Annotated in this window: 57 protein-coding genes; 23 read left to right on the top strand and 34 right to left on the bottom strand. The window is 69.5% G+C overall.

Going from position 1 to position 55670, the window contains the following annotated elements; all coding sequences use genetic code 11:
• Nucleotides 1-31: 31 nt before the first annotated feature.
• The 4 genes from ACZYY4_RS02410 to eccCb all read right to left on the bottom strand — a co-directional run bounded on the left by ACZYY4_RS02410 (nt 32) and on the right by eccCb (nt 5498).
• Nucleotides 32-331: a WXG100 family type VII secretion target gene (locus ACZYY4_RS02410; RefSeq protein ID WP_463807813.1), complete on the bottom strand. Its 300-nt coding sequence runs from the start codon at nt 329-331 to the stop codon at nt 32-34.
• Between the two features lie 10 nt (nt 332-341).
• On the bottom strand, nt 342-677 hold the full coding sequence (locus ACZYY4_RS02405; protein ID WP_463807812.1) for a WXG100 family type VII secretion target: 336 nt from the start codon (nt 675-677) through the stop codon (nt 342-344).
• 73 nt (nt 678-750) lie between these two features.
• Nucleotides 751-1935, bottom strand: a complete 1185-nt coding sequence (locus ACZYY4_RS02400) for a type VII secretion-associated protein (RefSeq protein WP_463807811.1) — start codon at nt 1933-1935, stop codon at nt 751-753.
• Nucleotides 1932-5498, bottom strand: a complete 3567-nt coding sequence (gene eccCb, locus ACZYY4_RS02395) for a type VII secretion protein EccCb (RefSeq protein WP_463807810.1) — start codon at nt 5496-5498, stop codon at nt 1932-1934. The genes ACZYY4_RS02400 and eccCb overlap by 4 nt, the downstream gene beginning before the upstream one ends.
• A 114-nt stretch (nt 5499-5612) precedes the next feature.
• On the opposite strand from eccCb, the gene ACZYY4_RS02390 reads away from it, so the two are divergent.
• Both ACZYY4_RS02390 and mycP read left to right on the top strand, forming a co-directional pair.
• Nucleotides 5613-6776: an EsaB/YukD family protein gene (locus ACZYY4_RS02390; RefSeq protein WP_463807809.1), complete on the top strand. Its 1164-nt coding sequence runs from the start codon at nt 5613-5615 to the stop codon at nt 6774-6776.
• A gap of 3 nt (nt 6777-6779) precedes the next feature.
• On the top strand, nt 6780-8081 hold the full coding sequence (gene mycP / locus ACZYY4_RS02385; protein ID WP_463807808.1) for a type VII secretion-associated serine protease mycosin: 1302 nt from the start codon (nt 6780-6782) through the stop codon (nt 8079-8081).
• Here the strand turns inward: mycP and eccB are convergent.
• On the bottom strand, nt 8023-9123 hold the full coding sequence (gene eccB, locus ACZYY4_RS02380; protein ID WP_463807807.1) for a type VII secretion protein EccB: 1101 nt from the start codon (nt 9121-9123) through the stop codon (nt 8023-8025). The two genes, mycP and eccB, sit on opposite strands and share 59 nt — an antisense overlap.
• Before the next feature lie 107 nt (nt 9124-9230).
• Here eccB and ACZYY4_RS02375 point away from each other — a divergent pair, with 107 nt between their 5' ends.
• The 3 genes from ACZYY4_RS02375 to ACZYY4_RS02365 all read left to right on the top strand — a co-directional run bounded on the left by ACZYY4_RS02375 (nt 9231) and on the right by ACZYY4_RS02365 (nt 11349).
• Nucleotides 9231-9935 carry a cutinase family protein gene (locus ACZYY4_RS02375; protein ID WP_463807806.1) on the top strand — a complete coding sequence of 235 codons (705 nt, stop codon included), beginning with the start codon at nt 9231-9233 and terminating at the stop codon, nt 9933-9935.
• An 88-nt stretch (nt 9936-10023) separates the two neighbouring features.
• On the top strand, nt 10024-10653 hold the full coding sequence (locus ACZYY4_RS02370) for a cutinase family protein (protein ID WP_463807964.1): 630 nt from the start codon (nt 10024-10026) through the stop codon (nt 10651-10653).
• Nucleotides 10654-10719: 66 nt separating this feature from the next.
• Nucleotides 10720-11349 (top strand): cutinase family protein, encoded by a 630-nt coding sequence (locus ACZYY4_RS02365; protein WP_463807805.1) that lies wholly within the window; start codon nt 10720-10722, stop codon nt 11347-11349.
• 21 nt (nt 11350-11370) lie between these two features.
• On the opposite strand, the gene truA is transcribed toward ACZYY4_RS02365, so the two are convergent.
• The 8 genes from truA to infA form a co-directional block, all read right to left on the bottom strand.
• Complete coding sequence (gene truA, locus ACZYY4_RS02360; protein WP_463807963.1) at nt 11371-12240, bottom strand: tRNA pseudouridine(38-40) synthase TruA; 870 nt, start codon at nt 12238-12240, stop codon at nt 11371-11373.
• A complete protein-coding gene (rplQ, locus tag ACZYY4_RS02355) occupies nt 12218-12766 on the bottom strand; it encodes a 50S ribosomal protein L17 (RefSeq protein WP_463807804.1) in 549 nt (182 codons plus the stop codon). Before rplQ ends, truA begins: the two co-directional genes overlap by 23 nt.
• A gap of 60 nt (nt 12767-12826) precedes the next feature.
• A complete protein-coding gene (locus ACZYY4_RS02350; protein ID WP_463807803.1) occupies nt 12827-13870 on the bottom strand; it encodes a DNA-directed RNA polymerase subunit alpha in 1044 nt (347 codons plus the stop codon).
• A 72-nt stretch (nt 13871-13942) separates the two neighbouring features.
• Nucleotides 13943-14548, bottom strand: a complete 606-nt coding sequence (gene rpsD, locus ACZYY4_RS02345; RefSeq protein WP_463807802.1) for a 30S ribosomal protein S4 — start codon at nt 14546-14548, stop codon at nt 13943-13945.
• Between the two features lie 15 nt (nt 14549-14563).
• Nucleotides 14564-14974, bottom strand: a complete 411-nt coding sequence (gene rpsK / locus ACZYY4_RS02340; RefSeq protein WP_463807801.1) for a 30S ribosomal protein S11 — start codon at nt 14972-14974, stop codon at nt 14564-14566.
• A gap of 5 nt (nt 14975-14979) precedes the next feature.
• Nucleotides 14980-15354 carry a 30S ribosomal protein S13 gene (gene rpsM, locus ACZYY4_RS02335; protein ID WP_463807800.1) on the bottom strand — a complete coding sequence of 125 codons (375 nt, stop codon included), beginning with the start codon at nt 15352-15354 and terminating at the stop codon, nt 14980-14982.
• 176 nt (nt 15355-15530) lie between these two features.
• Nucleotides 15531-15644 (bottom strand): 50S ribosomal protein L36, encoded by a 114-nt coding sequence (gene rpmJ, locus ACZYY4_RS02330; protein WP_003919293.1) that lies wholly within the window; start codon nt 15642-15644, stop codon nt 15531-15533.
• Between the two features lie 54 nt (nt 15645-15698).
• Nucleotides 15699-15920 carry a translation initiation factor IF-1 gene (infA, locus tag ACZYY4_RS02325; RefSeq protein ID WP_003418601.1) on the bottom strand — a complete coding sequence of 74 codons (222 nt, stop codon included), beginning with the start codon at nt 15918-15920 and terminating at the stop codon, nt 15699-15701.
• A 291-nt stretch (nt 15921-16211) separates the two neighbouring features.
• Here infA and ACZYY4_RS02320 point away from each other — a divergent pair, with 291 nt between their 5' ends.
• From ACZYY4_RS02320 to mmsB, 6 genes are all read left to right on the top strand, one after another.
• Nucleotides 16212-17069: an LLM class F420-dependent oxidoreductase gene (locus ACZYY4_RS02320; RefSeq protein ID WP_463807799.1), complete on the top strand. Its 858-nt coding sequence runs from the start codon at nt 16212-16214 to the stop codon at nt 17067-17069.
• A 98-nt stretch (nt 17070-17167) separates the two neighbouring features.
• Nucleotides 17168-18184 carry a dTDP-glucose 4,6-dehydratase gene (gene rfbB, locus ACZYY4_RS02315; protein WP_463807798.1) on the top strand — a complete coding sequence of 339 codons (1017 nt, stop codon included), beginning with the start codon at nt 17168-17170 and terminating at the stop codon, nt 18182-18184.
• A 1-nt stretch (nt 18185) separates the two neighbouring features.
• Entirely contained in the window at nt 18186-18758 is a 573-nt protein-coding gene (gene rfbC / locus ACZYY4_RS02310; RefSeq protein ID WP_463807797.1) for a dTDP-4-dehydrorhamnose 3,5-epimerase, read from the top strand.
• A 108-nt stretch (nt 18759-18866) separates the two neighbouring features.
• Nucleotides 18867-20387, top strand: coding sequence for a CoA-acylating methylmalonate-semialdehyde dehydrogenase (locus ACZYY4_RS02305; RefSeq protein WP_463807796.1), 1521 nt, complete (start codon nt 18867-18869; stop codon nt 20385-20387).
• 23 nt (nt 20388-20410) lie between these two features.
• Nucleotides 20411-21562 carry an acyl-CoA dehydrogenase family protein gene (locus ACZYY4_RS02300; protein ID WP_463807962.1) on the top strand — a complete coding sequence of 384 codons (1152 nt, stop codon included), beginning with the start codon at nt 20411-20413 and terminating at the stop codon, nt 21560-21562.
• Between the two features lie 8 nt (nt 21563-21570).
• Nucleotides 21571-22446, top strand: a complete 876-nt coding sequence (gene mmsB / locus ACZYY4_RS02295) for a 3-hydroxyisobutyrate dehydrogenase (RefSeq protein ID WP_463807795.1) — start codon at nt 21571-21573, stop codon at nt 22444-22446.
• Nucleotides 22447-22450: 4 nt separating this feature from the next.
• On the opposite strand, the gene ACZYY4_RS02290 is transcribed toward mmsB, so the two are convergent.
• Together ACZYY4_RS02290 and ACZYY4_RS02285 are read right to left on the bottom strand one after the other, a co-directional pair.
• Nucleotides 22451-23107, bottom strand: a complete 657-nt coding sequence (locus ACZYY4_RS02290; RefSeq protein WP_463807794.1) for a L,D-transpeptidase family protein — start codon at nt 23105-23107, stop codon at nt 22451-22453.
• Nucleotides 23108-23159: 52 nt separating this feature from the next.
• Nucleotides 23160-23705 (bottom strand): HAD family hydrolase, encoded by a 546-nt coding sequence (locus ACZYY4_RS02285; RefSeq protein WP_463807792.1) that lies wholly within the window; start codon nt 23703-23705, stop codon nt 23160-23162.
• Between the two features lie 251 nt (nt 23706-23956).
• On the opposite strand from ACZYY4_RS02285, the gene ACZYY4_RS02280 reads away from it, so the two are divergent.
• Together ACZYY4_RS02280 and ACZYY4_RS02275 are read left to right on the top strand one after the other, a co-directional pair.
• Nucleotides 23957-24607, top strand: coding sequence for a response regulator (locus tag ACZYY4_RS02280; protein WP_463807791.1), 651 nt, complete (start codon nt 23957-23959; stop codon nt 24605-24607).
• Between the two features lie 44 nt (nt 24608-24651).
• On the top strand, nt 24652-25881 hold the full coding sequence (locus tag ACZYY4_RS02275) for a GAF domain-containing sensor histidine kinase (protein WP_463807961.1): 1230 nt from the start codon (nt 24652-24654) through the stop codon (nt 25879-25881).
• 69 nt (nt 25882-25950) lie between these two features.
• Here the strand turns inward: ACZYY4_RS02275 and ACZYY4_RS02270 are convergent, their stop codons facing one another.
• Nucleotides 25951-26460 carry a MarR family winged helix-turn-helix transcriptional regulator gene (locus ACZYY4_RS02270; RefSeq protein ID WP_463807790.1) on the bottom strand — a complete coding sequence of 170 codons (510 nt, stop codon included), beginning with the start codon at nt 26458-26460 and terminating at the stop codon, nt 25951-25953.
• Nucleotides 26461-26468: 8 nt separating this feature from the next.
• Nucleotides 26469-28769 carry an MMPL family transporter gene (locus ACZYY4_RS02265; protein WP_463807789.1) on the bottom strand — a complete coding sequence of 767 codons (2301 nt, stop codon included), beginning with the start codon at nt 28767-28769 and terminating at the stop codon, nt 26469-26471.
• A gap of 132 nt (nt 28770-28901) precedes the next feature.
• Here ACZYY4_RS02265 and ACZYY4_RS02260 point away from each other — a divergent pair, with 132 nt between their 5' ends.
• From ACZYY4_RS02260 to ACZYY4_RS02250, 3 genes are read left to right on the top strand one after another with little or no spacing between them, the layout of a single operon-like run.
• On the top strand, nt 28902-29960 hold the full coding sequence (locus ACZYY4_RS02260; protein ID WP_463807788.1) for a type III polyketide synthase: 1059 nt from the start codon (nt 28902-28904) through the stop codon (nt 29958-29960).
• 3 nt (nt 29961-29963) lie between these two features.
• On the top strand, nt 29964-30464 hold the full coding sequence (locus ACZYY4_RS02255) for an isoprenylcysteine carboxyl methyltransferase family protein (protein ID WP_463807787.1): 501 nt from the start codon (nt 29964-29966) through the stop codon (nt 30462-30464).
• Nucleotides 30461-31477, top strand: a complete 1017-nt coding sequence (locus ACZYY4_RS02250; protein WP_463807786.1) for an NAD(P)/FAD-dependent oxidoreductase — start codon at nt 30461-30463, stop codon at nt 31475-31477. The genes ACZYY4_RS02255 and ACZYY4_RS02250 overlap by 4 nt, the downstream gene beginning before the upstream one ends.
• 17 nt (nt 31478-31494) lie before the next feature.
• Here the strand turns inward: ACZYY4_RS02250 and ACZYY4_RS02245 are convergent, their stop codons facing one another.
• Nucleotides 31495-31755 (bottom strand): sigma factor-like helix-turn-helix DNA-binding protein, encoded by a 261-nt coding sequence (locus tag ACZYY4_RS02245; protein ID WP_463807785.1) that lies wholly within the window; start codon nt 31753-31755, stop codon nt 31495-31497.
• 90 nt (nt 31756-31845) lie between these two features.
• Between ACZYY4_RS02245 and ACZYY4_RS02240 the strand changes: the two genes are divergently transcribed.
• The gene (locus ACZYY4_RS02240) at nt 31846-32463 is read left to right on the top strand and encodes a TetR/AcrR family transcriptional regulator (RefSeq protein ID WP_463807784.1); all 618 of its coding nucleotides are present in this window, start codon (nt 31846-31848) and stop codon (nt 32461-32463) included.
• Nucleotides 32464-32479: 16 nt separating this feature from the next.
• Here ACZYY4_RS02240 and ACZYY4_RS02235 read toward each other — a convergent pair whose 3' ends face one another.
• Genes ACZYY4_RS02235 through ACZYY4_RS02225 form a run of 3 tightly spaced genes read right to left on the bottom strand, consistent with a single transcriptional unit; the run spans nt 32480 to nt 36227 of the window.
• A complete protein-coding gene (locus ACZYY4_RS02235) occupies nt 32480-33526 on the bottom strand; it encodes an aminotransferase class I/II-fold pyridoxal phosphate-dependent enzyme (protein WP_463807783.1) in 1047 nt (348 codons plus the stop codon).
• Entirely contained in the window at nt 33526-34545 is a 1020-nt protein-coding gene (locus ACZYY4_RS02230) for a 3-oxoacyl-ACP synthase III family protein (RefSeq protein WP_463807782.1), read from the bottom strand. The genes ACZYY4_RS02235 and ACZYY4_RS02230 overlap by 1 nt, the downstream gene beginning before the upstream one ends.
• On the bottom strand, nt 34542-36227 hold the full coding sequence (locus ACZYY4_RS02225; protein ID WP_463807781.1) for a thiamine pyrophosphate-binding protein: 1686 nt from the start codon (nt 36225-36227) through the stop codon (nt 34542-34544). The genes ACZYY4_RS02230 and ACZYY4_RS02225 overlap by 4 nt, the downstream gene beginning before the upstream one ends.
• A gap of 209 nt (nt 36228-36436) precedes the next feature.
• Here ACZYY4_RS02225 and ACZYY4_RS02220 point away from each other — a divergent pair, with 209 nt between their 5' ends.
• Both ACZYY4_RS02220 and ACZYY4_RS02215 read left to right on the top strand, forming a co-directional pair.
• Nucleotides 36437-37240 (top strand): ABC transporter ATP-binding protein, encoded by an 804-nt coding sequence (locus ACZYY4_RS02220; RefSeq protein WP_463807960.1) that lies wholly within the window; start codon nt 36437-36439, stop codon nt 37238-37240.
• On the top strand, nt 37237-39735 hold the full coding sequence (locus tag ACZYY4_RS02215; RefSeq protein ID WP_463807780.1) for an ABC transporter permease: 2499 nt from the start codon (nt 37237-37239) through the stop codon (nt 39733-39735). Before ACZYY4_RS02220 ends, ACZYY4_RS02215 begins: the two co-directional genes overlap by 4 nt.
• 33 nt (nt 39736-39768) lie before the next feature.
• Here the strand turns inward: ACZYY4_RS02215 and ACZYY4_RS02210 are convergent, their stop codons facing one another.
• The 10 genes from ACZYY4_RS02210 to secY all read right to left on the bottom strand — a co-directional run bounded on the left by ACZYY4_RS02210 (nt 39769) and on the right by secY (nt 47579).
• Nucleotides 39769-40281 (bottom strand): hypothetical protein, encoded by a 513-nt coding sequence (locus ACZYY4_RS02210; RefSeq protein ID WP_463807779.1) that lies wholly within the window; start codon nt 40279-40281, stop codon nt 39769-39771.
• Nucleotides 40278-40964: a class I SAM-dependent methyltransferase gene (locus ACZYY4_RS02205; protein ID WP_463807777.1), complete on the bottom strand. Its 687-nt coding sequence runs from the start codon at nt 40962-40964 to the stop codon at nt 40278-40280. The genes ACZYY4_RS02210 and ACZYY4_RS02205 overlap by 4 nt, the downstream gene beginning before the upstream one ends.
• Nucleotides 40951-41574 carry a DUF4389 domain-containing protein gene (locus ACZYY4_RS02200; RefSeq protein WP_463807776.1) on the bottom strand — a complete coding sequence of 208 codons (624 nt, stop codon included), beginning with the start codon at nt 41572-41574 and terminating at the stop codon, nt 40951-40953. Before ACZYY4_RS02200 ends, ACZYY4_RS02205 begins: the two co-directional genes overlap by 14 nt.
• Complete coding sequence (locus ACZYY4_RS02195) at nt 41571-42236, bottom strand: SRPBCC family protein (protein WP_463807775.1); 666 nt, start codon at nt 42234-42236, stop codon at nt 41571-41573. Before ACZYY4_RS02195 ends, ACZYY4_RS02200 begins: the two co-directional genes overlap by 4 nt.
• Before the next feature lie 13 nt (nt 42237-42249).
• Nucleotides 42250-43482: an FAD-dependent oxidoreductase gene (locus ACZYY4_RS02190; protein WP_463807773.1), complete on the bottom strand. Its 1233-nt coding sequence runs from the start codon at nt 43480-43482 to the stop codon at nt 42250-42252.
• 49 nt (nt 43483-43531) lie between these two features.
• On the bottom strand, nt 43532-44263 hold the full coding sequence (locus ACZYY4_RS02185) for an anti-sigma factor family protein (RefSeq protein WP_463807772.1): 732 nt from the start codon (nt 44261-44263) through the stop codon (nt 43532-43534).
• Nucleotides 44260-44751 (bottom strand): sigma-70 family RNA polymerase sigma factor, encoded by a 492-nt coding sequence (locus tag ACZYY4_RS02180; RefSeq protein ID WP_463807959.1) that lies wholly within the window; start codon nt 44749-44751, stop codon nt 44260-44262. The genes ACZYY4_RS02185 and ACZYY4_RS02180 overlap by 4 nt, the downstream gene beginning before the upstream one ends.
• Before the next feature lie 159 nt (nt 44752-44910).
• Complete coding sequence (gene map, locus ACZYY4_RS02175) at nt 44911-45699, bottom strand: type I methionyl aminopeptidase (RefSeq protein ID WP_463807771.1); 789 nt, start codon at nt 45697-45699, stop codon at nt 44911-44913.
• Complete coding sequence (locus ACZYY4_RS02170; RefSeq protein ID WP_463807770.1) at nt 45700-46251, bottom strand: adenylate kinase; 552 nt, start codon at nt 46249-46251, stop codon at nt 45700-45702.
• Complete coding sequence (gene secY / locus ACZYY4_RS02165) at nt 46248-47579, bottom strand: preprotein translocase subunit SecY (protein ID WP_463807769.1); 1332 nt, start codon at nt 47577-47579, stop codon at nt 46248-46250. Before secY ends, ACZYY4_RS02170 begins: the two co-directional genes overlap by 4 nt.
• Before the next feature lie 307 nt (nt 47580-47886).
• Here secY and ACZYY4_RS02160 point away from each other — a divergent pair, with 307 nt between their 5' ends.
• The 3 genes from ACZYY4_RS02160 to ACZYY4_RS02150 all read left to right on the top strand — a co-directional run bounded on the left by ACZYY4_RS02160 (nt 47887) and on the right by ACZYY4_RS02150 (nt 51061).
• Complete coding sequence (locus ACZYY4_RS02160; RefSeq protein ID WP_463807768.1) at nt 47887-48825, top strand: class I SAM-dependent methyltransferase; 939 nt, start codon at nt 47887-47889, stop codon at nt 48823-48825.
• A gap of 5 nt (nt 48826-48830) precedes the next feature.
• A complete protein-coding gene (locus ACZYY4_RS02155; protein ID WP_463807767.1) occupies nt 48831-49757 on the top strand; it encodes a class I SAM-dependent methyltransferase in 927 nt (308 codons plus the stop codon).
• 71 nt (nt 49758-49828) lie between these two features.
• Nucleotides 49829-51061 (top strand): serine hydrolase domain-containing protein, encoded by a 1233-nt coding sequence (locus ACZYY4_RS02150; RefSeq protein WP_463807766.1) that lies wholly within the window; start codon nt 49829-49831, stop codon nt 51059-51061.
• A 15-nt stretch (nt 51062-51076) separates the two neighbouring features.
• Here ACZYY4_RS02150 and ACZYY4_RS02145 read toward each other — a convergent pair whose 3' ends face one another.
• The 3 genes from ACZYY4_RS02145 to ACZYY4_RS02135 all read right to left on the bottom strand — a co-directional run bounded on the left by ACZYY4_RS02145 (nt 51077) and on the right by ACZYY4_RS02135 (nt 55435).
• The gene (locus tag ACZYY4_RS02145) at nt 51077-51382 is read right to left on the bottom strand and encodes a DUF732 domain-containing protein (protein WP_463807765.1); all 306 of its coding nucleotides are present in this window, start codon (nt 51380-51382) and stop codon (nt 51077-51079) included.
• Between the two features lie 87 nt (nt 51383-51469).
• Nucleotides 51470-53266, bottom strand: coding sequence for a signal peptide peptidase SppA (gene sppA / locus ACZYY4_RS02140; RefSeq protein ID WP_463807764.1), 1797 nt, complete (start codon nt 53264-53266; stop codon nt 51470-51472).
• 90 nt (nt 53267-53356) lie between these two features.
• Nucleotides 53357-55435 (bottom strand): PE family protein, encoded by a 2079-nt coding sequence (locus tag ACZYY4_RS02135; protein WP_463807763.1) that lies wholly within the window; start codon nt 55433-55435, stop codon nt 53357-53359.
• 54 nt (nt 55436-55489) lie between these two features.
• On the opposite strand from ACZYY4_RS02135, the gene ACZYY4_RS02130 reads away from it, so the two are divergent.
• On the top strand, nt 55490-55670 hold a 181-nt coding region (locus tag ACZYY4_RS02130; RefSeq protein WP_463807762.1), incomplete at its 3' end, for a hypothetical protein.

The following is a 55670-nucleotide window of genomic DNA, read 5'->3' as shown; positions in this document are numbered from 1 at the left end:
GGGCCACACCGTTGTCGGGGGTGGTCTCTCCTTACCTCCCCCAAGCCCCCGCAGCCCGGCGATCGGCGTCGGCGACATCTGCCGCGCCGTCGCGCACCGCGCTGCCCAGGTCGAACAGGATCTGGTTGAGCGCGTTGACGGCCTGCTGCCAGCGGAGTTGCTCGGCGTGGTAGGACCCGGCCGCCTCCCGGGTCCAGACCTGGTGCAACGGTGCGATCTGCGACCGCAGCTGTTCCAGCGCGCCGTTGAGCCGGCTGGCCGTGGAGTGGATCTCCTGGCGGACGGTGTACTCGATTTCCTCGAAGTTGTACGACAGTGCTGTGTCGGCCATGGCCGCCCCCTCAGATTCCGTCGCCGGCAGCGGCGATGTGGTGCGAGTGGGTTTCGGCCACCTCCCGCAATGCGCGCTCGTTGTGGCGAATGGTCTCGGCGATGCGCGCCAAAGCGTGGTGCAGGCTCAGCGATTCGGTGTTCCAGCGGTCCAGGACGTCCTGGAAGCGTCCGGCTGCCATGCCCGACCAAACCGACGCAGGCACGGCCCGCATCCGGGCGACGAAGGCCTGCAGCATCGTGCGGATCTCCTCGTTGCGGGCGTCGGTCGCCGCCGCGACGGCGAGCATGATGTCGAAGTCGGCACTGAGTGTGTTGGCCCCTGCGGGTCCTGCGGGTGTAGCCACATCTGTCCCTATCGTCTCGATCGTTGGCTGATATGTAGTTCGACTCCGAGCGGGTGATTTCGGTTCCCGTCTGTCAGCTCGCCGGAGATACGTCCAGCACGCGCGCCGAGCGCACCGCCTGCTCGCATACCGGGCGCAGTGCGTCGTCGCCGCCGGGTCCGCTCTGACACCCGATGCCGATTCGCACCGCGCGGTCGACCAGCACCGCCCAGTCGACGTGATGGCCCTCGCGCACCTCCCGATAGGTCACCGCGGGCCGTCCCGACCTGCTGCCGGCCGGATCGAAACCGACGAAAACCCCGGGCGTCTCGGCGTCGGCGAGTTGCAGGGCCCGCTGCAGGGGCTCGGCCACGGCGGCCACGGTTTCGCCGGCGGCAGGCGCCTGGGTGACGTGCAGTATCAACCGTGCGTCCGTCGGCGAGACCACCTCCACCCGTGCCGATCCCGGCCCGGCGGTGACCCGGCGCACCGGCCAGTCCGCCGGAACCTGCACCGTCACCCGGCCTTCCACCAGATACGTCGCAGAAGTCCCGGGGGCCGGCGGCGGATCGCGGTGTGCGAACAGCCCCAGCGCGACGACACCCAGCGCGGCAACCATGGCCGGCGGAAGCCGCCGCCGGCCGACGCGACGGGCCGGTCGCGAGGCTGGTTCCGAGGTGGCGGGGGGCTCAACGACCCGGATAGCCGGCAGCTCGTCGATCACCACCGTCTCGACCGCAGTGGGCAACCGCTTGGCGATCATGTTCGCCAACGCAGCGCCGCCGCCGACCGCTATCGGGGTGTCGATCACGACCACGGCGCCCTGATCCGGAAGGGCCGCCAGAACCCGGCCGGCCACGGCGGCGGCCACCTCGTCAGGCGGGCCGATGCGCGGCTCGGCGGTGATTGCGGCGCCGGTGACGGCGACCAGCCGCTCGGCGATCTCGACGACCACCTCGGCCTGAAAGGTGTCGACCAGCAGCCGTGAGCGTGGCCGGGTGACGACGTCCTCGACCAGGCCGCGTGCCGCGGCGATCACCAGTTCTACCCGCCGCGCCGACCACCACGACGGGTGGATGATCTCCATCGACTCGGCGGTCACCGGGCAGGCCAGCACACTGCGCAGCAGGTCCGGCACCGCGACCGGGCGCCCCTCGACCAGCGCTACCGGTTCGTCGATCCACTCCAGTACCGCAGCGGCCTCGGCTGATTCGGTTGCGCCGCAACACAGCCTGCGGATGGCGGCGGGGCCGGCCTCGATGACGGCGCGATGCTTCACGGCTCCCAGGCCACCTGGATCAGCCGCTCACCTCCGGCCCGGGTGACCAGGTTTGCGCGCCCGGGCGGCAGCGGTCCCGGCCGAGCCGAGCCCATCAGCGCGGCGTCGGCCGGGTCGCCGCTCATCACCAGCCCCATCGCCCCCAGGTCGTGCAGCGCGGCCAGCACCGGCTCGTACATCGACCGCGCCGCCCCGCCGCTGCGGCGAGCCACCACCAGGTGCAACCCGAGATCGCCGGCGTGGGGCAGGTATTCCAGCAGCGGTGTCAGCGGGTTGCCGGCGGCGGTGGCAACCAGGTCGTAGTCGTCGACCAGGACATACAGCTCAGGACCGGACCACCAGGATCTGTCGCGCAGTTGCTGCGCGGTGACGTCCGATCCGGGCATCCGCTGGGCCAAGCGGTCGATCAGGCTCGGCAGCAGGGCTGTCAGCGCAGCCGCGGACATCGCATATCCGTTCAGGTGATCGCGGTCGACGAGCCCGAGCAGGCTGCGCCGATAGTCCACCACCAGCAGCTGCGCCTGTTCGGGTGTGGTCGTCCGCACCAGCTCTCGGCACAATGTGCGCAGCGCAGTGGACTTGCCGCACTCGTTGTCGCCCAGGATCAGCAGGTGCGGCTGGCGATCGAAATCGACTGTGACAAGGCCGCGTTCGTCGACACCCAACACCAATCGGTCACCGGCTGCCGCAGCCAGTTCAGCCAGCTCGGCCACCGCCGGCAGCAGTGCGATCGCCGGCGCCGTGTAGTCGTTGTGCCGCAACGGCTCCCATCCTCGTGGAAGCGCTACCAGCATGTGCAGGCCCTCAGGTGTCAGGCCGCGCCCAGGCCGGTCGCGAGGAACCCGCTGCGCTTGGCGGCGGTCCAGCTCGGATTCGGCGGGATCGCCCAGTCGCAGCTCGATCCGGGTGCCGATCAGATCACGCAGTGCGGGCCGGATCTCGGCCCACCGCGACGCGGCCAGCACCACGTGCACACCAAAGGACAGGCCGCGCGCGGCCAAAGCGGCAATCCTTGCCTCGACATCGAATTCGCGGCACAGACCGGCCCACCCGTCGATCATCAGGAACACGTCGCCGGCCGGGTCGCCGTCTCCGGCACCGTCGGCCGCCTCCCGCCGAGCCTCCCGCCGCACCAAGATCGCCTCCATCTCGGCGACCGTGCGCCGCACCAGGTCGGGCTGCCCACGACCGGCCACCGAGCCCACCTGCGGCAGCCCACCCAGCGCGGAGAGGACTCCGCCACCGAAGTCCAAGCAGTAGAACGCCACCCGCGTCGCGTCGTGGGTGGCGCTCAGCGCGGCGATGAGCGTGCTCAGCGTCGTCGACTTACCGGACCGGGGCGCACCGACGACGGCGACGTGACCGGCACCCCCGTCGAGGACGACCGACAGCGGGGTGCGTCGTTGCTCGAAGGGCCGGTCGACGATCCCGATCGGCGCGCTCAGGTCGGGGTACTCGCCGTCGAGCAGCGAACCCAGCGCCGGCGAATCTCCCAGTGGAGGCAACCACACCTGCCGGGCTGCCCGGCCATGACCGGACAGCCGATCCAGCATCGCCTGCAGCACGGTGCGTCCGTCCGGCTCGGGCGCCGCGGCGGGCCCGCTCGGCGCGGCGGTGAACCGTTGGACGTCGCGGAATGCCGGCCGGGGATCCGGGCACGCGCCGGAGACGTAGGCGGCCTGGAATCGCATCACCTCGCCGTCGGCGGTGCGCAGGAAACCCGACCCGGGAACATTGGGCAACTCGTGGGCATCCGGGGTGCCCAGCACGAGCCGCGATTCGGCGGCCGACACCGTCTTGAGGCACACCCGGTAGGACAGGTGCGATTCCAGGCCGCGCAGCCTGCCCTCCTCGAGCCGCTGGCTGGCCAACAGCAGGTGAATCCCCAGTGAGCGCCCCAACCTGCCGATCCCGACGAAGGTGTCGATGAAATCCGGCTGCTGAGCGAGCAGTTCGGAGAATTCGTCGACGATGATGAACAGCACCGGCAGGGCTGGCAGCGCCGATTCGGCGGCCCGTCGCGCCTGCGCGTAGCCGCTGATGCCGGGCACCCCGGCGGCGCGCAGCAGTTCCTGTCGTCGGCGCATCTCACCGGTCAGCGCATCACGCATGCGTTCCACCAGCGGTGCCTCGTCGGCGAGGTTGGTGATCACCGCGGCGACGTGCCTGAGGTGCTCGAATCCGAGAAAGGTTGCCCCGCCCTTGAAGTCGACCAACACCAGATTCAGGTCCTCCGGGGAATGCCGGACCGCCATGCCGAGCACCAGGGTGCGCAGAAACTCCGATTTGCCCGAGCCGGTGGCGCCGATGCACAGCCCGTGCGGCCCACTCCCGCGCTCGGCGGCCTCTTTGATGTCCAGTTGCACGGGGTTCCCGTCCGGGTCGGTGCCGATCGGGACGCGCAGCCGCGGCGCCGACAGGTCTGCCCATGCGCCGGGCGGGTCGAATTCCTCGATGGCACCGATACCCAGCAGCTGCGCCCAACTCCGCGGGGCGCTCGACGTCATCTCCCGGTGGCAGGCCAGTCGCTGCGCGCACACCACCGCGTCGGCGGCGGTGAGGAAGTCCGGCCGGGCCCCATCGGGATCACTCAGTGTCGTCGCGGTCACCGTGAGAGGCCGGGCCACAGCCCGGGCGCCGGCCTGCAGAACCGACAGGCCCGCGACCGCGCTGTCGATCACCACCACCGCCCGCCGGCCGGCCAGCGCGGTTTCAGCGGCGGGCAGGCTGGGGTAGGTCAGCCGAAGCGGCCCGGCGGCGTCCACGGCCGACGGATGCTGGTGGTGCGGGAGCCATTTCAGCCAGTCCCAGTGGCCGGGCGAATCGGTGGCGACGGCTGCGATCAGCAGCGCATCGGGGCCGTGCAGCATCGCGAGCTGGCAGATCATCGCGCGGAGCAGGCCCCGCGCCCGCTCTCGTTCGCCGTCGAGGCGCAGCGGCGTCGACCCCAGCAGCGGCACCGTGATCGGCACCTCGGACACCGTCGCGTAGGTGTTCAGAAAACGTCTCAGCGCGGTGTTGGTGACGGGGTCGACGCGCCGGCCCGGCTCGTCCGGCGGTGACATCAGCCAGATCGTCGGCCGGGCGCTGCCGATCCCGACCCGGACCAGGCCGAAGTCGGCGTCGCCCGGCCGGCGCTCCCACATCCGGTTGCCACCGGCCAGTGTCCACAGCGCGTCGGGTTCCGGATGCGCCCACTCGAGATACGAACGTTGGGCCACGGCGGTTGCGGTGACGGAATCGCGCAGCGCGGCAAGATATTCCAGGTAGCCGTCCCGGTCATCGTCGAGGTCGCCGCGAGTTCGGCCGGCCACCGCGGCCGCCACCGCCGAGGCGAGCATCATCAGCGGCAGCAGCGCCAACCGGGGGCTGCGCGTCATCGGGGAGCCCGAGCGGTAGACCACCACGGTCATGGCGAGCATCCCGACCGCCATGGCGAGCGGCAGCAGCCGGGTCAGGACCACCGGAGAACCCGGGCGCGCCACCGGTGGCGGTGCGGCAACGGCGATTTCATCGGTTGGCGGTGCCGGTGGCGGGCTCGCTGTGGGTCCCAGCTCGGTCATCGGCCACACCGTAGACAGGCCGGAATCGCCCGGCAAGTCAGGTTGTGGACAGGCGAAAACACACCGTCCGCCGCCGCGGTACCGTCCGCGCAAGGCTAGAACGAGGAGGCGGATGTGGCTGTTCCGGGTTCGGGTCTGCGTCGGGTTGCAGTGCACGCCGACACCGTTCATGCCGATCTGGCGCTGCCGGCCGGCGTGCCGGTGGCTGCGCTGGTCGCGTCCATCGTCGATCTCCTGCCGCGCCGGAACGGCCCGTCAGGGCTGCACCCGTATCGCCTTGCTCAGCCGGGCCGGTCGCCACTGGACGGCTCGAAGACCCTGGCGCAACACGGGATCTGCGACGGTGCGGTGCTGGTGTTGACACGCGCGGACGACCGGGTGGCGGAACCACGTTTCGACGATCCCGCCGAGCAGGTAGCGGCTACCGTGCGGGTCACGGCACGCCCGTGGACCCGGGCTGCTCGGAGACTCACCGCCTCGCTCGCGGCGTCCGGCCTGGCCGGGGTCGCCGGTTTCGTGGCGGTCCCCGGTGGGCCGGGCGCCCCGAATGCACTGCTGGCCGTCGCGGCGACCGGGACGGTGGCGGTGTTGGCGGTGCCGTCGAGCGGCTGCAGTGGACCGGTGCGCACGGGGCTGTGTTGCCTGGCCGGGCTGGCGGTACTGGCCGCGGTAGCCGGAATGGCTTGTGCGGCAACCGGTGTTTCGCTGCAGGCCGTCGGTGCGGCGACGGTCGTCGGCGCGCTCGGTCTGGTCCGGATCGCGGGCCGGGTCGCGATCATGGTCGCCGGGCTGTCCCGCCGGTCCGCGGCGGTCCACACCGTTGCGGCCCTCGATCTGATGTCCGGGCTGATCCTCGGGTCGGCGGCGGCGGTGGCGCTGGGAACCGCCGGTGTCGCCATCGGGGAGCCGATGGCCGGTGTGCCCCGCCTTGTCGGCGTCGCGTTCGCGGGGGCGGCCGGTGCGGCCCTGTTGCTGCGGGCGCGCTCCCACACCGACGGTTCGCAGATCACGGCACTGGTGAGCGGCGGTGTCGCCGCGGTGGGGATCGCCGTCCTGTCCGCCACGGTCGATGCGGCACCGCACCTTTCGTGGCCGGCCGCGGTGGCCATGGCACTGTCCGGGGCCGCAGTCGGTTTCGGTTTCGCCGCGCCGATTCGGTCCCCGCTCGCCCGGCGCGGCGCCGAAGTGCTGGAGGGCCTGACGCTGGGCACGCTGGTGCCGCTGGCCTGCTGGCTCTGCGGGATCTATGGCGCCGCTCGTGGATTGGGCCTGGGCTGAGGCGTGCGCAGCACGAGGGTCGTCCGAATAGTCCTGGCAGCTGGGATCGCCGGGACCGGCCAGTGCGCACCGCCGGCGAACGCGGTCGCACCGCCCCCGATCGACCACTCTCTGCTGCCCGCAGCGGCGCCCGCCGCACCGACGCACCCGACCGTGCAACGTGAGGTGTGTGCGGTCCCGACGCTGGAACCGGCCATCACACCCACTCAGCTCGACGGTCTGGACCTGCCCGCGGTCTGGGCCCTCACCCGCGGGGCGGGCCAGCGGGTGGCGGTGATCGACACCGGGGTGGCGCCGCATCGGCGGTTGCCCGGCCTGGTGGGCGGCGGCGACTATGTGTTCACCGGCGACGGCGCCCAGGACTGCGACGGGCACGGCACGCTGGTCGCCGGAATCATCGCGGCCGCACCCGATCCCGCAGCAGACCGGTTCAGCGGCCTGGCGCCGCTGGCCACCGTGATCGGCATCCGTCAGTCCAGCACCAGATTCGGCACCCGCGGCGGCAACCCCGGTGTGGGCGACGTCGGCACCCTGGCGAGCGCGGTGCGCACCGCGGCCGACCTGGGGGCGTCGGTGATCAACATCTCGGCGGTGTCCTGCCGGCCCGCCGGCTCCGGACTCGACGATCGAGCCCTCGGCGCCGCACTGGCGTATGCGGTCGAGGTGCACAACGTCGTGGTGGTCGCCGCGGCGGGCAACACCGATGACGGGTGCGACGCCGGTGGGCCGATGATCGTGACCCCGGCCTGGTACGACGACTATGTGCTGACCGTCGGCTCGGTGGATGCCCACGGCGCGCCCTCCGCATTCACCCTGGCTGGTCCCTGGGTCGATGTGGCCGCGCCCGGCGAGGCAGTGCTGTCGCTGAGCACCGTCGGCGGCGCGATGGCCAACACCGTCGGCGGCTCGGCGATTCACGGCACCAGTTTCGCCGCACCGGTGGTCAGTGGTCTGGCGGCGCTGATCCGATCCCGCTACCCGCACTGGACGCCGCGGCAGGTGATGGAACGGATCAAGACCACCGCGCACCACCCGCCCGGCGGGCGCGACGACGCCGTCGGCGCCGGGCTGATCGATCCGCTGGCGGCGGTCAGCTCCGACGCCCCGCCGACCGACCGCCGAGTCCGCCAACCGGCCCACCCGGCACCGCCGTCACCGCCGACCGTCGAGCCCGTCGCGACGCCCGCCGGACTGCGCACCGCGATCACCGGCACCGGTGTCCTGCTGGCGCTGCTGCTGGCGGTGGTCACCGGCCGGGCGGCGACAGCACGACGTCGTGAGCCAGCAGCGCCTGCTCGCGACTGAGGCGCGGGCCGGCCGGCAACCCGGCCAGCATCGGCCACGGGACCCCGGTGGCCACCGGCGGCAGATCCAGGCTGCGCGCCGCGGCGTCGTCGTCGACGGTGAACCGCACTCCGGTCTCGGCGATCAGGTAGCCGGCACCGCCGGTGCGACCGGAGACACCGGCGGCCCGCACGTAGGCACTGCGGCCGGGCGGCAGATAAACCGCGTCCAAGGCGGGGCCCGGCCCGTCGGCCTGGGCCAGCACCGTCGCCGCCGCACCCGCGGGCAGCGGCAGGCCGACACCGGCCGACAGGGTGATGCCGACCGGATCGTCGGGGCGCCAATGGGCGCAGAGCGTCGCGGCGGCGGCGGGCAGCTCGGCGAGGGGGCCGGTGACATCCGATGGTGGGGCCTCGGGAATCGCGTTGAGCAACAGCCCCGAGACCCGCCGCGGCGCGGCAGGCTCCAGCGTCGGGTCGGCGGGGTTGACCGGGATCCGTCGTCCCCGCAGCAGCAGATACGTCGTCGCCGACTCCGAGGTGACAGCCACCACTTCGTCGGCGTCGATGCGCGCGGACTGTGGCGGGTCGACCCCGGCGACCAGCGTGGTGCCGGCCGGTCCGTCGCACATCGACCAGGTCTCCGTCGCCGCCAGTGCCGCCCCGAGCACCCCGGGGGCACCGGGGATTCCCAACGGCGGCCCACGACGGGCCCGGCCGATCTCGCTACCGGGCACCGGCCGCGGGTCGGCGGCGCCCGCGATCAGCCGGGCCGAGGCGAGATTGAACACCGGATGCACGGTGTCGCCGACGCGGACGTACAGCGCGCCCGATGCGCGGTCCAGCACGATCGGCGCATCACCGAGCCCCGGCTGCGGCCGCACGACGGCCAACACCGCCGCACCGGCCACCACGATCACGCTGAGCAGACAACCCAGGCCGAGCCCGGCTCGTCCCGGCGCGGGGCTGCCGACCGCCTGCCCGCACCGCAGCGCGCGCTCCAGCCGGCGAGCCAGGTATCGGTGCGCGCCGAGCTGCAGCTGTGTGGTGGATCGGCCCGCCATTGCTACCCCCTCGCGTGTCGCCGAGGCTAACCGCGACCCGGTCCGGCGGTGTCCGGTCATCCACAGGGCTGTCCATGCCGAGAACCGGCTTCGGTACCATTTCCGCTATGCGTTTTTCTCACTTGAACAGCATTTTTTCGACGACGTTGATGGCAGGCGCATTGCTGACGGTCCCGACTGTCATGCCGAGCACCCTTCCGGTGGCGGCCGCCTACGACTGCCCCGACGTGGAGGTCATCTTCGCCCGCGGCACCAGCGAACCGCGCGGCGTCGGCCGGGTGGGGCGGGCATTCATCGACTCGCTGCGCCAGCAGACCTCCAAGAAGGTCGACGAGTACGCGGTCAACTACCCCGCCGGCCGGCTGCAGCTGGGTGGCGGCGACGGTGCCAACGACGTGATCCGGCGCGTCAAGGACGCCGCCAACGTGTGCCCGGACACCGATCTGGTGCTGGGCGGATATTCGCAGGGCGCCTCGGTGATCGACATCGCCACCGGCACCCAGGTGGGCGGCATCAGCTGGGGCAGCCAGATACCGGCCGAGTTGGCCGACCAGGTGGTGGCGGTCGCGACGTTCGGCAACCCCGCCGACCGCACCGGCGGGCCGATCAGTGCGCAGAGCGCCCTGTTCGGCTCCAAGGCCATCGACCTGTGTAACCCGGGCGACCCGATCTGCCACGAGGGCCCCGGCAACGAGTGGACCGACCACACCGACGGTTACATCCCGGCACTGACCAGCCAGGCGGCCAACTTCGTCGCCGGTCGGCTGCGGGCTCCCGGGCCGGCTCCCGCACCCGAGCCGATGGTGCGCTGACCTGCGGCGACGCTCTTATTTAGTGCATCAAGTCTTTACGTCGCTACTATCAGTCGCTGTGAAGGCATACCGGCCCCTGACCGCGGTCGTGCTGCTCGCCGTCTCCTTGATCGCGCCCGCGCTGACGCCGACGGTCATTCCCTCGGCTGCGGCGGCCGGCTGCCCGCCGGTCGAGCTGGTGTTCGCCCGCGGCCGGCTCGAGTCTGCAGGCCCGGGCAAAATCGGCAACGCCTTGGTCAGCGCCTTACGCGCGAAGGCCGACCGCACCATCGGGCTGTACGCGGTCCGCTACGACGCCGACGCCGATGTGGATCGCGGCGCCAACGACATGAGCGGCCACATCCAGCACATGATGGAGACCTGCCCGGACACCCGATTGGTGGTCGGCGGCTACTCGCTGGGCGCGGCGGTCAGCGATATCGTGCTGGCAGTCCCGATGAGCGTATTCACGTTCAACAACCCGCTGCCACCTGGCGCCGACGAACACATCGCCGCGGTCGCGCTGTTCGGCAACGGCAGCGCCTGGGCCGGGCCGATCATCCGGTTCAGCCCGGTGTATGCCGACCGGACCATCGAGTTGTGCCACGGCGCCGACCCGATCTGCAATCCGGCCGACCCGAACACCTGGGAAGCGAACTGGCCACAGCACCTGGCCGATGCCTATATCCAAGCCGGCATGATCAACGAGGCAGCCGACTTCATCATGGGCAAGCTCTAACCCAGCTCGTCGCGGCCACGCAGACGGGATTAGTTAGATTACCTTTGCTTCGTTATTATTCTCGCTATGAAGGCATACCGCATCCTGGCGGCCGGCACCCTCGCCGCAGCACTGTTGATCAGCCCCGTCCCGTCATCGACGGCTTCGGCCGACGGGTGCCCGGACGCGGAGGTGGTGTTCGCCCGAGGCACCAACGAACCGCCGGGTCTGGGCCGGGTCGGCGACGGACTGGTCGGTGCCCTGCGGGCCCGGACATCCCGATCCATCGGCAGCTATGCGGTCAACTATCCGGCCAGCTACGACTTCGGCCGGGCCGCCGACGGCGCCAACGACGCCAGCGGCCACATCATGTGGATGGTGGAGAACTGCCCGGGTACCCGACTGGTCCTCGGGGGGTACTCGCAGGGTGCGGCGGTCATCGACGTGGTGGCCGCGGCGCCGGTGCCCGGCTTCGGGTTCAGCTCGCCGCTGCCGCCCGAAGCCGCCGACCATGTCGCGGCGATCGCGGTGTTCGGCAACCCCTCGAACAAGTTCGGGCAGCCGTTGACGAACAGTCCGGCGTACGGGTTCAAGACGATCGACCTGTGCACCGATGGCGACCCGGTCTGCTCCCCGGGGCGAAACTTCGCCGCGCACTCGACTTACACACCCGGTATGACGAATCAGGCCGCCTCGTTCGTCGCCGGCCTGCTGTAGCTCAGCGGCATCTCGCCAGGATCAGCGGGTACGGATGTCCCGGGTGATCACGGTCCGCGCCCCGAGTTCATCGTCCGGCGGGTAGTCGACCCCGACCAGCGTCAGTCCACGCGCCGGCGCGGCGGTGAAGTCACTGGATCGCCGCTCCGCGTTCAGCAGATCGGCGCACCATGCCGCATCGCGGCGATGCTCGCCGACGGCCAGCACCGCCCCGACCAGAGAACGCACCATCGACCAGCAGAACGCGTCGGCGCTGACGTGGACGGTAACCAGGTCACCGTCGCGCACCCAGTCCAGCCGTTGCAGATCGCGGATCGTGGTGGCGCCGTCGCGGTGACGGCAGAACGCCGCGAAATCGTTCAAACCCAACAGGTTTCGTGACGCGTCGGCCATCGCGTCGACATCCAGCGGGCGCGGCCAGGCGGTGATGTAGCGAGCCAGCTGAGGCGCCACCCCGTACGGCGCGGTCGAGAGCCGGTAGGCATAGTGCCGCCGCAGCGCCGAGAACCGGGCGTCAAAGTCCGGGGCGGCACGGCCGATCTGCAGCACCCGGACGTCGACCGGCAGGAATCGCGCCAATCGCCTTGTCAGCGCCAGGAATTCCGGCTCCCCGTCACGGCGGGTCCGCGAGTAGGCATGCCCCAACGCCGAAGCCGGAACGTCGACGTGGGCCACCTGCCCGGTGGCGTGCACTCCGGTATCGGTACGCCCCGCCGCGAACAGCCGCACCGGAGTACGGAATACCGTGGTCAGCGCGTCGTCGAGGACCCCGGCGACGGTGCGCTGGCCGGCCTGAGCCGCCCAGCCGGCGAATTCCGTGCCGTCGTAGGCGATGTCGAGCCGAAGCCGGACGGCTTCGGCGTTGCCGTCAGGACTCGTCGGTACCCTCAGCGGCCTCAGCGGTCTCGGCGGCTTCGGTCGCCTCGGTCTCCTCGGCGGCCGACTCCTCGACCTTCTCGGCCTCGGCCTCGGCCGGCTTCTCTGCGGCCTTCTCGGCCTTCTCGGCCTTCGCCGCCTTGGCCCCCGCACGGCGGGCGCGGTCGGCCTCGGAGGTCACCGTCTTCTCCCGGACCAGCTCGATCACGGCCATCGGGGCGTTGTCACCCTTACGCGCCTCGACCTTGATGATGCGGGTGTAGCCACCGTTGCGGTCCGCGAAGTGCGGCGCGATCTCGGCGAACAGCGAGTGCACCACGTCCTTGTCGCGGATCTTCTTCATCACCTCACGCCGGTTGTGCAGCGTGCCCTTCTTGGCGTGGGTGATCAGCTTCTCGGCGTACGGCCGCAATGCCCGCGCCTTGGGCTCGGTCGTCTTGATCCGGCCGTGGGTGAACAGCGACGTGGCCAGGTTGGCCAGCAGCGCCTTCTGGTGCGAGGACGACCCGCCGAGACGGGGACCCTTGGAGGGCTTGGGCATTGCGACTTCTCCTAAATGGGGCCGGCCCCCGTATCAGGTAGGGCCGGGACGGAATTCTCGTTACAGCTGTTCGGTTTCGGCGTAGTCCTGCTCGTCGTAGCCGGTGTCGGCCGACCAGGTGCCGGTGGCGACGTCGTAACCCGCCACCTGCGACGGGTCGAAGCTGGCCGGGCTGTCCTTGAGCGACAGACCGAGCTGGTGCAGCTTCACCTTGACCTCGTCGATGGACTTCTGCCCGAAGTTGCGGATGTCGAGCAGGTCGGACTCGGTGCGGGCGACCAGCTCCCCGACCGTGTGCACGCCCTCGCGCTTGAGGCAGTTGTAGGACCGCACCGTCAGGTCGAGGTCGTCGATCGGCAGCGCGAACGACGCGATGTGGTCCGCTTCGGCCGGCGACGGCCCGATCTCGATGCCCTCGGCCTCGACGTTGAGTTCCCGTGCCAGACCGAACAATTCGACCAGGGTCTTTCCGGCCGAGGCCAGCGCGTCACGCGGGCTGATGGAGTTCTTGGTCTCCACGTCCAGCACCAGCTTGTCGAAGTCGGTGCGCTGCTCGACACGGGTGGCCTCGACCTTGTAGGTCACCTTGAGCACCGGCGAGTAGATCGAGTCGACCGGGATGCGGCCGATCTCGGCGCCGGAGACCTTGTTCTGCACGGCCGGGACGTACCCGCGGCCGCGCTCCACGATCAGCTCGACCTCGAGCTTGCCCTTGTCGTTCAGGGTGGCGATGTGCATGTCGGGGTTGTGCACCGTCACGCCCGCCGGCGGCACGATGTCACCAGCGGTGACCGCACCGGGGCCCTGCTTGCGCAGGTACATGGTGACCGGCTCGTCCTCCTCGGACGAGACCACCAGGCCCTTGAGGTTCAAGATGATGTCGGTGACATCCTCCTTGACGCCCGGGACCGTTGTGAACTCGTGCAGCACACCGTCGATACGGATGCTGGTGACCGCCGCGCCGGGGATCGACGACAGCAGGGTGCGACGAAGCGAGTTGCCCAGGGTGTAACCGAAACCCGGCTCCAGCGGTTCGATGACGAACTGGGACCGGTCGTCGGCCACGACCTCTTCGGACAGGGTGGGACGCTGCGAGATCAGCATGGTGTTGTTTCTCCTTCTGGCACCCGCTATTTGATGCCGTTTGGGGGTACTCGGGGACGGGCCCCGAGCGGGTTACTTCGAGTAGAACTCGACGATCAACTGCTCGGCGAGCGGTACGACGATCTGGGCGCGCTCGGGCAACTGGTGGATCAGGATGCGCTGCCGCTCCCCCACCACCTGCAGCCAGCCCGGGACCGGCCGGTCCGTCTGGGTCTCGCGGGCGATCTGGAACGGCACCGTGTTGATCGACTTGTCCTTGACGTCGATGATGTCGTACTGCGATACCTGGTAGCTGGGCACATCGACCTTCACACCGTTGACGGTGAAGTGGCCGTGGCTGACCAGCTGGCGGGCCATCCGGCGGGTCCGGGCCATCCCGGCGCGGTAGACCACGTTGTCCAGCCGGCTCTCCAGGATGCGCAGCAGTTCCTCGCCGGTCTTGCCGCCGCGGCGTACCGCTTCCTCGTAGTAGCGGCGGAATTGCTTCTCCATCACGCCGTAGGTGAAGCGAGCCTTCTGCTTCTCCTGCAGCTGCAGCCGGTATTCGCTCTCCTTGATCCGCGCGCGGCCGTGCTGGCCGGGCGGGTAGGGGCGCTTCTCGAATGCCTGGTCGCCGCCGATGAGGTCGACGCCCAGCCGACGGGACTTGCGAGTCGCGGGTCCGGTGTAACGAGCCATCTTTTCCTATACCTCCTAGACCCGGCGCCGCTTGGGCGGACGGCAACCGTTGTGCGGCTGCGGGGTGACGTCAGAAATCGCGCCGACCTCCAGGCCGGCGGCCTGCAGTGAGCGGATCGCGGTCTCGCGGCCCGAACCCGGACCCTTCACGAACACGTCGACCTTCTTCACGCCGTGCTCCTGCGCCTTGCGGGCAGCGTTCTCGGCGGCCAACTGCGCGGCGAACGGAGTGGACTTACGCGAGCCCTTGAACCCGACGTGCCCCGACGACGCCCAGGCGATGACATTGCCCTGGGGGTCGGTGATCGTCACGATCGTGTTGTTGAAGGTGCTCTTGATGTGCGCGGCACCGAGCGGGATGTTCTTCTTTTCCCGCCGCCGGGTCTTCTGACCCTTCTTGGGCCCGGTCGCTTTCTTCGGTGGCATGACGATTACCTGGCCTTCTTCTTACCGGCGATGGTGCGCTTGGGACCCTTGCGGGTACGCGCGTTGGTCTTGGTCCGCTGGCCGCGCACCGGCAGGCCGCGACGGTGCCGCAGGCCCTGGTAGCAACCGATCTCGATTTTGCGACGGATGTCGGCCTGCACCTCGCGGCGCAGGTCGCCCTCAACCTTCAGATTGCGCTCGATGTAGTCACGCAACTGGGTGATCTGGTCGTCGGTCAGGTCCTTGGTGCGCTGGTCCTTGTCGATACCGGTCGCGGCCAGGATTTCGTTGGATCGGGTACGGCCGACACCGTAGATATAGGTCAGCGCGATCTCCATGCGCTTATCGCGCGGCAGGTCGACGCCCACAAGTCGAGCCATGGGGGCATGCCCCTTTCATCTTCGTTACGGAGGTTGTGATCCCAGCCCGTTCCCGGTGCGAAAGCTCCGGGGCCCGGCCTCCGATCCGGACGTGTGTGAGCGGCCTATCCGTTCACTGGTACTGGGAGGTCTGCATTCAGTTGTGGCTGGGGCCGGCTGCGCCGGCCCGGCGACCGCTAACCCTGGCGCTGCTTGTGGCGCGGGTCGGGGCAGATCACCATGACCCGGCCGTGCCGACGGATCACCCTGCACTTGTCGCAGATCGGCTTGACGCTGGGGTTCACCTTCACGGCTGCTGTGGTCCTGTTCTCATCGCTGGTTTACGTACGGGCTGGCGCTTGAAGCTACTTGTACCGGTAGACGATGCGTCCGCGGGACAAGTCATAGGGCGACAGCTCCACGACCACCCGGTCTTCCGGCAGGATTCGGATGTAGTGCTGCCTCATCTTGCCGCTGATGTGGGCGAGCACCTTGTGACCGTTCTCCAGCTCAATGCGAAACATCGCATTGGGCAGTGGCTCGACCACTCGACCCTCGACCTCGATGGCACCGTCTTTCTTTGCCATTACTCTCCGGCGATCCTCCGTGTCTGGCTTACCTGTTGTGTGTTCATGCGCCCGCCATGGCGCAGCATCGATTACGACTTCAAAACGTGGGCCGGTGGCAGGAAATTCCAGGTAGATCGCCAGGAATCTCAGACTAGGCACGCAAGAGCCGATGCGGACGCCGCACCGTCGTCCAACGATACCCGCTGAGGAGCTGGGCGCCAAAATCGCCGGCGGTGACAGACTGTTGCCGACAGCACCGTCCGCCGTCAAGCTACGCCAAACCGTCGTCAATCACCCGATGGGACGCACATGAACGAAGCAATGTCACTCAAACCCGAACTGGGCCGCTACGGCGTCTGGACCGGCGGTGCGCCCACACCCGAGCAGGCGGCCGAGATCGAACAGCTGGGCTACGGCGCTATCTGGGTGGGCATGTCGCCGGCCGCTGACCTGGCGTTTGTCGAGCCGCTACTGGCGGCGACGTCGACGTTGCAGGTGGCCACCGGGATCGTCAACATCTGGTCGGCGCCGGCCGAACCGGTGGCCGAGTCCTACCACCGCATCGAGGCCGCCCACCCGGGCCGGTTCCTGCTCGGCATCGGCGTCGGTCACCGCGAGGCCACCGCCGAGTACCGCAGTCCGTACCGGGCCCTGGTCGACTACCTCGACGCCCTGGATGAGGCCGGAGTGCCGACCAGCCGTCGGGTGCTGGCCGCGCTGGGCCCCAAGGTGCTGAAGTTGGCGGCCGAGCGCAGCGCCGGCGCTCACCCCTACCTGACCACCCCCGAACACACCGCCCAGGCTCGCGAGCTGGTCGGCCCGTCGGTGTTCCTGGCGCCCGAGCACAAGGTGGTGCTCTCGACGGATGCCGCCGCGGCCCGCGACGCCGGACGCGAGGCCGTCGGCTTCTACCTGCGGCTGTCCAACTACGTCAACAATTGGCGCCGGTTGGGCTTCAGCGACCGCGACGTGCGCGCCCCCGGCAGTGACCGGTTGATCGACGCGGTGGTGGCGCACGGCACCGCCGACGCCGTCGCCGCCCGGTTGGGCGAGCATCTGGAAGCCGGCGCGGATCAGGTGACCATCCAGGTGCTGGGCGGCTGGGAGAAGCTGCTGCCGACGCTGACGGAGCTGGCCGGGCCGCTGGGGTTGACGCCGAGCGACTGAGCCCGACCGGGAATCTCACGACACAACACGCCGATCAGGCGTCGGGGATTTCCGATTCGCAGGCACGTCACACACTCCACCGCCGATAGGGTTGCCCCATGCGTCTGCTGGTCACCGGTGGTGCCGGGTTCATCGGAGCCAACTTCGTGCACCGCACCCTCGCGCAGCAACCCGACGTCGCGATAACGGTGCTGGACGCACTGACCTACGCCGGCAGCCGCGAATCGCTGGCGGGCCTGGGCTCCGATGCCGGTCGATTCCGGCTGGTGGAAGGCGACATCACCGATGCCGGGCTGGTGTCGCAACTGGTCGCCGAGTTGGATCCGCGGTCCGACGCGGTGGTGCACTTCGCCGCCGAAACCCACGTGGACAACGCGCTGGCCGACCCCGAGCCGTTCCTGCGGTCCAACGTGATCGGCACCTTCACCGTGCTGGAGGCGGTGCGCGCCCATGGGGTACGGCTGCATCACGTCTCCACCGACGAGGTCTACGGAGAGCTAGCCCTCGACGAGCCGCGCCGGTTCACCGAGACGACGCCGTACCACCCGTCCAGCCCCTACTCGTCGACCAAGGCCGCCGCCGACCTGCTGGTGCGGTCCTGGGTGCGCTCCTATGGCATCCACGCGACGATCTCCAACTGCTCCAACAACTACGGCCCCTACCAGCATGTGGAGAAGTTCATCCCGCGGCAGATCACCAACCTGCTGACCGGACGGCGGGCCAAGCTGTACGGCAGCGGCGCCAATGTGCGCGACTGGATCCACGTCGACGACCACAACTCCGCCGTCTGGCAGATCATGTCCGGTGGGCATGCCGGGCGCACCTATCTGATCGGCGCCGACGGGGAACGCGACAACCGCAGCGTGCTGCAGACCATCCTGCGGCTGATGGACCATGACCCCGACGACTTCGATCACGTCGCCGACCGGCCGGGCCACGATCTGCGCTACGCGATCGACCCGTCGGCGCTGCGCGACGAATTGGGCTGGAAGCCCGAGCACACCGACTTCGAGGCCGGTCTGCGCGCAACGATCGACTGGTATCGCTCCAACGAATCCTGGTGGGCGCCACTGAAAGATGCCGCCGAGGCCCGCTACGCAGAGCTGGGCCGCTGACGTGGACGTGCGCGAACTGGCCATCCCGGGGGCGTGGGAGCTCACGCCCGCTCAGCACTCCGATGACCGCGGGGTGTTCTTCGAGTGGTTCACCGACCGCGAGTTCACCGCGTTCGCCGGGCACCGCTTCGACCTGCGCCAGGCCAACTGCTCGGTGTCGAGCGCCGGCGTGCTGCGCGGCCTGCACTTCGCCCAGACGCCGCCCGGACAGGCCAAATACGTCACCTGCGTGTCGGGGTCGGTCTTCGACGTCGTCGTCGACATCCGGGTCGGCTCACCGACATACGGCCGGTGGGATGCGGTGCTGCTCGATGCCCGGGATCGCCGCTCGGTGTACCTCGCTGCCGGCCTGGCCCACGGATTCCTTGCGCTGCAAGATAATTCGACGGTGATGTACCTGTGCTCCGCTGAGTACGACCCCCAGCGCGAGCACACCATCTGTGCCACCGACCCGGCGATCGGCATCGACTGGCCGGATGATCACCCGCTGGTGGTCTCCGAGCGGGACCGGAATGCACCGTCGCTGGCCGACGTCCGCGCGGCCGGGTTGTTGCCCGATTGGGACCGGGACTGACCAGCCGGCCGACCGCCTGGGCACCCCCACTCGCATTTACTAGGATGTCCTAGTATTCTGGGGGATGGGCCGGTCCGGCTCACCACTCGAATATTCACGGGATGGCGCATGAGTACTCAGATTCCCCATTTCATCGATGGCCGCCGCACCGCCGGCGAATCGCAGCGCACCACCGACGTCTTCGACCCCAATACCGGCACGGTGCAGGCGAAGCTGCCGCTGGCCAACTCCGCCGACGTCGACGCCGCGGTCACATCGGCCGCCGAAGCCCAGCGCGGCTGGGCCGCCCAGAACCCGCAACGCCGGGCCCGGGTGATGATGCGCTTCATCGACCTGGTCAACGCGCATGTCGACGAGCTCGCCGAACTGCTCTCCCGCGAGCACGGCAAGACCGTGGAGGACGCCCGTGGCGACATCCAGCGCGGCATCGAGGTAATCGAGTTCTGCGTCGGCATCCCGCACCTGCTCAAGGGCGAGCACACCGAAGGCGCCGGGCCGGGAATCGACGTCTTCTCGCTGCGCCAGCCGCTCGGCGTGGTCGCGGGAATCACTCCGTTCAACTTCCCGGCGATGATCCCGCTGTGGCAGGCCGGACCGGCGCTGGCCTGCGGCAACGCCTTCATCCTCAAGCCGTCCGAGCGCGACCCCTCGGTGCCGGTGCGCCTGGCCGAGCTGTTCGTCGAGGCAGGGCTGCCGCCGGGGGTGCTGCAGGTGGTTCACGGCGACAAAGAGGCCGTCGACGCCCTGCTGCACCACCGGGATGTCGCTGCGATCGGTTTCGTCGGCAGCTCCGACATCGCGCAGTACATCTACTCGACGGCGACCGCCAACGGCAAACGCGCCCAATGCTTCGGTGGCGCGAAGAACCACATGATCGTGATGCCCGACGCCGACCTGGATCAGGCCGTCGACGCGCTGATCGGCGCCGGCTACGGCAGCGCCGGCGAGCGCTGCATGGCGATCAGTGTGGCGGTGCCGGTCGGCGAGCAGACCGCCGACCGGTTGCGCGCCCGCCTGGTGGAGCGGATCAACAACCTGCGGGTCGGCCACAGCCTCGACCCCAAGGCCGACTACGGTCCGCTGGTCACCCGAGCCGCCCTGGAACGGGTCAACGACTACATCGGGCAGGGTGTGGCCGCCGGCGCCGAGCTGGTGATCGACGGCCGCGAACGGGCCAGCGATGACACCCAGTTCGGCGACGCGGATCTGTCCGGCGGCTTCTTCGCCGGGCCGACGCTGTTCGACCGCGTCACGCCTGAGATGTCGATCTACACCGACGAGATCTTCGGCCCGGTGCTGTGCATCGTGCGCGCCGAAGACTACGAGGAAGCACTGCGGCTGCCGAGCGAGCACGAGTACGGCAACGGGGTGGCGATCTTCACCCGCGACGGCGACACCGCCCGCGACTTCACCGCCAGAGTGCAGGTCGGCATGGTCGGGGTGAACGTGCCGATCCCGGTTCCGGTGGCCTACCACAGCTTCGGTGGTTGGAAGCGGTCCGGTTTCGGTGACCTCAACCAGCACGGCACCGCGTCGATAACCTTCTACACCAAGGTCAAGACCGTCACCCAGCGCTGGCCGTCGGGCATCAAGGACGGCGCCGAATTCCACATCCCCACAATGCAATAGGGGCTGGACAAGTGAGCACAGCAATGGATGCCGAAGAACGGGTGATCGTCGAGACTGCGGCGGCGTTCGCCGAGAAGCGCCTCGCCCCGCACGCACTGGAATGGGATGCCACCCACCACTTCCCGGTCGACGTGATGCGGGAGGCGGCCGGGTTGGGGATGGCGGCGATCTACTGCCGTGACGACGTCGGCGGCTCCGGACTGCGCCGCCTGGACGGGGTGCGTATCTTCGAGCAGCTGGCGATCGCCGACCCGGTGATCGCCGCCTACCTGTCGATCCACAACATGTGCGCCTGGATGATCGACAGCTACGGCACCGAAGAACAACGCAAGGCCTGGGTGCCGAGGCTGGCGCCGATGCAGGCGGTCGCCAGTTACTGCCTGACCGAGCCGGGTGCCGGGTCGGACGCCGCCGCATTGAGCACCCGTGCGGTCAAGAGCGGGACGGACTACGTGCTCGACGGCGTCAAGCAGTTCATCTCCGGCGCCGGCGTCTCAGACGTGTATGTGGTGATGGCTCGGACCGGGGCCGACGGTCCGCGCGGCATCTCGGCGTTCATCGTCGAAAAGGACACGCCGGGACTGAGTTTCGGACCTGCCGAGCAGAAGATGGGCTGGAACTCCCAGCCGACCGCGCAGGTGATCTTCGAGGGGGTGCGGGTACCCGCCGATGCGATGCTGGGTGGAGAAGACGGCGCAGGCAATGGCTTTAACATCGCGATGAACGGCCTCAACGGCGGCCGGATCAACATCGCGGCCTGCTCACTGGGCGGCGGCCAAGCCGCCTTCGACAAGACCGGCGGCTACCTGGCGGACCGGGTGGCGTTCGGCAAAGCGCTGCTCGACGAGCCCACCATCCGGTTCGCCCTGGCCGACATGGCCACCGCGCTACAGACCTCCCGGCTGCTGCTGTGGCAGGCGGCGACCGCACTCGACGAGGGCGCCGACGACAAGGTGGAGCTGTGCGCGATGGCCAAGCGCTACGTCACCGACGCCTGCTTCGACGTTGCCGACCAGGCGCTGCAGCTGCACGGCGGCTACGGATACCTGCGCGAATACGGTCTGGAGAAAATCGTCCGGGATCTGCGGGTGCACCGCATCCTGGAGGGCACCAACGAGATCATGCGGATGGTCGTCGGCCGAGCCGAGGCCGCCCGAGTCCGGGCCGGCAGCTAGGAGATTCGATGCAGACCGTCGCGTTCTTGGGGCTGGGCCACATGGGCGGGCCGATGTCGGCGAACCTGGTGGCCGCCGGGCACACTGTGCGTGGTTTTGACCCGGTACCGGTGGCCGCTGCGGCCGCCGGGCAGCGTGGCGTGAGCATCCACGCGTCGGCTCCCGATGCGGTGGCCGGCGCCGACACGGTGATCACCATGCTGCCGCACGGGGACGCGGTGAAGCGCTGCTACGCCGAGATCCTCACCGAGGCCCGGCCGGGAACGCTGTTCATCGACAGCTCCACCATCTCGGTGGCCGACGCCCGAGAAGTGCACGCGCTGGCCGCCTCACACGGGTTGGCCCAGCTCGATGCGCCGGTGTCCGGCGGGGTCACCGGCGCGGTCGCCGGGAGGCTGGCGTTCATGGTCGGCGGCGACGACGATGCCGTGGAGCGGGCCCGGGCGGTGTTGGAGCCGATGGCCGCCAAGGTCATCCACTGCGGCGCGGCGGGCGCCGGCCAGGCCGCCAAGATCTGCAACAACATGGTGCTGGCCGTCCAGCAGGTCGCGGTCGCCGAGGCGTTCGTGCTGGCCGAAAAACTCGGGCTGGCCGACCAGGCCCTGTTCGACGTGATGACCGGCGCCACCGGAAACTGCTGGGCGCTGCACACCAACTGCCCGGTCCCCGGCCCGGTGCCCACTTCCCCGGCGAACCGAAATTTCGAGCCGGGTTTCGCCACCGCGCTGATGGACAAGGATCTTCACCTGGCGATGGATGCGGTGGCGTCGACCGGCGCTCCGGCCCCGCTGGGCAGCCACGCCGCGGCGATCTACGCCGAGTTCGCCGCCGAGCACGCCGCCGAGGACTTCAGCGCGGTGATCAACCTGCTGCGCGAGAGCTGAGCGTCTACTTCGCGATTGCCATCACCGCGCCCGGCCTCAGCCAGCCGATGATCTTCACGAGGGTGGCGTCATCGATCGCCACGCAGCCGGCCGTCGGCCCGCCGTCGGTGGTGTGAAAGAAGTAGGCGGAGCCGTCACCGGGTGTGCGGGATTTGTTGACGCCGATGACCACGGCGTGCCGGTACTGCGGGATGTCGAGATTCTCGCTGACCCTCGTGTCGAACGGGCACTGGGCTTTCTTGCAGACCTGCATGGTGTTGTAGGTCGGGCTGTTGGAGTCGCTGTCCCACCAGTGGTCGGACCCGACCTGCACATACGGCAGGCCACCGCCGGGATTCGGGGCGGTGCCGAACGCCGAATCGAGCGTGTAAAACCCCATCGGGGTCGACGGCTCACCTTCCTTGGTTTGCGGGGTGATGCCCGCCGAGCCGACATGTGCCGGAATCCCAGCTGCGACCGGTTCCCAGCCCGCGCGAGTCCGCTGATAAGCATCGATCTTTGCGGTCGAATGCCCCACGCCGACAACGGAAACCACCTGGGTGGCGTTCCCGACCGCATTCGCGAACCACGGTTCGACGACCGCGGCAGCCCGTGGCGCGCTCATCGATGTCACGCCCATCGCGCATAGCGCTGCGCTCAGCAGAACCACCAGTCGACGCACCACATGATGGTCGATGACCGGTGGCGTCAGCGTCAAATAACCAGCGCGGTCATCAACCGGCTGCGCGAGAGCTGAACCGGGCAACCACCCGCTGCGCCTGCAACGCCCGGCACCCAGCGGCCGATAGGCCGTCGTAACCGGCCGGGTCACCGCCGGAGGCCACATGGATCACCGGCAGGCCGATCGCCGCGGCGGTGCGGGCCCCGGATTCGTAGCCGGCTATCACCAGCGCTTCGCCTGCCACGATGCCCAACTCCCACAGCGCCAGCCGGTAGAGCTCGGCGTCCCCGGCGGGACCGGTCAGGTCGTCGGCACTGACGACGGTTTCGGCCATGCCGTCCCCGATCAGTTCCCGGACCCGCGCCTGCACCCAGCTGCGCGGTCCGGCGCCGACCACCGCGACCCAGATACCGGTAGCGAACAGGCTCAGCACCAGGTCCACCAGCCCGGAGCGGGGCTCCCCGTCCTCGTCGGCGAGTGCGTCGACATCGAAGATCACCGCTTGCAGGGGGTACACCTCGGCGTCGGTCTGCGCCTGGTCCCACCAGAACGAGCGGCCGGCACTGGTCCATGTCGCGAGCTCAGTTGTGATCTGCATAACAAGAGAGTGCCGAAAACCAGCTCGCCTGTCCTCCCCCATTGGGGGGATCTGGGCGGGGGAATCGCCACCCGGGGCTGACTCCGGCGCTCCTCGCCGAACTGCCGGGCCTGTTCGGCAGTCCCGGCTCCGGCGCGCCTCGCCGAACTGCCCGGCCCTATTCGGCAGTCCCGGCTTCGACGCGACTACGCCGCCCCTACGGGTCGACTCCGGCGCGCCTCGCCGAACTGCCGGGCCCTTATTGTCTTGCTATGCCCGTGCGACTTGTCCTCGTCGACGACCACGAGATGGTGATCGAGGGCCTGCGGGCCATGCTCACCGCGTTCTCCGACCGCATCGAGGTCGTCGGGCAGGCGATCAGCACTGAGCAGGCCCTGTCGGTGATCGCCGAAACGGACCCCGACATCGTGCTGTGTGACGTGCGGATGCGCGGCGAGAGCGGCCTGGACCTCTGCTTGGCGCTGCGGGAACGCGACCCGGAACGCCGGGTGGTGATGCTGTCGGTCTACGACGACGAGCAGTACCTGTTCGAAGCGCTGCGGGTCGGTGCGAGCGGCTACCTGCTCAAGAGCATCAGCAGCGACGACCTGGTGCACCAGATCGAGTTGGCCCACGGCGGCGAGACGGTGATCGACCCCGGCCTGGCGGCCCGGGCGGCCGGCACCGCCGCCCGGTTGCAGCGCGACGAGTTCTGGCCGGGCGCCCGCCAGGGCCTCACCCAGCGCGAGAGCGAGATACTGGCCTACATGGTCAGCGGACTGTCCAACCGCGGGATCGCCACCAAGCTGGTGATCGGCGACGAGACCGTCAAGAGCCACCTCCGGTCGATCTACCGCAAGCTGGGAGTCTCCGACCGCACCGGCGCGGTCGCCACCGCCCTGCGAGAAGGCATCTACCGGTGAGCTCCGCCGGCGGAAACCGCTCCCGCGCCCGCAAACCCATTGCGGTGCGGGATTTCGTCGACGCCAACCACGAGCTGGCGTTGCTGCGGGAGCTCATCCAGGCCGCCTCCAGCGGGCCCGGGGTGGAACCGCTGGCCGCCGCGGCCGCCCGGATGATCACCGCGGCCACCGGCACCGACGTCTGCTTCGTGCACGTCCTCGACGACACCGACCGCTCGCTGACCTTGACCGGCGCAACCCCGCCGTTCGACACCGAGGTGGGCAAGATCCGGCTGCCGCTGAGCTCCGGGGTCTCGGGCTGGGTCGCCCGCCACCGTGAGCCGGTGGTGATCAGCGACGACAAAGAGGCCGACCCGCGTTATCTTCCGATCGATTCGCTGCGCGGGCGCGAGTTCACCTCGATGGTGTCGGTGCCGATGGAGACCGATCCGGGCGGGCTGGTGGGCGTGCTCAACGTGCACACCGTGGCGCGGCGCGAGTTCACCGCCGGCGACGTCGAGTTGCTCCGGGTGATCGGCCAGCTGATCGCCGGCGCCATGCATCAGGCCCGGCTGCACCGGCAGCTGGTGGCCCGGGAACGCGCGCACGAGCTGTTCGTCGAGCAGGTGATCGAAGCCCAGGAGATCGAGCGGCGCCGGCTGGCCGGCGACATCCACGACGGCATCTCCCAGCGGCTGGTGACGCTGTCCTATCGGCTCGATGCCGCCGCCCGGGCGGTCGGCCACGATCCGGACGAGGCGTCCGCACAGCTGGAGGCGGCCCGTGAGCTGGCCGGGCTGACACTGCAGGAGACCCGGGTGGCCATCAGCGGGCTGCGGCCACCGGTGCTCGACGACCTGGGCCTGTCCGGCGGGCTGGCCAGTCTGGCCCGATCCATCCCGCAGCTCACCATCGAGCTGGACCTGGCCGAGATCCGGCTGCCCGAACACATCGAGCTGGCGTTGTACCGGATCGCGCAGGAGGGCCTGCAGAACGTCGTCAAACACGCGGACGCGACGACGGTGCGGCTGGGGTTCGCGGTCACCGCAGATCCCGACGTCGCCCGGCTGGAGATCGTCGACGACGGCGTCGGTTTCGACACCTTCGAGCACCCGGTGGGCGGCGACGAGATGGGCGGCTACGGGGTGCTGTCGATGGCCGAGCGCGCCGAGTTGGTCGGCGGCCGGCTCAATATTCGGTCGCGCCCAGGTGCAGGCACCGCCGTCATCGCCACCATCCCGGTCCCGTCCCCCTCCGCGCGAGCGTGCGAGTCCCCGGCCGACACACCGGGCTGATCACCGGGATTACGCACCCTCGCGCCAGAAAAACGCACCCCGGAATGCGACGCGAGAAAAAGCGCGACGCTAGAAATCCCCGGCGTTACGCCGCAGGGTCTCAACCGCCGAGGACAGGGTGCGCGATTCGGCCGCCGACATCCCGATGTCGGCGAACACCTCGCTGTTGAGGCTGGCCGTCGCGGCCGTCACCGTCGAGCGGCCCAGATCGGTGATCGACACCAGCGTGGTGCGGCCATCGGTGGGGTGCGGCAACCGCTCCACCAGGCCGGCGGCCTCCAACCGCCGGATCGCGTGCGTGACGCTGGTGACGTGCACCTGCAGCCGGTCGGATGCCTTGGTGATCGGCAGTGCGCCGGAGCGGCTGAACGCCAGCAGCCGCAGCAGCTCGAACCGAGAGAAACTCAGGTCGTAGGGCCGCAGCGTCGCCTCCACCCGGGCCAGCAGGATCTGGTGGGCCCGCATCACCGACGTCACCGCCACCATCCCGTCGGCGACTTCGCCCCAGCCCGCCCGTTCCCAGTTCGCGCGGGCCAGCGCGATCGGGTCCGCGTCGTCGGAAGGAGGTGAAGCTGCCACGCCCTTTCTTACCGCACTTGCCTGGCGCGTACCCCGCGAGTCGGCGCACGGTGTCGTCCCCCGTGCGACTTGGGCGCCACGATCGGCACCGCGCCGCCCGCCTCGCTGATCCCGAATCGGTCATGTAACCGCGCCAATGGCCGCGGTGCCCACCAGTTCCATCCGCCCAGCACGCGCATGAACGCCGGCACCAGCATCATCCGTACCGAGGTGGCGTCGGCCAGCACCGCGAGCGTCAGACCGACGCCGAACATTCGCATGAACGAAACCTGCGCGGCCATCAGTGCGGCGAACGATATCGACATCACCAGCGCGGCGGCGGTGATCACCCGGCCGGTGTGGGCCACGCCGAGCGCCACGCTCGTGTCGTTGTCGGCATGGGTCCGACCAGATGCCAGCCAGTGTTCGCGGATCCGGGAGACCAGGAACACCTCGTAGTCCATCGACAGCCCGAACGCGATGCAGAACAGCAGCACCGGCATGTTGGCCACCAGTGTTCCCGTGGGCGTGGTCCCGAACGCGCCGAAGTGGCCGTCCTGGAAGATCCAGACCAGCGCGCCGAACGCCGCCGTCAACGACAGCACGTTGAGCACTACCGCCTTCAGCGGCAGCGCCACGCTGCCGGTCAGCAGGAACAGCAAGGCGAGAGTGACCACGGCGATCACCCCGAGCACCAGTGGCAACCGCGAGGTGATGCCCTCGACGCTGTCGCGGTTGGTCTGCGCCAGGCCTGCCAGCTCAACCGATCTGCCGCCCGGTCCGGCCACGGCATGCAGCCGGTCCAGCTGAGCCTGCGAGGCATCGGAGAACAGCGGGGCGGTGGAGTCGATCGTCAGAAACGCGCTGCCGTTGTTCACCCCGGTGGCGGCCGCGGGTGGTCCGACCCGGGCGCCGGCGACGAAAGTCCCGGCCGGGGCCGACACCGACGAGACGTCGGCAACCCGGGACAGGTCGGCGGCGTAGCTGTCCAGCTCATCGGCAGTCAGACCGTGCGCGTCGGGAACCACCGCGGCGATGGCGGTCGCCGAGTTGTCGGCGAAGCCCGAGCGCAGTTGGTCACCGACCTGATGCGCCGACGCCGACCGGGGTAACGCCCGCTCGTCGGGGAATCCCCACCGGACGCCGAGGAACGGCAGCCCGAGCAGTATCAGCAGCGCGACAATGGCCAGTCCGATCGGCACCGCTCGGCGCATCACGAAGATGGTCGATCGGTACCAGAACTGTTGCTCCACCGGTACGACGACCGGGTCGGGCCGTCGCAACACCCGGCGCACCAACCGCCGCACGTCCAGTGCATCCAGCCGCGTGCCGAGCAGGGCGATCGCCGCCGGCGTCACCACAATGGTGGCCACCGCGACGAACGCCACCGTGGCCACACCCGCGTACGCGAACGATTTCAGGAAGTACATCGGGAACAGCACCATCGCCGACATCGACAGCCCGACGGTGGTCGCCGAGAACAGCACTGTGCGGCCGGCGGTGGACATCGTCACGATCAGCGCCTGGTCCGCCCCGGCGCCGGCGGCGAGTTCGTCGCGATAGCGGCTGACGATCAGCAGCGTGTAGTCGATCGCCAAGGCCAGGCCCAAGGCGGTGCTCAGGTTCATCGCGAAGATCGACACGTCGGTGAAGAACGTGATCAACCGCAGCACCGCCATCGACCCGACGATCGCCAGTCCGCCCAGCGCCATCGGCAGCGCCGCCGCCAGCAGCCCGCCGAACACCCACACCAGCGCCAGGAAGCTCAGCGGTATCGCGATGGATTCCATCAGCAACAGATCACGCTGATTCTGCTGATTGATCTGGGCGTACACCACCGCCATCCCGCCGGCGCGGACGGTCAGTCCGTCCCGGTCGTGCACCACCTCATCGACGAGGGTCTGGGCATGTTTCTGCGCGTCGTTCTCCCCACCTCTGAGGTTGGCGACGATCAACCCGGATTTGCCGTCCCGGCTGACCAATTGGCCGGCAACCTCCGGTGGGCTGGTCCACGCAGAAGACACGTTGAACACCACCGGCGACCGGTTCAGGTGATTGACGATGTCGGTGCCCAGCGCGTGGGCCGCCACGCTGTCGGCGGAGTCGGGCGCGGTCACCAGGATCAGCATCTGTTGATCGCTCTGACCGAATTTGTCGGCCAGCAACTGGGCCGCGCGCGCGGATTCGGAAGTGGGGTCTTGGAAACCGCCCGCGGAAAGATTCTTGGCCACCGGGATGCCGAAGACGGCGGCCCCGATCAGCACCAGAACCGCAACAGCGATGACGCGCCGGGGCGCGGCGATGGCCATCAGTGCGATCCGTTGCAGCACGATGTCATCCTTCGCGGCGGTATCCGTCTTGGCAAGACACGAATGTGCCGACCCAAAAGTTCACCTCGGCGGCGCATCCGTTTGGCCGACGGCGGAATTGAACCTACGAGCGGGCGGAAACGTAACCCGTACATGGACAACACACCGACAGTGGCCGCCGTGGCCGTTGAATTCCCACCCCACCAGTACAACCAGGCCGAGGTGATGGCAGAGCTGTCCGACTTCGCCTTCGCCGGTCCGGATTTTGCGCGGTTCGCCGCCAACAGCGGCGTCACGACCCGCCAACTGGCGCTGCCGTTGTCACGCTATTCCAAGCTGAGCGGCTTCACCGAGGCCAACAACACCTACCTCGACATCGCACTCGACCTGAGTGAACAGGCGTTGCTGTCGGCCCTCGATGAGGCCGAAATCGTCCCGGCCGAAATCGATGTGGTGTTCTCCACGACGGTTACCGGGCTTGCCGTTCCGTCGCTGGAGGCGCGGCTGATGACGCGGATGGGCCTTCGGCCCGACGTCAAACGAGTTCCGCTGTTCGGCCTGGGCTGTGTCGCCGGTGCCGCGGGACTGGCCCGGGTACACGACTACCTGCGCGGCTTTCCGAATCATGTGGCGGCCCTGCTGGCCGTCGAACTGTGCTCGTTGACGGTTCAGCGCCAGGACCATTCGATCGGAAACATTGTGGCCGCCAGCCTGTTCGGTGACGGCGCCGGCGCGATCGTCGCGATCGGGGCGGACCGGGCATCAGCTGGATCGAAGGCCGGGCCGAAGCTGTTGGCGACCCGAAGCCGAACCTACCCCGACACCGAGGAGATACTGGGCTGGGACATCGGCAGCGACGGATTCCGCATCGTACTGTCCGTCGAGATCGCCACCGTCGTCGAGAAATACCTGGGTGACGACGTCCGCGACTTCCTGGCCGATCACGGACTGGTTACCGAAGACATCTCCACGTGGATCGTGCATGCCGCCGGCCCGAAGGTGATCGACGCGGTCGAGAACGTGCTGGACCTGCCCCCGGACGCACTCGACCGCACCTGGAAATCGTTGCGTGAGCACGGGAATCTGTCCTCGGTATCGGTACTGGACATTCTCCACGGCACCGAGATCGACCCGCCGGAGCCGGACTCCCTCGGGCTGATGATCGCCATGGGCCCGGGCTTCTCCGCCGAACTCGTGCTACTGGGCTGGTGAGGCATGTATTACCTGCTGATCCTGGCCGTCGGGGTTGAACGACTGGCCGAGCTGGCGGTGGCTGATCGCAACGCGCGATGGGCGTTCGCCAACGGCGGCAAGGAATTCGGGCAGCGACACTATCCGGTGATGGTCAGCATCCACGCCGCGCTGCTGCTCAACTGCGTCACCGAGGTGTGGCTGTTGCACCGGCCCTTCATTCCGCTGCTGGGCTGGCCCATGCTCGCCGTGGCGGCGTCGAGCCAGGCGCTTCGGTGGTGGTGCATAGCGACACTCGGCCGGCGATGGAACACCCGGGTCATCGTGCTGCCGGACGCGCCGCTGGTGCGGCGGGGGCCGTACCGGTGGCTGCACCATCCCAACTATGTGGCGGTGGTGGCCGAGGGGCTGGCGCTGCCGCTGGTGCACTCGGCCTGGCTCACCGCGATCGGCTTCACCGTGACCAACGCGGCGCTGCTGATGGTGCGGATCCGGGTGGAGAACTCGGCGCTGGGCTACGCATGAGCGACTATGACGCCGATCTGCTGATCGTCGGCGGCGGTCCGGGTGGCCTCGCCGCCGCATTATATGCGCGCCGCCAAGGCCTTTCGGTGATCATCGCCGAGCCGCGGGAGGGCCCGATCGACAAGGCCTGCGGCGAGGGGCTGATGCCCGGCGGCCTGGCCGCACTGGCCTCGCTCGGAGTGGACCCCGCCGGGATGCCGTTGCGCGGCATCGCCTACGTGAGCGAACGGCAGCGGGCCGAGGCCGAATTCCGCGACGCGTCCGGGCGCGGGGTGCGTCGCACCACGTTGCACGCCGGTCTGATGGACCGCGCGAAACAAGAAGACACCGAATGGATCTCGAAGCGGGTTACCCACGTCGACCAGGACGCCCACGGGGTGGCGGCGGCCGGGGTGCGGGCGCGGTGGCTGGTGGCCGCCGACGGGCTGCATTCGGCGGTCCGCCGCGACGTCGGGATCACCGCGGTGCCCGGATCCCCACGACGGTACGGTGTGCGCCGGCACTACCGGGTACCGGCATGGTCGGAGTTCGTCGAGGTGTTTTGGTCACCATGGGGCGAGGCCTACGTGACACCGGTGGAGCCGGATCTGGTGGGCGTGGCCGTGCTGTCGCAGCACCGTCCCGAACTCGACTGGTTCCCCCAGCTGGCCCACCGCCTCGGCGGCGCCGCCGCCGGGCCGGCGCGGGGCTGCGGCCCGCTGCGCCAAGTGGTCGCCCGACGCGTCGCCGGACGGGTGCTGTTAGTCGGCGACGCGGCGGGCTACGAGGATGCGCTCACCGGCGAAGGCATCAGCCTCGCGGTCAAGCAGGCCGCCGCCGCCGTCGCCGCGATCGTCGACGACACCCCGCAGTCCTACGAGCGCGCCTGGCATCGCATCACCCGCAGCTACCGGCTGCTCACCCGGGGCCTGGTGCTGGCCAGCGCACCCCGGGCGCTACGGCCCGCGGTAGTGCCCGCGTGCACGCTGCTGCCCGGTGTGTTCCGGCGGGCGGTGCACACCCTGGCGCGGTGAACCGGTGTGCCGCGCCCTCACCGGGCCTGCCACTGCGGCCGGCCGTCCGCACACTGCAGCACCGCCCGCAATGCGGACAGCGCCTCGTGCAGTTCGCCCTTGACCACGTCGTCATCGGTGCCGAACTCGGCGGCGATCTGCGCCGTCGTCCGGCCGAGGTAGAAGGACCGGTAGATCATCGCGCGATACCGATCCGACAACCGGGCCAGCGCCCCCTTGATCTGGTCCGGACTGCCCGACGACGGCACCATACCCAACCCGCCTCCGACCCACGACAATTGCCTATTTTCTGTATGTTACACATACACATCTGGCATATCTGTGTCAGGAGCGACATTTTTACATAATTGTCATATACCCTGGTAGCCATGTCAGTCGCTCCGAATTTTCAGGCCGAGGTCCGGCAGTTGCTGCGCGAGAAGATCCTGGATGCGACCTACGCGCTGATCTGCGCGGAGGGTTGGGGCGCGGTGAACATGTCGCGCATCGCCACCACGGTCGGTATCGGCCGGCAGCTGCTGTACAAGGAGATCGGCGCGAAGCAGGCGCTCGGCGAGGCCCTGGTCGAACGCGAGACCGGCCGATTCATCACCGGGGTCATCTCGGCCATCAAAGCCCACCCCGACGACGTGGCCGCCGGCTTGGCGGCCGGCGCCGCCTTCACGCTGCGCGCCGGTGCCGACGACGCACTGGTCACCGCGACGCTGACCCGCGCGCCCGACGCCGAACCCGGCCTGACTCCGCTGCTGACCATGGGGCCGACACCGATCCTGGCCGGTGCGATCGATGCGATGGCGGCCGCGGTGCGGGCGTCCTACGACCTTCCGGACGCGATCGAGGCGCAGTTGAACTCGATCGTCGAAGTCGACGTCCGGTTGACGCTGAGCCACCTGCTGCAACCGATGGGCAGCATCGACGATGCGGCCGACCAGATCCGCACCACCCTGCGCGCGCTGTTCGACGCCGCCGCCCGGACGGCGGGTTGACCCACCGCAGTGGTGATCACCCGGCCACCGGCACTGCCCCGGCCACCGCGGACAGCACCGCCAGGGTCGACGAGCGGTTGCCGACCGTGATCCGCGCGCTGCCGTCGGCGTAGCACCGGACCCGCAGCCCGGTCTCGCTGAACGATTCGCGCCACGGCCGGTCCCGCGCCGGCAGATACACGAAGTTCGCATGCGAGTCCATCGAGTCGACACCGATGCTCCACAGCCGTCGCCGCAGATGCCGACGCTCGGCGGTGATCCGTCGAATGCGTTGCCACAATTGCGCTTCGGCGTCATAGGAGGTCGCCACCGCCACGGCACTGCTGGTGCTGATGCCGAACGGCAACTGCATACTCCACAGCCCGGCGGCCAACTCCGGTGACCCGAAGCCGTAGCCGATCCGCAACCCCGCCAGGCCGTAGGCTTTGGAGAACGTCCGAACCACCATCACATTGGGGTGGCGCCGCACCAGCTCCGGCCCGTCGAGGCGGTCCTCGGGCGCCACGAACTCGATGTAGGCCTCGTCGAGCAGCACAACGGTGTCCTTCGGCACCCGCCGCAGAAAGCGTTCGACGTCGGCGACCGGCTCCAGGGTGCCGGTCGGGTTGTGCGGCCGGCACAACAGCACCACCCGGGCGTGTGCCGCGGCGTCCGCCATCGCCGGCAGGTCGTGGTGTCCACGGTGGTCCAGCGCAATCGGTACCGACGTCAACCCGGCCATTTGGACGATGATCGGATAACCGTCGAACGTGGGGTAGCTCAGCACGATCCGATCTCCGGGCCGGGTCAGCGCTTGCAGCACCTGCATCGCCACCCCGGTCGCGCCCGCCCCGAGTACCACCTGACCCTCGGCGACTCCGACCCGGTCGGCGATGAGCGCGCGCAGCTTCGTGGGCAGGAACTCCGGATAACGGTTCACCGCGTCGATCGAGCGGGCCAGGGCCGCTCGTACAGCGGGCAACGGTGGAAACGGATTCTCGTTGAGCGACAACGCGAGTGGATCGACCGCCACCGGCAGCCCATCGAGGAGGGTGCCGGGACTGCCGAGCGCGACCGATCCCATCACTCGCGCCCGCCCCAGCGCACCGCCGCCGCACCGGCGAAGTCACCGGCATGCGCGAAGGCTGCCAGCAGCACCAGGTCGCCGGCCTTCACCCGCCCGTCGCTGATCGCCCCATCCAAGTTGATCGGGACCGCGGCGCCGAACAGGTTGCCGCAGTCGTCAAACGTATCGAAGTGTCGCTCCTGCGGCAGTTCCAATGCCTCGCGCCAGTTGCGCAGGAACACCCGGTTCGGCTGGTTGGTGACCAGCAGGGCGATCTCGCTGGGCCGCACCCCGATCCGGGCACACACCGCCGACGCCACCTCGGGGACCTGCCGATTGCCGCGGGCCAGCACCTTGGTGATCTTCGCTTCGGTGAACGCGATGGAGATCTCGCCCGGCCCGGCCTGCCACCACTTGCGCGGCGGATCGGCGGCGGTCGTCATCTCGCCGGCGTACTCACCGTAGGTCCGGCACTCCACGTCGAGGACGGGCGAGTGATCCGACAGCGTCACCAGACCCACCGCGGCGCCGTCGCCGGGTACGGCCGCCTGCGCCCGGCAGCGCACCCCGGGCTGATCGAAGACCTGGCCGGCCGCGTTCTGTGCGATCGCGATCAGCGCGGTGCGGCCCGCACCCGACACCAGCAGCTGGCGGGCCAGGTCGAGGGCCAATACGAACGCCGCGCACCCGCCGTTGTGCAGGTCCAGCACCCACGACGGGCGCATCCCCAGCCGGTGTGCGGCACCGCCGCCGGCGCCGTAGAACGGCATGTCCGGGGCCTGGGTGTGGGTGATCAGCACGTCGACTCCGGCGATCACGTCGCGGCCGTGCCGTTCGATCAGCCCGGCTGCGGCCCGCTCGATCATGTCGACCGCGCTCTCGTCGGCACCGACGTGGTGACGAAATCTGGGCGCCCGGAACATCAGGTTGTCGCGGAGCTCGTCGGATCCGGCGAATCGCGCGTAGTAGTCGGCGCCGATCGGCTCGCCGGGCAGGTAACTGGAGACGTCGATCAGGCTGACGGCCGGTTGGCTCATGAGGTGACCGCCGCTGCGAGAAATGGTGCGAACGGCGGGATTTCGTCGGCAGCGCATTCGACGCCGATCACCGACGGGCCGTCGGTGTCGAGCGCGGCGCCCACCGCCGTGGTGAATCCGTCGAGGTCGGCGACATCCAGGGAAGTCAGGCCGGGGAACATCGCGGCCAGGCCGGCGCCCAACCGGCTCGGCGCGAACCGGTTGTAGCTGTATCCGCCGCCGTAGAACAGCTGCTCGCGGGTCACGCACATGGCGTGGGCATTGTTGTTGAACAACACGAACGTCACCGGCAGCCGGTAGTGCACCGCGGTGTGCACCTCCAGGCCGTGCATGAAGAACGCGCCGTCCCCGGCGATCACCACCACCCGCCGGCCCGGCACCGGGGATTTCGCCCGGCCGAACGCCATCCCGATGCCGGCGCCGAAGCTGTAGCCCATGCCGCCCATGCCGAGTGCGACCGCGAAGGCGCCCCCGCGCCGCGCCGGCAGGTAGTGCACGGCCGCCGCCCCGGTGTTGCCGGCATCCACGACGATGTCCACCCCATCGGGCAGTGCCCGATCGAGCGCGATCATGGCATCGCGGTAGCGGACACCGGGACCGTCGAACGGCGGCGGGCTCAGTTCGGTGCGCGGTGCCACTTGTGCCGGCCACACCCCGGTTGACCGATTCTTGGCCAGTGCGCGGGTCAGGATCCGCAACGATGCCCGCAGGTCATCGGTGTGCACGTGGGTACCCGCGAAGTACGGCGGCGCCGACCCGATCGACACGGTGCGCACGGCCGCCAGCGCATCGTCGAGGCCGGTACGCGCGGTCACCGACAACCGGGTGCCCACCACCAGGCACAGGGCGCTCTCGGCGATCGCCGCGGCCACGCCGGGATGACCCATCACCCCGGTGACGCCCAGCACCCACGGCCCCAGCCCCGACGTGCCGATGACGTCCTTGGCATCGGGAACGCAGGCCACCCGCGCACCCAGCACGGCACACAACGCCGCCAGCTCGGCCCGCGCGTCATCGCGAGCAACCTGCTCGCCGGCGATGACGGTGACCGGGCCGCTCACCCGCTGCAGTGCATGCACGATCGGATGCGGGTCGCCGATGGCCCGCGACCACCCGATGCCCCCGCCGTCGGCACCGTGGTAGCCGTTGACGGCAACCGCGGCCTGTTGAATGTCCTTGGGCAACAACAGCACGGCCGGACCGCCGGTGCATGCCGCCGCCAGGGCGGCCGGCAGGGCCGAGACGATGTCGGCGGGGTCCGAAACCCGCCGGCAGAATACCGAGACCGCGGAGAACAGCGCCTCGGCATTCAGCGAACCGTTGCGTCCGCTGGTGTCCTGAAAGCTGCCCCGGCCGTCCATCGTGGTCGGCGACTGGCCCACCAACGCCAACACCGGCACCCGACTGGCCAATGACTCCCCCAGCGCCGGAACAAGATTCAGCGCACCCCCACCCGATGTCGCCGCCACCACACCCAGACCCCGCCCGCTGCGGCTGTACCCGTCGGCCATGGTGGCCGCCGAGAACTCGTGCTTGGCCAGCACCGCGGTGATGCCGGGCCGCAGGTGTGCGGCGTCATAGAGGTCTTCGATGTTGGCGCCGTCGACACCGAAGATGTAGTCGACGCCCACTCCCGCGAGATGCCCGACGATATGGTCCACCACACGGTGCTTTGCGGCCATCTGCTCACCTCGATCTGCGCCCCCGCAGGCACGTATCCCCGCACGGGCTGTAGCGGACTACCTCGTTGCGATATCAGGTACACGACTCGCGGCCCGGCTGAGTTCACGCCCGCCACTGAACCGCGCACCGCCCCGAAGCGTGTCAACGATCAGAAGCCCGCGGATAGGGGGGCCGGTTGCCCGTGCTCACTGATCGTCGTCATCAAGCGCTGACCATCGAACTCCGCGACGTCGTGCGCGAGTACCGGGTCGGCGGCCAGCGGGTGCGAGCACTCGACCGGATCAACCTGTGCCTCACCGGTGGGCGGTTCGTGTCGGTCGTCGGACCGTCGGGAGCGGGCAAGAGCACCCTGCTGCACCTGCTCGGCGCGCTGGACTCCCCCGACACCGGCTCGATCACGTTCGACGGCGCCGAGATCGGCCGGCTCGGCGATGAGCAGGCCTCGGAGTTTCGCCGCCATCGGGTGGGCTTCGTCTTTCAGTTCTTCAACCTGCTGCCGACGCTGTCGGCGTGGGAGAACGTGGCGGTCCCCAAGCTGCTCGACGGTGGCCGACTCGACAAGGCCGAACACGATGCGGTTGCGCTGCTGGGCCGGGTCGGGCTCGGGAACCGGGTCGCACACCGGCCGGCGGAGCTATCCGGCGGACAGCTGCAGCGGGTCGCGATAGCGCGGGCATTGCTGATGGACCCCTCGCTGATTCTCGCCGACGAACCGACCGGCAACCTCGATTCCGCTACCGGCGCTTCGATCTTGAGGCTGCTTGCCGAGGTGGCGCACGAGGACGGGCGGGCCCGGCTGGTGGTGATGGTGACCCATGACCGCGATGCCGCGGCGGCCACCGACCGGGTGATCGCCCTACGGGACGGCCGGGTCGGTTCCGACTGCGGCGATCGCAAGCGCGGCGAAGCCGGGCGTAGCGGGTCGCCGCGCAACGAACGCGGCGATCGCAAGCGCGGCGAAGCCGGGCGTAGCGGGTCGCCGCGCAACGAACGGGCGGCGGCGCCACGGTGAGATCGGCGGTGGCCGCCACCGCGAGCCGGCTTCGCCTGTTCAGCCTGCGCGAACTGGCCGTACACCGGCGGCGCACCCTCGCCTCGATCACCGTCATGGCGGTGTCGGCGATGTACCTCGTCGCGGTGCTCGGGATCTTCGGGTCGATCACCGGTTCGGTGAATCGGCTGGCCGACGGGATCGCCGGTGTCGCCGCACTCGAGGTGTCGGGCATCACCGACGCCGGATTTCCCGACACGATACGGGCCGACGTGGCCGCGGTTCCCGGTGTCGCGACCGCGGCGCCACTGCTCCGGACGGCTGCTCCCACGGCGGCGGGGACGGTGTTGTTGTTCGGCGCGGACGCTGACAGCGTGGCCCTGGCCGGTGCGTTGGCGGCTGCGGTCGCACGACCGCCGGCGGGACCGGCCGGGACACCGGGCGGCGTCCAGGTCGGGCCGGGTGTCGGCCATCGGAAGGGCGATGGGTTCCGGCTGGGTTCGACGTGGGTCACGGTGTCCCAAGTACTCACCGGCAGGCAACTCGCGGATCTCAACGGCGGAAGCTATGTCCTTGCCCCGCTTGCGTTGGCGCAGAACATCACCGGGCGCCACGGCCAGCTCGATTCGATACTGGTCACCACGAAGCCGGGGGCGGACCCCGCCGGGGTGCGCGCCGCGGTCACCGCCGCCGTGAACGGACGGGCGATCGTCGCCGATCCGCGGATGCGCGCGGCTCGAGCCGGCGACGGCGTGAGGCTGATGAACTACATGGCTCTGATGGGCGCGGCGGTCGCGCTGGTGGTCGGTGCGTTCCTGGTCTACACCACGATGACCATGGCGATCGCCCAGCGCCGCCCGGTCATCTCGACGCTGCGCGCGATCGGCGGACGACGCGCCACCATCGTCGCCGACCTGCTCGGCGAGGCGGCAATGCTCGGCTTACTCGGCGCAGCGGTCGGGTCGGGCATCGGAATACTTCTGGGGCGCCTGGCGATTCAACGCTTGCCACCGGCCATCACCCAAGGGCTCGAAGCCCGCGTCGAGTATTGGCTGCCCGGCTACGCGTTACCCGTCGCGGTGGCCGCGACGGTGCTGGCCAGCGTGGCCGCGGCGGCGATGGCGGCGCGGCAGGTGTACAAGGTCTCACCGATCGAGGCATTGGCGCCCGTCGGCGTGTCAACCGCCGACACCGTGCCGGGCCGGCTGCGGGCCGTCAGCGGGGTTGCGGCCGTCGCGGTGATCGCGGTGTCGCTGCTGATCGTGCTCAACCATCGCGGCGCCGCCACGCTGGCTGCGATGTTCGCGGTGCTCTGCGCCGAGATCACGCTCGGCTTCGCGCTCACCGGGCCCCTTGTCAGAGCCGCTGCTGCCGCCGCGCGAACCTTCGGAACGGTCGGCGCGGTCGGGGCGGCAACAATCGAGCGTGCGCCGCGGCGGGTGTGGGCGACCGTGATGACCGTGCTGATCGCCGTGGTCACCACCGTCGTGATCACCGGAACCGACAACGACATGATCTCCTCGGCCCGCGCCATCTTCGAGCCGGTCGCGGGAGTCGACGTATGGGTCAGTGCGAATGCCCCCGACAGCTTTGCCACCGACGCGCTGCCGCAAGGCCTACAGGAGCGGGTGGCCGCGGTACCGGGGGCGGCCCGAGTCTGCGCCGGGGCCTACGGATTCGCCGTGATCGGTGGCACCCGGGTGATGCTGGACGGGTTCTCTCCCGGGTCGGCCGATCCGCTGTTTCGCGCACTCGGCGATCAGGCGCGCCGTGATGTGCTCGCCGGCCGGGGCGTGGTGCTGTCGCAGAATCTGGGCACGACCCTCGGGGTGCGGGTCGGCGATCAGCTGCGGCTGCAGACGCCACGTGGGCCGCGGCAGGCGGCGGTGCTGGCGCTGGTGCCGTACTTCTCGACGGTCATCGGGACCGTCGGGATCGGCGTTGACCAACTGCAGGCCTGGTTCGACCGCCCGGCGGTGACGACACTGCAGGTGACCGCCGCCGACGATGTCGATCCGGGGCGGTTGCTGGCCGAGGTCCGCCGGGTGGTCCCCGAGCCGAACCACGTCTACGACGGTCGCGCCGCGCTGGCCGGACTGGAGGCGCCGCTGCATCAGTCCATGGTGATCGCCAACGCGGTCTGGCTCATCGTGGTGTTCGTGGCCGCGGTGGCCCTGTTCACCACGTTGACGCTCTCGGTGCTGGAGCGACGCCGGGAGATCGGCGTGCTGCGAGCGATCGGCGCCAATCGTCGCTTCACCGTGCAGATGGTGCTCGCCGAGGCGGCGGGTATCGGTGTGACCGGCGGCCTGCTGGGGCTGTTGATCGGCCTGACCGATCAGTGGCTCTACAGCCTGGTAAGCGCTGAGATCATGAATTTCAGCGTCGATTTCCGGCCGAGCCTGGTGGCGCCGGCCTGCGCCGTCGGCGCGGTGGCGATCAGCCTGCTCGGCTCGGTGCCGCCCGCCCGGCGCGCGGCCCGGCTGAACATCATCGACGCGGTCGCGATCGAATGACGCCGCATGGCGCCGGGCAACCCGGCGCCTACCTCAGACGAGACCGAGTTGGATGAGCTCGGTGAACAGTTGGGCCAGCGGGTCGGTGAACGGCAACGCGAACGTAAAGTCGAGGTCCGGGTTGTCCGGCACGATGAACGTGTTGACCGTTTCCCCGAAAACCCCGATGCTCGCGGCCCCGAACCCCAGATTGTCCTCCGGGTCGGTCCCCGACGTCAGAATGTCGGTGAAGAGCGAGGATTGAAGAACGACGGCAACATAATCGCTGTCGTCGGGGTCGGCAGCTGAGGTGAGGGTGAACAGCCCGAAATCGGTGGTGTGACTGATGAAGTCCGGGTCGTCAGCCGGCGCGAGCAGCGCACTCAGGTCGCTGGTGTCGCCGGACGTGCCGGTATCACCGAAGAGGAAGGCCGGGTCGACGCCCGCACCGCGGCCATCCCCGTCGGCGTAGGCCGGTGTGCTGATTGCCAACGAGGTGAGCCCGGCGGCCAAGGCCGCGCCGACGCCCACCGCCGCCCGGCGGCGGCTCGTAACGGTACTACTCATGGCGGGATCTCCGTTCGCTCGACGTTATCTAGGTCACGTTCGCGACGGCTCGCCGGTTCACTACGTCTGACCGTGGCGAACCCCAGCAGCGCAGGTGTGCACGGGGGCGGCACCGGGGTTCGCCGGATGCTGCGCAGTCCGGTGGTGTCGAAGCCGGCCGCTGCGATGGCGTCCAGGGTGCGGCGGTTCGGCCGGCACCCGGATGCCAGCCATGACCACGGCTGCGCGATCAGGTCCTGGAACCGGCCCATCGCGCCGTGCCCGCGGACATGCTCGAGCACCACCAGCCGGCCACCGGGGGCCAGCACCCGGCGGATCTCCCCGAGGGTGGCGTCGACGTCGTCGACCGAGCACAGTACGAGTCCGACATGCACCGAGTCGAAACTGTTGTCCGGGAACGGAATCGATTCTCCGATTCCGTCGACGATGTTCACCGTGATCCCGTGGCGACGAGCAACGGCGGCGGCCATCCGGCGCATCGCCGGCTCCGGCTCCACGGCGGCGACCGTTGTCACCGCGGCGGGAAGAAACATCAGGTCGATGCCTGGGCCGAGGCCGATCATCAACAGCCGGCCGGTCGCAGCACTCATCGCCGCGCGCCGGTACCGGCGATAGAACAGCCGATCGAAGATCGGCATACCGAGTCGATACACATACGGGAACAACGGATTACGGCGCGACATCGGTTACCCGCAAGTTGCCCTGATCCAGCCGGAACGGCGGATACTCGTCGCGCATCAAAGAGACGTACACAGCCGCCCGATAACGCCAACGAACGATGCCCAGCAGCAGGTCGGACATGCCGGTCGGGATCGTCCCGGTGACCAGCAACGTCACCGCGGTGATCACGCACAGCACCTGCAGGGCAGGCTCCATCGCCCAGCACATCAGGATCTGCGGGAGACCCAACAGCCACCATTTGACCAGCACGGCCCGGTTGTCGAGTCGTTCGGGGTAGTCCACCTGCAGATCGGCCGGATAGTCGGGCCGGGAGGCCAGCGTGAAGGGCGGGAACTTGTCGGTGCTGTTCATCGGGAACCGGTAGTTCATCACCCGCCACGACCAGCGCAGCACACCCACGTTGAAGTCGAAGATGGCGCGCGGATACCGCCCGGTGAACAGGATCGCGACTCCGGCGACAACGGTCAGCAGCGGGTACACCAGGTAGAGAATGATCAAGATCGGGTAGTGCGGGGTGGCCAGCACACACCACTTGATCAGCCAGAGCCAGCGCGACGGACTGTCGAAATCGCCTCGTACCCGTACCGGATCGGGCGGCGCCAGGGTACTCATCTCATCCAGGACGGTGTGACGGGCAGGCCGTTGTGGTGGCGGTACTCGGCAATGGCCTTGAGGTTCTTCATTTCCAGCAGGTGTCCGGCGGCGAACATGTCCCAGAAGTCGCCGACCCAGACGGGCCGCTGCGGTGGGGCACTCTCCGGATACGGGTTGTGGTCGTAGAACGGGTGATGGCAATTGGTCCACAGCACAACCGAACCCGGCCTGTCCAGCACCAGCTGCGCGTCGACCACCCGCATCAGATAGATCATCCACAGGTGCTTGCCCTGGTCCCAGGCGCAGTGGTAGTCGACGGTCCGGGACTGCTCGTCGGCGACGGTGCGGACATAGATCTCGGTCTCCGAACCGAGTCGGTCGTGAGCCAGCCACAGACCGGGTTCGTCGGTCGGCGTGAAACCGCGCAGGCTGTACGTCCATTCCTCCAGGCAACGGGTGTCGGTCAGGTACGCGAACAGCTCGTCGGGTGGGCAGTCGACGAAATCATTGACGGTGCAGTACTCGCCGAAGACCTGATCGTGTGGGTAGACCGACCGCATCATCTCCATGACGATCGGGGTGGCCTTCTCCCGGGGGCTGGTCTCGATGCGGGTCACCCCATCGATGGGTTCGGCAGCGCCGTGATGGGCGACGATATCTTCAAGTGCGGGCAGCGACATCGGTCGGTCCTCCTCAATAGCTGTGATCTGTTGTATTGCTGAAGGTTTGGCTGACACCGATCGGCCCGAGAGCCCGGCTGATCTCGGCCGACATCCGGCGATGACTCAGCCGGCGCAGCAGCGTGGTCATCGCCCAGGTGTGCAGCCGGTCCGGGATCCACGCCGCCGGCCGCAGCATCAGCTCGCTGTGGGACAGTTGCAGCGCCGTCACCCGCGACACCGTCGCCACCTTGCGGCGCCTGGTGTTCTCATACCAGCGCAGCGCGCGAGACAGCTCACCGTGCAAGGTTGCCGCCCGGAAATCCGCCAGCGCCTTGCACAGCACCATCGTGTCGATCAGCGCTTGGTTGGTTCCCTGCGCCATGGTGGGCGGCATCGTGTGTGCGGCATCGCCGAGCAGGGTGAGCACGCCCCGTCCCGTCGCGGGAATCGGATGGCGGAAGTGCGGGTACGGCGACCGGGTCAGGTCGTCGTCGGTCAAAGCGGCCAGTACCCGATCGACCGGGTCGGACCAACCGGTGAAACGCGCCCGGATCATCTCGATCGGACGTGCCGGCCGCACGAAGTCCGGTGACCAGGGCAGGTCGAACCACCACTGCAGGTCGGAACCACCGGCCGGCCACAGGCCGAGGTTTCCGTGTTTGCCGACGACGATCAGCGCAACCTGCTTGTCCTCGACAGGATCCGGGAGGGTGACCAGTCCCTGCCAGCTGCACCAGCCGGTCGGCTTCGCGGGTTGCGCGCCGATGACATCTCGCACCATCGAGTGCAGCCCGTCCGCGCCGATCAACAGATCTCCGTCGATCGAGCTGCCGTCGTCGAAGTCGACCCGCACGCCGCCATTGGGTTCGGCCACGCCCGCCGCGCGGGCGTTGCATCGGATGCGCTCGGCCGGAAAGCCTTCCAGCAGGCGTTCCAGCAGGACCCGACGCGGGACCATCCGGACCGGTGCGCCCAGCCGGTCTGCGATCGCGGTGATGTCGAGGATGGCAAGCGGGCGACCGGCGGATGTCACCACCCGCACCGTCGACAGCGGCTGACCGGCCCCCGTCATGTCCACACCGAGCTGGCCCAGCACCGTTGCACCAGTGGGCCAGATGGTCACCGCCCCGCCACCCGCCTGCGTGTCCGGCCGCTGTTCGAAGACGGTGACGTCGTGGCCGTCGCGCAGTAGTCCCCGGGCAATGGAGATGCCCGCCACGCCGGCACCGACGACGAGGATTCGCAGAGCTGGCGGGGCACTCACCGCCGGCACCGGCACCGCTGATCCTCTGCGTGCCGTCTCATCACCGGTCCTACAGCGAGCGCTGCAGCAGCACCTGGCCGTTGTCGGCGGAGACCACTTGGACTGCGGCGATTTGGTCGACCGGTGTTGCGATACTGGCCTGCGGGCTCGCGGTGTGGCCGGGAATCGCGACCCAGGTCGCCAGCTGGGACTGGCTGCCGTCGCGGTGCAGCACCACCATCGCCAACCGGTCATGGTGGGCATCGGGCGGGGCCAGGCAGACGCAGTTCAGCGCGATCAGTGTTCCCCACTTCTGATCACTGAGGCTGACCGTCGAAGCCAGCTTGTGCGTTGCCAATTGCTCCATCGGCAAGCCCGACTCACCGGCGGGCGACTGCACGGGGGCGCTGGCCTGCGGCGGTGCGGGCGCCGGCATCGGCGAGTGCGCGGTAACGCCGACGAGCACGCCGCCGGCCAGCACCGCCGCCGCCGCAGCCGAGGTGACCCAGGTCGTCAGGCGGGTCCGGCGCTGTCGCGCGCGCACCGCGGTCAACAGCGACGTCATCACGGTGGCGGGCAGCGGTGGTCCCGCACCGGCTTCCTCGATCGCGGCCAACTCACTGCGGTCGAGCTTCGACAGCAGCGCCGGCATGCCGGACAGGTCGGCTACCGCCGACCGGCACGACGGGCAGTCGGCCAGGTGCGCCTCGAACTCTCGCCGGTCGGCCGCCGACAGCGACCCCAGCACATAAGCGGCATCCCATAGTGCGTACCCGTGGGAGCACTCAGGAACGAGCATCATCGGGTCACCCCCATCTCCTGCAGTGTCAGGCGCAGCGTCCGCACGGCATAGTGCAGTCGCGATTTCACCGTGCCCTCGGCGATTCCGAGGTCGGCGGCGATCTGAGCGGTGGTCCAACCCTGGTAATACGAGCGCTGCACCACCGCACGATGTTGGTCGGAGAGCTGGAGCATGGCTTCGCCGATCAGCATCCGATCCAGGGCCGAATCGACCTCGTCCGGGCCGGCCGGCTCCGGTGTGCCCGGGGCATCCAGCGCGCCGACTTCGGAACGGAACCGCGGGCTGCGGCTCTGGTCGATGACCATGTGGCGGGCGACGGTGAACAGCCATGCTCGCGGCGACCGCTCGGTGTCGCGGACCACCTCGAGATGCTGCCAGGCCCGCAGCAGCGTCTCCTGCACAATGTCCTCGGCGCGCGCCCGGTCGCCGGTAAGCCGCAGCACATAGCGCCACAACGCCGCGGCGTGCTCGTCGTGCAGCGCCTTCATCAGTGCGACTTCCGGCGCCTCCCGGTCGGCGACGTCCAAGGCCGTGCCGACGCCGGCGGCGCTTTGACGCTTCGTCACCAACCTCACAGTGGAGACACGATTCAGCCGTACAGCTGGTTCACGCCCATCACCGACCTTCCGGTGCAGACCACCCGGCGGTCAGAGCGTCGTCAAGATCCGGGGTCCGTCCTCGGTCACCGCCACGGTGTGCTCCCAGTGTGCGGCTCGGGAGCCGTCGGCGGTAGTGACCGTCCACTCGTCTTCGAGAATGACCGTCTGGTCGGTGCCCAGCGTCAGCATCGGCTCGATCGCCAGCACCGAACCGGTCACCAGCAGCGGCCCTTTTCCCGGCGCTCCCTCGTTCGGCAGGAACGGGTCCATGTGCATCTGGCGGCCGATACCGTGACCGCCGTAGCCGGCGACGATGCCGAACGACCGACGGAACGCGGCCGACGCGGCGCGGGCACCCGTTTCGATGGCGTGCGAGACGTCGCTGAGCCGGTTGCCCGGGACCATCGCCGCGATCCCGGCTTCCATCGCCTGCCGGGTGGCCGCCGAAAGGTTCTCGTCGGCCGGTGTCAGCTTCCCGACACCGAAGGTGACCGCCGCGTCGCCGTGCCAGCCGTCCAGGATCGCACCACAGTCGATGGAGACCAGATCACCGGCCACCAACACCTCGGTAGACGACGGGATGCCGTGCACCACACGGTCGTTCACCGAGCTGCAGATAGACGCGGGAAATCCGTGATAGCCCAGGAACGACGGCGTCGCACCCGAGTCCCGGATCACCGATTCGGCGACCTCGTCCAATTGCAGAGTCGAGGTACCGGCGGCAGCGGCCTCGCGCACCGCGGCCAGTGCCGCGGCTACGACGGCGCCTGCCGCGGCCATCGCGTCGAGCTCGCCCGGGCTGCGATGCGGCACCCGCCGCTTCGGCAGTCCGATCACTTAGCGTCCCACGGCCTGCAACAGGCGGGCGAAGACCTCGTCGACGGTGCCGAGCGCGTCCACGACATGCAGTTCGTGCTCGTGCTGGTAAAAGTCCAGCAGCGGCGCGGTCTCCTCGCGGTAGACGATCATTCGGTTGTGGATGACCTCGGCAGTGTCGTCGGCGCGGCCCCGCTCCCGCAGCCGGGCGAGCAGCTCGTCCTCGCTGACCCGCAGCTCCAGCACCGCGTCCAGCTTGGTGTTGCGCGCCTCCAGCATGTCGTGCAGGGCCTGGGCCTGCTCCACCGATCGGGGATAGCCGTCGAGGATGAAGCCTTTGGCGGCGTCCTCGGTGTCGATGCGGTCGGCGACCAGCGCGTTGGTCAGCTCGGAGGGCACCAGGTCACCGGCGTCCAGGTATCCCTTGGCCTTGCGACCCAGCTCGGTGCCCTGCGCGATGTTGCTGCGGAACAGGTCGCCGGTGGAGATCTGCGGGACGCCCAGCTCCTGCGCCAGTTTGACGGCCTGCGTGCCCTTGCCCGCCCCGGGCGGTCCCAGCAGGATGACTCTCACTTGAGGAACCCTTCGTAGTTGCGCTGCATGAGCTGGCTCTCGATCTGTTTGACCGTGTCAAGGCCGACGCCGATCATGATCAGCACCGCGGTACCACCGAACGGCAGGTTCTGGACCGTCCCGGAGTTGCCCATCTGCAAGAACAGGTTGGGCAGCACGGAGATGACGCCCAGGTAGATCGAGCCGGGCAGGGTGATCCGGTTGAGCACGAAGCGCAGGTAGTCCGCGGTCGGGCGGCCCGGCCGGATGCCCGGAATGAAGCCGCCGAACTTCTTCATCTCGTCGGCACGCTCGTCGGGGTTGAACGTGATCGAGACGTAGAAGTAGGTGAAGAAGATGATCAGGCCGAAGTACACCGCGATGTAGACGAAGTTGGACGGATCCGACAGGTAGGTGCTGACGGCCTTGTCCCACCAGCTGTTGCCGACACCTCCGCTGCCGCTGCGGACCAGTTGGGTGACCAGCTGGGGAATGTAGATCAGCGACGAGGCGAAGATGACCGGGATGACGCCGGCCTGGTTGACCTTCAGCGGCAGGTACGTCGAGGTGCCGCCGTACATGCGCCGGCCGACCATCCGCTTGGCGTACTGCACCGGGATGCGGCGCTGCCCCTGCTCGACGAAGACCACGCCGATGACGATCACCAGTGCCGCCAGGAGGACCATGGTGAACACCAGGCCGCCACGGGAGTCCAGGATGGTCTTGCCCTCGATCGGGATACGGGCGGCGATACCGACGAAGATCAGCAGCGACATGCCGTTGCCGATGCCGCGCTCGGTGATGAGCTCACCCAGCCACATCACCAGCACCGCGCCGGAGGTCATCACCAGCACGATGACGATCAGGGTGAAGATGCTGTGGTCGGCGATGATGTCGTGGCGCAGGCTGCAAGTCTGCAGCAGCCCACCGTTGGCGGCCAGCGCCACGATGCTGGTGGCCTGCAGAACGGCCAGCGCGACCGTCAGGTAGCGGGTGTACTGCGTCATCTTGTTCTGGCCGGACTGGCCTTCTTTGCGCAGCTCCTCGAAGCGCGGGATGACCACGGTCAGCAGCTGCACGATGATGCTCGCGGTGATGTAGGGCATCACACCGATGGCGAACACCGTCAGTTGCAGCAGCGCGCCGCCGGAGAACAGGTTGATCAGTGAGTAGACCTGCGCCGCGTCGCCGCCGCTGACCTCCTTGATGCACTGCTGCACGTTCTGGTAGTCGACGCCCGGCGATGGGATCGCCGCTCCGAGCCGGTACACGACGATGATGCCCAGGGCGAACAGGATCTTGCGCCTGAGGTCGACCGTCCGCAGTGATGAGATGAAAGCCGAGAACACTCTTCTCCTCCTGCGCAGCCGAGGTCCGGTCGCGGCGTGCCAATGGGCTGGTTTGGTCCAGCCCCGGTTAGTCCTGGGTAGTCCTGCGTTTTCGCGTCGACGCGCCGACCGGTCATGAATGCGGCCACGCGTGCCTTCAGGCGCGTCAGCAGTCTACGAGACTAACAGCTCAGCACGGCGGGCCGGGCTGCGTCGGGCCGCGGTTCCAGCGAACGATCAGCCGGTGCGCGTACAGTCGTCGACAGCTCGTTAACCTAGCTAATTAACTTCCGGGCGGTGTTCCCGGCTTCAGATTGGAGTCCCCTCGATGGCACGCACCGACAACGACACCTGGGATCTGGCCTCCAGCGTGGGGGTCACCGCAACCGGAGTGGCCGCCGCCCGCGCGATGGCCGGCCGGGCCGAACGCCCTCTGATCGATGACCCGTTCGCCGAACCGCTGGTGCGTGCCGTCGGGCTGGACCTGTTCACCGGGCTGGCCAGCGGCGAGATCGACCCGGCCGCCTTGGGTGACGACAGTCCGATGGGCATGACCCGGATGGCCGACAACATGGCGGTGCGGACCCGGTTCTTCGACGACTTCTTCGCCGACGCTTGTGGTGCTGCAGCGGGCACCGCCGGCATCCGGCAGGCGGTCATCCTGGCCTCGGGCCTGGACTCCCGCGCCTACCGGCTGGCCTGGCCCGCCGGCACCGTCGTATACGAGGTCGATCAGCCCGAGGTGATCGAGTTCAAGACCAGGGTGCTGGCCGAGCACGGCGCCGAACCGACCGCGCAGCGGCGAACGGTCTCGATCGACCTGCGCGACGACTGGCCGGCGGCGTTGCGGGCGGCGGGCTTCGACCCGGGCCTGCCGACCGCGTGGAGCGCCGAGGGACTGTTGGGTTACCTGCCGCCGGAGGCGCAGGACCGGCTGTTGGACACCATCACCGAGCTGAGCGCACCGGGTAGCCGGGTCGCCACCGAGAGCGTTCCGGCCCTCGACGCCGACACCGAGGTGCAGGCTCGCCGGCAGATGCAGGAGGCTGCGGAACGGATGCGCAGCCAGGGCCTCGACCTCGACATGAGCGAGTTGTTCTACTTCGGCGACCGCAACGAGGCCGGCACCTATCTCGCCGGCCACGGCTGGCAGGTCGACAGCCGCAGCGTCGGCGAACTGTTCGCCGCGCACGGGTTGCCGCCGCTGGAGGAGGGCGACGGCCCCGGCTTCGGCGGCCTGTCCTACATCAGCGCGGTCCGGGGCTGACGGCCATGGCACGCAGCGGCGGTGCACGATCTCCTGGGGACAGCTGGGATCTGGCGTCCAGTGTGGGAACGACGGCGACCATGGTCGCGGTCGGACGGGCCTTGGCCAGCCGGGAACCCGACGCGCTGATCGACGACCCGTTCGCCGCGCCGCTGGTGCGTGCGGTCGGGATCGACTTCTTCAACCGACTGCTCGACGGCGAGCTCGAACCGGCGATCGCCAACGACGCCGACGCCACCGTCCGGCCGATGACCGAGGTGATGGCGGTGCGCACCCGGTTCTTCGACGACTTCTTCCTGCAGGCCGCGGCCGCCGGCGTCCGGCAGTCCGTCATCCTGGCGTCCGGACTGGATTCGCGGGCTTATCGGCTGGAATGGCCGGAAAGCAGCGTCGTCTACGAGATCGACCTGCCGGAGGTGATCGAGTTCAAGTCGCGCACCCTGGCCGAAATCGGTGCCGAGCCCACGGCGCTGCGCCGGACGGTGGCCATCGACCTGCGCGAGGACTGGCCGGCGGCGTTGCGCAGCAGCGGCTTCGACGCGACGAAACCGACGGCGTGGAGCGCGGAAGGGCTGCTGGTCTATCTCCCGCCGGAGGCACAGGACCGACTCTTCGACAACATCACCGCGTTGAGTGCGCCGGGCAGTCGACTGGCCACCGAGTACCACCCCGACGGAGCCGCTGCGTTGAGCGATTCGAACCAATCGGTGGGACGGCGCTTTGCTGAGCAGGGCCTGGATCTGGACATGGCGAACCTGGTTTACGCCGGCGAGCGCCGGCCCGCCGACGATTACCTGACCGAGCACGGCTGGCAGGTGAGCAGTCGTACCCGGACCGAGGTCTTCGCGGGTTATGGGCGCCGCTACCCCGACGACGCCGAGATCGTGGCAGGGCTCCGCAATTCGGTGTCGATCGAGGCGATTCGCACGTAAGGCGACTGACGGCCCCAGCGAATTCGCGATTCGGTGCCGGCCGGCCGGCCGGCAGCGATATAACCAGTCCGATGGTGCTCAAAGTTGATGTTCCGCAGGATCTGATCGGCGGCGACGTCGACGAGGGCTACGGCAAGGTCGCTGACGCGTTTCGCGCGAATTTCGCCGGGGGCCATGAGGTGGGCGCCGCGGTCTCGGTGTACCGCGACGGCGTCAAGGTGGTCGACCTGTGGGGCGGCTACCGCGACGGGTTCACCCGGCAACCGTGGCGGCAGGACACCATGGTCAACGTCTTCTCCAGCACCAAGGGTGTGGCGGCACTGACCGTGGCGCTGGCGGTGTCGCGAGGACTGTTCGGCTACGACGACAAGGTGGCCGACCACTGGCCCGAGTTCGCGCAAGCCGGCAAGGGCGAGGTCACGGTCCGCGAACTGCTCGGCCATCAATCCGGGCTGTGCGCGTTGAAGCCCGCTCCCACGCTGGACGACGTCGCCGACCCGGACCGGCTGGCGCCCATACTCGCGGCCCAGAAGCCGCTCTGGGCGCCCGGCACCCGGCACGGGTATCACGCGATCACGCTGGGCTGGTATGAGTCCGAGCTGATCCGTCGCACCGACCCGGCCGGGCGCACCCTGGGCCGATTCCTGGCCGACGAAATCGCCGGGCCGCTCGGGCTGGACCTGCACATCGGTCTGCCGGCCGCGGTGCCCCGCGACCGGGTGGCGATGTTGCACCAGTGGAAACGGGCAGAGTCGCTGCGACACCTGGGCGTGATGCCGGCCGCGCTGGTGGCCGCTTCGTTCAACCCGTTCGGCCTGCTGGCACGCGCGAGTTCGCTGCCACGCGACATCAAACCCTGGGATGGCGACTACAACCGCGACCAGGTGCGCGCAGTCGAGATCCCGTCGGCCAACGGGATCGGCACCGCCTCGGCGATCGCGCGACTCTACGGCGCCGCGGCCACCGCAGATCCCGCGTTGCCCCTGAGCCCCGGTGTGCGCGATGCGCTCACCGCAATGCCGGCGCCACCGTCCGGCGGCGAACGCGACAAGGTGCTGGGCGTCGAGGTGCTCTTCTCGCTGGGGTTGTCCAAACCGGCGTTCGCCGCCGTGTTCGGCTCATCGGACAGGGCTTATGGCACACCGGGTTTCGGTGGATCCTTCGGGTTCGCCGACCCCGATACGGGTGTGGGTTTCTGCTATGTGATGAATCGCCTGGGCTTTCACCTCTACAGCGATCCGCGCGAGCTCGCGCTGCGCCAGGCGTTGTTCCGCGACGTGCTGGGCGCCCGGCCGCAGGCCTAGCAACCGCGACGAAAACTACATGTGCTCCGGGCAGTAGTGCGCCGCCGAGATCGCGGCGAACTCTCCGGCCTTCTGAACGGTGAAACCGGGGTTGGTGGCCTGCACGGCGACGACGGTGTCCATCGGGGACAGTCCGCCGTCCATCAGCTGGCAAACCGCGCGGCCGGCTGACACGGTGGCCTGGTCGTTGCCGCGGTGGCTCAGTCCCGCCCCCGACAGGGTGGCGAGGAACTGGCCATCAACACCCGACGGCGCGGCGTTGGCGGGGGCGGCGAGGCCGATCATCGCGCTCAGGCCCGCCAGCAGCAGTAACCGTTTCATGCCTGTAAGTCTGGGCGGCGCTCGTTAAGAAGGTGTTACCGAGCCTTTGCTGTCACGAAAGCGTTTTGTTGAATCTGTGTTACATCCTCACCAGCGCGATTCGCCCAGCCACAGCACCTGCGCCCCGTTGACCGACCGTTGTGCCTGGTCGACGATCCCGGCCAGCGACCGCATCAGCAGGCCGCCGACGGCATCGGACAGCGCCGCCGCCGGCTGCGATGACTGGCGTGGCCGGACGAACTCCCACAGTGACGAGCCCGGATAGGACACGGTGCGGACCTGCGCATCCGCGTCGAGCCCGGCCAGCACCTTGGCTCGCCGCACCGCGGTGCGCAGCCCGCCCAACTCGTCGACCAGGCCGCGCTGCGCCGCGTCGGCGCCGGTCCACACCCGACCGCGTGCCACCGCATCCACCGCCTCGGTCGACAGGCTGCGGCCTGCTGCCACCCGCGCCACGAAGTCGTCGTAGAACAGGTCGGCTTCGGTCTCGACCTGCCCGTGCTGCTCGTCGGTGAAGGGGGCGTTGATCGACCAGGCATCGGCGTTGGCGCCGGTGCGCACCGTGTCGGTGCCGACCCCGAGGCGGTCCTTGAGCTCACGGGCGACCAGCTTGCCGGTCACCACCCCGATCGATCCGGTGATGGTGCCGGGGTTGGCCACGATGGTGTCGGTGCCCGCCGCGATGTAGTAGCCGCCGGACGCGGCGACCGCGCCCATCGACGTCACCACCGGCTTGCCGGCCTCCCGGGCTTGCTGCACCGCCCGCCAGATGGTCTCCGACCCGGTGACCGAGCCACCGGGGCTGTCCACCCGTAGCACGATCGCAGCGACGTCATCGTCGGCGGCCGCCTCTCGCAGGGCCGCGGAAATCGTGTCTCCGCCGACGCTGCGATTGCCGAACGGGGACAGCTGCGGCCCGCCGGAGCCGCTGACGATCGCACCGGCCACCGTCACCACGGCGATCGCCGGCTTGCTCTTGCGGCCCGGGATGGACGGCAGGCCCGGTGTGGACACCACCGGGCGCCCGGCGGTCGCGTTCGCGTAGCGCGTCAGGTACAGCCGGGGCGGGGCCTTGGGGTCGTCCGCGTCGACCGTCGCGTCCCCCGGGCCGCCGGCCAGTGCGGCGATGCGGTCGTAGGCCTCGTCGCGGAACCCGATCCGGTCGATCAGGCCCGACTGGACCGCGTCGTCGCGCAGCAGCGGCGCCCGGTCGGCGCACGCGTCAACGACGCCGGCGTCCAGGTCCCGGGATTCGGCGACGGCCGCGCGCACTTGGGCGTGCAGGCTGCCTACCAGAGCAGTGTCGGCTTCCCGGTGCGCGTCGGTGTAGGAGTCCTGGGTGAACATGTTGGCCGCCGACTTGTATTCGCCGCGGGCGACGAACTGCGCCTCGATGCCGACTTTGTCCAGCGCGGTGCGCAGGAACGTCGCATTGGTGGCGAAGCCGATCAGCCCGACCGTTCCCGAGGGCTGCATCCACACCTCGCCGAACGCCGACGCCAGGTAGTAGGACAGCGTGCCCGGGTAGGTTTCGGCCCAGGCCAGCGACGGCTTGACGGCGGTGAAGTCGGCGATGGCGGCCCGAAGCTCCTGCACCGGTCCGGCGGCTGCCGACGAAAGCTGCACTCGCGCAATCAATCCGGCGACCCGCGGATCTTCGGCCGCGCGGTGGATCGCGGCCACCACGTCGCGCAGCACCGGCGGCTGGCCACCGGAGCGGATCAGCGCCAGCGGGTCGAAGGCCCCGGTCTCGTGCGGCAGCGCCTGCAGGTCGAGTTCGAGTACGACGCCGTTGGGCACCCCGTGATGCCGGGCGGTGTCGATGCGACGGGCGACGCCGCGCAGGTCATCCAGGCCGGGGACTCCGGGCAGCAAGGTGAACATGAATTCGAGCGTACCGGCGTCGCGCTCACCGACCGCGCTGTTGACCGCCGGTGCTCATCAGCAGCCGCTTCTGCTCAGCGCGCCAGCCCGTCAGAGCAGACCGCCGGGCGCCCCGGCACCACCGTCACCGCCGGTTTGACCGCTCGGGCCAACACCCGGAGCGCCGGCGGCACCGTTGCTGTTGGTTCCGCCGTGGCCTCCGGTGCCACCGATCGCGCCACCGTCACCGCCGGCGCCGCCGTCACCGCCGGCGCCACCGATGAGATTGAGCACGCCGGGGCCGGCGGTGCCACCCAGGCCGCCATCGCCACCGATCGTTCCGGCCGCAGTGCCCGAGCCGCCGGTACCGCCGTCACCGCCATCACCGCCGGCCAGCACGTTCGCCAGGCCCGCTCCGCCGTCACCGCCCTGACCGCCGGTGCCACCGGTGCTGCCCGCGATGCTCCCGGCGGCACCACCGGTGCCACCGCCGCCGCCGTCGCCCGCGCCGAGGGCACCGACCACCGCACTGCCACCGGTGCCACCCTGTCCGCCGGCACCGCCATTGCTGCCGGCGGCATCGCCGGCCGCCCCGCCGGTGCCCCCGGTTCCGCCGGTGCCACCGAGCGCGCTGGCGACAGCGCTCGCACCGTCACCGCCTTGGCCACCGGCGCCGCCGATGCTGTCGGTCTGATCAGCCGCGGCACCACCGTTGCCGCCGTTGCCGCCCCCGCCGACCCCGAGAGCACCGACCAGGCCCCCACCACCGGTACCGCCCTGGCCGCCGGCGCCGCCGATACTGCCGCTCTGATCGGCCGCCGCGCCACCGGTACCGCCGTTGCCGCCCACACCACCGAGCGCATTGGCAACGGCGCCGATAGACCCCTGGCCGCCCTGTCCGCCATCTCCGCCGACGCCCGCCGCACCTTGATCGGCACCGCTGCCACCACCGACGCCGGCAACGCCACCGTTGCCACCGGTACCGGCGGTAGCGGTCGACCCGACCCCGACCAGAGTAGAGCCGGCATTGCCTCCGACACCGCCGACACCACCGTCACCACCGGCGCCGTTGACGCCGTCGGCTCCGCCATCGGCGGTCCCGGCGACACCGCCGACACCACCGCCGCCACCGAGGCCACCGGTGGCGCCGTCGCCCGGGCCGATAATGCCGAGAAGTCCCGCAGACGTGTTGCCGCCATTGCCTCCCGAGCCGCCGGTACCGCCCTGGCCACCAGTTCCACCGTCGCCGGCGTTGTAGCCGCTGCCGCCGGTGCCCCCGACGCCACCGTCTCCGGCGGCACCACCGGCTTTGCCATTGCCGCCGTTGCCGAGAAGGCTGTCCGCACCGTTGGCCCCGGGCACGCCCGTACCGCCCATGCCGCCGGTACCACCGTCACCGCCGTCGCCTTGCTGGGCGTGGGTGGTGTTGTCGGCTTCCAGACCACCCTGGCCGCCATTGCCGCCGGTGCCGCCGACACCGCCGGTGCCGCCCGCCACCGTCGTCGTGCCATTGGTCCCCTGCGCGCCGCTGCCGCCGACGCCGCCGTTGCCGCCGACACCAGCCTGACCGTCGCCCCCGGTGGTGCCATCCCCTCCGGAGGCCGCCTGGTCGACGCCGGCCCCGTTCAGACCACCCGCGCCGGCTGTGCCGGCCGCACCGCCGTGGCCGGCGTTGCCGCCGGTGCCACCCTCACCACCCATACCGCCGTTGGCGCCGTTCAACGTCGGCGAGGTGTAGCCAGTGCCGCCGGTGCCGCCCGCGCCGCCGTCGCCACCCAGGCCGCCGTCGCCGGCGTTCCCACCGACACCACCGGCACCGACCTGGCCATCGGTGGCACCCGTGCCCGCTGCGCCGCCCTGGCCACCGGTACCGCCGCTTCCGCCGGTGCCGCCGTCGATGCCGTTGCCGCCATTGCCGCCGGTGCCGCCGGTCGTGGTGCCGGCTGTGCCCGTCGTCCCGGTGCCGCCGACGTCGCCGTTCGACCCGGTGGTGCCGGTCGCACCGTCGCCACCGGCCCCGCCGACGCCACCATTGCCGCCATCACCCTGGCCGCCCGCCACACCCGTGGCACCCGACGCCGCCTGGTTAGCCCCAGCCCCGTCCAAACCACCAACACCCGCCGTACCCGCAGCACCCCCGGCACCACCATCACCGCCGGCGCCACCGACACCACCATCAGAACCACTCAAACCCGTCGCACCGGTCTCGGTGAACCCAGCACCACCGTTGCCGCCATCACCACCATGACCACCGACACCACCATCACCGGCCGCACCACCCTGGCCACCAGCACCGACCAAGCCATCAGTGGTACCACTACCGGCCGCACCACCTTGACCACCGGCACCACCACTGCCACCGACCTGACCCACCCCACCACTGACACCGGTATTACCCGCACCACCAGCCACACCACTAGTCGTC

This window comes from Mycobacterium sp. IDUB_21 (assembly GCF_055419425.1).
The sequence above is the reverse complement of the archived record's forward strand: the minus strand, read 5'-3'. Positions and strand labels throughout refer to the sequence as shown.

Excerpts from the sequence above, each read along its gene's own strand:
- eccB (WP_463807807.1), bottom strand. The coding sequence starts at position 9,123 with ATGGCGGGCCGATCCACCACACAGCTGCAGCTCGGCGCGCACCGATAC.
- ACZYY4_RS02285 (WP_463807792.1), bottom strand. The coding sequence starts at position 23,705 with ATGCAGATCACAACTGAGCTCGCGACATGGACCAGTGCCGGCCGCTCG.
- ACZYY4_RS02350 (WP_463807803.1), bottom strand. The coding sequence starts at position 13,870 with ATGCTGATCTCGCAGCGTCCCACCCTGTCCGAAGAGGTCGTGGCCGAC.
- rpsD (WP_463807802.1), bottom strand. The coding sequence starts at position 14,548 with ATGGCTCGTTACACCGGACCCGCGACTCGCAAGTCCCGTCGGCTGGGC.
- infA (WP_003418601.1), bottom strand. The coding sequence starts at position 15,920 with ATGGCAAAGAAAGACGGTGCCATCGAGGTCGAGGGTCGAGTGGTCGAG.
- ACZYY4_RS02150 (WP_463807766.1), top strand. The coding sequence starts at position 49,829 with ATGGTGCTCAAAGTTGATGTTCCGCAGGATCTGATCGGCGGCGACGTC.
- ACZYY4_RS02365 (WP_463807805.1), top strand. The coding sequence starts at position 10,720 with ATGAAGGCATACCGCATCCTGGCGGCCGGCACCCTCGCCGCAGCACTG.
- ACZYY4_RS02280 (WP_463807791.1), top strand. The coding sequence starts at position 23,957 with ATGCCCGTGCGACTTGTCCTCGTCGACGACCACGAGATGGTGATCGAG.
- eccCb (WP_463807810.1), bottom strand. The coding sequence starts at position 5,498 with ATGACCGAGCTGGGACCCACAGCGAGCCCGCCACCGGCACCGCCAACC.
- rpsM (WP_463807800.1), bottom strand. The coding sequence starts at position 15,354 with ATGGCTCGACTTGTGGGCGTCGACCTGCCGCGCGATAAGCGCATGGAG.
- ACZYY4_RS02185 (WP_463807772.1), bottom strand. The coding sequence starts at position 44,263 with ATGATGCTCGTTCCTGAGTGCTCCCACGGGTACGCACTATGGGATGCC.
- ACZYY4_RS02230 (WP_463807782.1), bottom strand. The coding sequence starts at position 34,545 with ATGAGCCAACCGGCCGTCAGCCTGATCGACGTCTCCAGTTACCTGCCC.
- ACZYY4_RS02155 (WP_463807767.1), top strand. The coding sequence starts at position 48,831 with ATGGCACGCAGCGGCGGTGCACGATCTCCTGGGGACAGCTGGGATCTG.
- rfbB (WP_463807798.1), top strand. The coding sequence starts at position 17,168 with ATGCGTCTGCTGGTCACCGGTGGTGCCGGGTTCATCGGAGCCAACTTC.
- sppA (WP_463807764.1), bottom strand. The coding sequence starts at position 53,266 with ATGTTCACCTTGCTGCCCGGAGTCCCCGGCCTGGATGACCTGCGCGGC.
- rplQ (WP_463807804.1), bottom strand. The coding sequence starts at position 12,766 with ATGCCCAAGCCCTCCAAGGGTCCCCGTCTCGGCGGGTCGTCCTCGCAC.
- ACZYY4_RS02260 (WP_463807788.1), top strand. The coding sequence starts at position 28,902 with ATGGACAACACACCGACAGTGGCCGCCGTGGCCGTTGAATTCCCACCC.
- ACZYY4_RS02200 (WP_463807776.1), bottom strand. The coding sequence starts at position 41,574 with ATGAGTACCCTGGCGCCGCCCGATCCGGTACGGGTACGAGGCGATTTC.
- ACZYY4_RS02240 (WP_463807784.1), top strand. The coding sequence starts at position 31,846 with ATGTCAGTCGCTCCGAATTTTCAGGCCGAGGTCCGGCAGTTGCTGCGC.
- mmsB (WP_463807795.1), top strand. The coding sequence starts at position 21,571 with ATGCAGACCGTCGCGTTCTTGGGGCTGGGCCACATGGGCGGGCCGATG.
- ACZYY4_RS02305 (WP_463807796.1), top strand. The coding sequence starts at position 18,867 with ATGAGTACTCAGATTCCCCATTTCATCGATGGCCGCCGCACCGCCGGC.
- ACZYY4_RS02160 (WP_463807768.1), top strand. The coding sequence starts at position 47,887 with ATGGCACGCACCGACAACGACACCTGGGATCTGGCCTCCAGCGTGGGG.
- ACZYY4_RS02300 (WP_463807962.1), top strand. The coding sequence starts at position 20,411 with ATGGATGCCGAAGAACGGGTGATCGTCGAGACTGCGGCGGCGTTCGCC.
- ACZYY4_RS02255 (WP_463807787.1), top strand. The coding sequence starts at position 29,964 with ATGTATTACCTGCTGATCCTGGCCGTCGGGGTTGAACGACTGGCCGAG.
- ACZYY4_RS02235 (WP_463807783.1), bottom strand. The coding sequence starts at position 33,526 with ATGGGATCGGTCGCGCTCGGCAGTCCCGGCACCCTCCTCGATGGGCTG.
- ACZYY4_RS02320 (WP_463807799.1), top strand. The coding sequence starts at position 16,212 with ATGAACGAAGCAATGTCACTCAAACCCGAACTGGGCCGCTACGGCGTC.
- ACZYY4_RS02195 (WP_463807775.1), bottom strand. The coding sequence starts at position 42,236 with ATGTCGCTGCCCGCACTTGAAGATATCGTCGCCCATCACGGCGCTGCC.
- ACZYY4_RS02410 (WP_463807813.1), bottom strand. The coding sequence starts at position 331 with ATGGCCGACACAGCACTGTCGTACAACTTCGAGGAAATCGAGTACACC.
- rpsK (WP_463807801.1), bottom strand. The coding sequence starts at position 14,974 with ATGCCACCGAAGAAAGCGACCGGGCCCAAGAAGGGTCAGAAGACCCGG.
- ACZYY4_RS02145 (WP_463807765.1), bottom strand. The coding sequence starts at position 51,382 with ATGAAACGGTTACTGCTGCTGGCGGGCCTGAGCGCGATGATCGGCCTC.
- ACZYY4_RS02250 (WP_463807786.1), top strand. The coding sequence starts at position 30,461 with ATGAGCGACTATGACGCCGATCTGCTGATCGTCGGCGGCGGTCCGGGT.
- ACZYY4_RS02205 (WP_463807777.1), bottom strand. The coding sequence starts at position 40,964 with ATGTCGCGCCGTAATCCGTTGTTCCCGTATGTGTATCGACTCGGTATG.
- ACZYY4_RS02210 (WP_463807779.1), bottom strand. The coding sequence starts at position 40,281 with ATGAGTAGTACCGTTACGAGCCGCCGCCGGGCGGCGGTGGGCGTCGGC.
- ACZYY4_RS02375 (WP_463807806.1), top strand. The coding sequence starts at position 9,231 with ATGCGTTTTTCTCACTTGAACAGCATTTTTTCGACGACGTTGATGGCA.
- ACZYY4_RS02225 (WP_463807781.1), bottom strand. The coding sequence starts at position 36,227 with ATGGCCGCAAAGCACCGTGTGGTGGACCATATCGTCGGGCATCTCGCG.
- ACZYY4_RS02180 (WP_463807959.1), bottom strand. The coding sequence starts at position 44,751 with ATGAAGGCGCTGCACGACGAGCACGCCGCGGCGTTGTGGCGCTATGTG.